The sequence below is a fragment of the Capnocytophaga felis genome (assembly GCF_009684755.1).
Classification (GTDB): Bacteria; Bacteroidota; Bacteroidia; order Flavobacteriales; family Flavobacteriaceae; genus Capnocytophaga; species Capnocytophaga felis.
Genome location: NZ_BLBC01000004.1, coordinates 1 through 57671 on the forward strand (window position 1 = coordinate 1; position 57671 = coordinate 57671).

The 57671-nt window shown below is 35.3% G+C and carries 49 protein-coding genes, 3 tRNA genes and 1 pseudogene (1 of these 53 running past the window's edge); 20 read left to right on the top strand and 33 right to left on the bottom strand.

The features are described from left to right. Nucleotides 1-410: 410 nt before the first annotated feature. The 15 genes from GN105_RS00935 to GN105_RS01000 form a co-directional block, all read right to left on the bottom strand. Complete coding sequence (locus GN105_RS00935; RefSeq protein WP_155283587.1) at nt 411-1133, bottom strand: DUF6261 family protein; 723 nt, start codon at nt 1131-1133, stop codon at nt 411-413. A gap of 1040 nt (nt 1134-2173) precedes the next feature. Next, on the bottom strand, nt 2174-2581 hold the full coding sequence (locus tag GN105_RS00940; RefSeq protein ID WP_155283588.1) for a hypothetical protein: 408 nt from the start codon (nt 2579-2581) through the stop codon (nt 2174-2176). A gap of 388 nt (nt 2582-2969) precedes the next feature. Next, the gene (locus tag GN105_RS00945) at nt 2970-3458 is read right to left on the bottom strand and encodes an SRPBCC family protein (protein WP_227978803.1); all 489 of its coding nucleotides are present in this window, start codon (nt 3456-3458) and stop codon (nt 2970-2972) included. Nucleotides 3459-3485: 27 nt separating this feature from the next. Next, entirely contained in the window at nt 3486-3650 is a 165-nt protein-coding gene (locus GN105_RS12895) for a winged helix-turn-helix domain-containing protein (RefSeq protein WP_262884848.1), read from the bottom strand. Between the two features lie 4 nt (nt 3651-3654). Then, nucleotides 3655-3930 (bottom strand): hypothetical protein, encoded by a 276-nt coding sequence (locus GN105_RS12900; RefSeq protein WP_227977416.1) that lies wholly within the window; start codon nt 3928-3930, stop codon nt 3655-3657. Nucleotides 3931-4027: 97 nt separating this feature from the next. After that, nucleotides 4028-4483 (bottom strand): GNAT family N-acetyltransferase, encoded by a 456-nt coding sequence (locus GN105_RS00955; RefSeq protein WP_155283590.1) that lies wholly within the window; start codon nt 4481-4483, stop codon nt 4028-4030. Nucleotides 4484-4596: 113 nt separating this feature from the next. Continuing rightward, nucleotides 4597-5943, bottom strand: a complete 1347-nt coding sequence (locus GN105_RS00960) for an RNA/DNA-binding domain-containing protein (protein WP_155283591.1) — start codon at nt 5941-5943, stop codon at nt 4597-4599. 26 nt (nt 5944-5969) lie between these two features. Beyond that, nucleotides 5970-9218 (bottom strand): DEAD/DEAH box helicase, encoded by a 3249-nt coding sequence (locus GN105_RS00965; RefSeq protein WP_155283592.1) that lies wholly within the window; start codon nt 9216-9218, stop codon nt 5970-5972. A 21-nt stretch (nt 9219-9239) separates the two neighbouring features. Further along, complete coding sequence (locus GN105_RS00970; RefSeq protein ID WP_197068365.1) at nt 9240-9431, bottom strand: helix-turn-helix domain-containing protein; 192 nt, start codon at nt 9429-9431, stop codon at nt 9240-9242. Between the two features lie 129 nt (nt 9432-9560). Further along, on the bottom strand, nt 9561-10268 hold the full coding sequence (locus GN105_RS00975; protein WP_227977417.1) for a hypothetical protein: 708 nt from the start codon (nt 10266-10268) through the stop codon (nt 9561-9563). 40 nt (nt 10269-10308) lie between these two features. Then, nucleotides 10309-11250: a relaxase/mobilization nuclease domain-containing protein gene (locus GN105_RS00980; RefSeq protein ID WP_155283594.1), complete on the bottom strand. Its 942-nt coding sequence runs from the start codon at nt 11248-11250 to the stop codon at nt 10309-10311. After that, the gene (locus tag GN105_RS00985) at nt 11240-11602 is read right to left on the bottom strand and encodes a MobC family plasmid mobilization relaxosome protein (protein ID WP_155283595.1); all 363 of its coding nucleotides are present in this window, start codon (nt 11600-11602) and stop codon (nt 11240-11242) included. Before GN105_RS00985 ends, GN105_RS00980 begins: the two co-directional genes overlap by 11 nt. Before the next feature lie 132 nt (nt 11603-11734). Continuing rightward, the gene (locus GN105_RS00990; protein WP_227977418.1) at nt 11735-12532 is read right to left on the bottom strand and encodes a DUF8464 domain-containing protein; all 798 of its coding nucleotides are present in this window, start codon (nt 12530-12532) and stop codon (nt 11735-11737) included. 332 nt (nt 12533-12864) lie between these two features. After that, on the bottom strand, nt 12865-14046 hold the full coding sequence (locus GN105_RS00995) for a virulence-associated E family protein (protein ID WP_155283646.1): 1182 nt from the start codon (nt 14044-14046) through the stop codon (nt 12865-12867). 25 nt (nt 14047-14071) lie between these two features. Continuing rightward, nucleotides 14072-14347: a helix-turn-helix domain-containing protein gene (locus GN105_RS01000; protein WP_306452380.1), complete on the bottom strand. Its 276-nt coding sequence runs from the start codon at nt 14345-14347 to the stop codon at nt 14072-14074. Between the two features lie 308 nt (nt 14348-14655). Here GN105_RS01000 and GN105_RS01005 point away from each other — a divergent pair, with 308 nt between their 5' ends. Then, nucleotides 14656-15135, top strand: coding sequence for a hypothetical protein (locus GN105_RS01005; protein ID WP_155283597.1), 480 nt, complete (start codon nt 14656-14658; stop codon nt 15133-15135). On the opposite strand, the gene GN105_RS01010 is transcribed toward GN105_RS01005, so the two are convergent. From GN105_RS01010 to dnaK, 6 genes and pseudogenes are all read right to left on the bottom strand, one after another. Continuing rightward, nucleotides 15128-15850 carry a mobilization protein gene (locus GN105_RS01010; protein ID WP_155283598.1) on the bottom strand — a complete coding sequence of 241 codons (723 nt, stop codon included), beginning with the start codon at nt 15848-15850 and terminating at the stop codon, nt 15128-15130. The two genes, GN105_RS01005 and GN105_RS01010, sit on opposite strands and share 8 nt — an antisense overlap. Nucleotides 15851-15870: 20 nt before the next feature. Beyond that, nucleotides 15871-16398: a site-specific integrase gene (locus GN105_RS01015; RefSeq protein ID WP_262884849.1), complete on the bottom strand. Its 528-nt coding sequence runs from the start codon at nt 16396-16398 to the stop codon at nt 15871-15873. Nucleotides 16399-16464: 66 nt separating this feature from the next. After that, a pseudogene (locus GN105_RS13055) lies at nt 16465-16608 on the bottom strand (phage integrase SAM-like domain-containing protein); the annotation flags it as partial. A gap of 528 nt (nt 16609-17136) precedes the next feature. Further along, nucleotides 17137-17970 carry a hypothetical protein gene (locus GN105_RS01020; protein WP_155283599.1) on the bottom strand — a complete coding sequence of 278 codons (834 nt, stop codon included), beginning with the start codon at nt 17968-17970 and terminating at the stop codon, nt 17137-17139. A 5-nt stretch (nt 17971-17975) separates the two neighbouring features. Beyond that, nucleotides 17976-18533: a KwaA family protein gene (locus GN105_RS13155; RefSeq protein WP_505621980.1), complete on the bottom strand. Its 558-nt coding sequence runs from the start codon at nt 18531-18533 to the stop codon at nt 17976-17978. Between the two features lie 76 nt (nt 18534-18609). After that, entirely contained in the window at nt 18610-20502 is a 1893-nt protein-coding gene (dnaK, locus tag GN105_RS01025) for a molecular chaperone DnaK (RefSeq protein WP_155283600.1), read from the bottom strand. Nucleotides 20503-20751: 249 nt separating this feature from the next. Between dnaK and GN105_RS01030 the strand changes: the two genes are divergently transcribed. From GN105_RS01030 to prmC, 3 genes are read left to right on the top strand one after another with little or no spacing between them, the layout of a single operon-like run. After that, nucleotides 20752-21681 (top strand): 1-aminocyclopropane-1-carboxylate deaminase/D-cysteine desulfhydrase, encoded by a 930-nt coding sequence (locus GN105_RS01030; protein ID WP_155283601.1) that lies wholly within the window; start codon nt 20752-20754, stop codon nt 21679-21681. Continuing rightward, on the top strand, nt 21674-22624 hold the full coding sequence (locus GN105_RS01035) for a glucosaminidase domain-containing protein (protein ID WP_155283602.1): 951 nt from the start codon (nt 21674-21676) through the stop codon (nt 22622-22624). The genes GN105_RS01030 and GN105_RS01035 overlap by 8 nt, the downstream gene beginning before the upstream one ends. A gap of 4 nt (nt 22625-22628) precedes the next feature. After that, nucleotides 22629-23474 (top strand): peptide chain release factor N(5)-glutamine methyltransferase, encoded by an 846-nt coding sequence (gene prmC / locus GN105_RS01040; RefSeq protein ID WP_155283603.1) that lies wholly within the window; start codon nt 22629-22631, stop codon nt 23472-23474. Between the two features lie 3 nt (nt 23475-23477). Here prmC and GN105_RS01045 read toward each other — a convergent pair. Both GN105_RS01045 and GN105_RS01050 read right to left on the bottom strand, forming a co-directional pair. Next, a tRNA-Leu gene (locus GN105_RS01045) sits at nt 23478-23559 on the bottom strand. Between the two features lie 56 nt (nt 23560-23615). Then, nucleotides 23616-23688, bottom strand: a tRNA-Lys gene (locus GN105_RS01050). A gap of 126 nt (nt 23689-23814) precedes the next feature. Between GN105_RS01050 and GN105_RS01055 the strand changes: the two genes are divergently transcribed. Beyond that, a complete protein-coding gene (locus GN105_RS01055) occupies nt 23815-24339 on the top strand; it encodes a shikimate kinase (protein ID WP_155283604.1) in 525 nt (174 codons plus the stop codon). A gap of 75 nt (nt 24340-24414) precedes the next feature. Here the strand turns inward: GN105_RS01055 and GN105_RS01060 are convergent, their stop codons facing one another. Continuing rightward, entirely contained in the window at nt 24415-26109 is a 1695-nt protein-coding gene (locus GN105_RS01060) for a putative transporter (RefSeq protein ID WP_155283605.1), read from the bottom strand. Nucleotides 26110-26344: 235 nt separating this feature from the next. Here GN105_RS01060 and GN105_RS01065 point away from each other — a divergent pair. From GN105_RS01065 to xerD, 5 genes are all read left to right on the top strand, one after another. Further along, nucleotides 26345-26426 (top strand) — tRNA-Tyr (locus GN105_RS01065). 103 nt (nt 26427-26529) lie between these two features. After that, a complete protein-coding gene (locus GN105_RS01070; protein WP_155283606.1) occupies nt 26530-27546 on the top strand; it encodes a quinone-dependent dihydroorotate dehydrogenase in 1017 nt (338 codons plus the stop codon). 110 nt (nt 27547-27656) lie between these two features. Further along, nucleotides 27657-29531, top strand: a complete 1875-nt coding sequence (locus tag GN105_RS01075; RefSeq protein WP_155283607.1) for an ABC-F family ATP-binding cassette domain-containing protein — start codon at nt 27657-27659, stop codon at nt 29529-29531. Further along, nucleotides 29521-30003: a YkgJ family cysteine cluster protein gene (locus GN105_RS01080; protein WP_155283608.1), complete on the top strand. Its 483-nt coding sequence runs from the start codon at nt 29521-29523 to the stop codon at nt 30001-30003. The genes GN105_RS01075 and GN105_RS01080 overlap by 11 nt, the downstream gene beginning before the upstream one ends. Next, complete coding sequence (xerD, locus tag GN105_RS01085) at nt 30000-30911, top strand: site-specific tyrosine recombinase XerD (RefSeq protein WP_155283609.1); 912 nt, start codon at nt 30000-30002, stop codon at nt 30909-30911. The genes GN105_RS01080 and xerD overlap by 4 nt, the downstream gene beginning before the upstream one ends. Nucleotides 30912-30975: 64 nt before the next feature. Here the strand turns inward: xerD and GN105_RS01090 are convergent, their stop codons facing one another. After that, a complete protein-coding gene (locus GN105_RS01090; RefSeq protein WP_155283610.1) occupies nt 30976-31344 on the bottom strand; it encodes a PUR family DNA/RNA-binding protein in 369 nt (122 codons plus the stop codon). A 337-nt stretch (nt 31345-31681) separates the two neighbouring features. Continuing rightward, nucleotides 31682-33871, bottom strand: a complete 2190-nt coding sequence (gene recQ, locus GN105_RS01095; protein WP_155283611.1) for a DNA helicase RecQ — start codon at nt 33869-33871, stop codon at nt 31682-31684. 87 nt (nt 33872-33958) lie between these two features. On the opposite strand from recQ, the gene GN105_RS01100 reads away from it, so the two are divergent. Continuing rightward, nucleotides 33959-34921: a KpsF/GutQ family sugar-phosphate isomerase gene (locus GN105_RS01100; protein WP_155283612.1), complete on the top strand. Its 963-nt coding sequence runs from the start codon at nt 33959-33961 to the stop codon at nt 34919-34921. Between the two features lie 58 nt (nt 34922-34979). On the opposite strand, the gene GN105_RS01105 is transcribed toward GN105_RS01100, so the two are convergent. Further along, entirely contained in the window at nt 34980-35990 is a 1011-nt protein-coding gene (locus GN105_RS01105) for a helix-turn-helix transcriptional regulator (RefSeq protein ID WP_155283613.1), read from the bottom strand. Between the two features lie 263 nt (nt 35991-36253). Here GN105_RS01105 and GN105_RS01110 point away from each other — a divergent pair, with 263 nt between their 5' ends. Both GN105_RS01110 and GN105_RS01115 read left to right on the top strand, forming a co-directional pair. Further along, the gene (locus GN105_RS01110; protein ID WP_155283614.1) at nt 36254-37000 is read left to right on the top strand and encodes an electron transfer flavoprotein subunit beta/FixA family protein; all 747 of its coding nucleotides are present in this window, start codon (nt 36254-36256) and stop codon (nt 36998-37000) included. 59 nt (nt 37001-37059) lie between these two features. Then, the gene (locus GN105_RS01115; RefSeq protein WP_155283615.1) at nt 37060-38019 is read left to right on the top strand and encodes an electron transfer flavoprotein subunit alpha/FixB family protein; all 960 of its coding nucleotides are present in this window, start codon (nt 37060-37062) and stop codon (nt 38017-38019) included. 78 nt (nt 38020-38097) lie between these two features. Here GN105_RS01115 and hemC read toward each other — a convergent pair whose 3' ends face one another. Together hemC and hemA are read right to left on the bottom strand one after the other, a co-directional pair. Next, nucleotides 38098-39018, bottom strand: coding sequence for a hydroxymethylbilane synthase (hemC, locus tag GN105_RS01120; protein WP_155283616.1), 921 nt, complete (start codon nt 39016-39018; stop codon nt 38098-38100). Between the two features lie 11 nt (nt 39019-39029). Beyond that, complete coding sequence (gene hemA, locus GN105_RS01125) at nt 39030-40283, bottom strand: glutamyl-tRNA reductase (protein ID WP_155283617.1); 1254 nt, start codon at nt 40281-40283, stop codon at nt 39030-39032. Nucleotides 40284-40474: 191 nt separating this feature from the next. On the opposite strand from hemA, the gene GN105_RS01130 reads away from it, so the two are divergent. Continuing rightward, nucleotides 40475-41377 (top strand): helix-turn-helix domain-containing protein, encoded by a 903-nt coding sequence (locus tag GN105_RS01130; RefSeq protein WP_155283618.1) that lies wholly within the window; start codon nt 40475-40477, stop codon nt 41375-41377. Between the two features lie 52 nt (nt 41378-41429). Here the strand turns inward: GN105_RS01130 and GN105_RS01135 are convergent, their stop codons facing one another. Both GN105_RS01135 and GN105_RS01140 read right to left on the bottom strand, forming a co-directional pair. Further along, the gene (locus GN105_RS01135) at nt 41430-41621 is read right to left on the bottom strand and encodes a GlsB/YeaQ/YmgE family stress response membrane protein (protein ID WP_444542100.1); all 192 of its coding nucleotides are present in this window, start codon (nt 41619-41621) and stop codon (nt 41430-41432) included. A gap of 264 nt (nt 41622-41885) precedes the next feature. Next, nucleotides 41886-43073 (bottom strand): aspartate aminotransferase family protein, encoded by a 1188-nt coding sequence (locus GN105_RS01140; RefSeq protein ID WP_155283619.1) that lies wholly within the window; start codon nt 43071-43073, stop codon nt 41886-41888. Nucleotides 43074-43721: 648 nt separating this feature from the next. Between GN105_RS01140 and GN105_RS01145 the strand changes: the two genes are divergently transcribed. Together GN105_RS01145 and GN105_RS01150 are read left to right on the top strand one after the other, a co-directional pair. After that, nucleotides 43722-45164: an SWIM zinc finger family protein gene (locus GN105_RS01145; RefSeq protein WP_155283648.1), complete on the top strand. Its 1443-nt coding sequence runs from the start codon at nt 43722-43724 to the stop codon at nt 45162-45164. Between the two features lie 16 nt (nt 45165-45180). Continuing rightward, complete coding sequence (locus GN105_RS01150; RefSeq protein WP_155283620.1) at nt 45181-46983, top strand: HEAT repeat domain-containing protein; 1803 nt, start codon at nt 45181-45183, stop codon at nt 46981-46983. Nucleotides 46984-47041: 58 nt separating this feature from the next. On the opposite strand, the gene GN105_RS01155 is transcribed toward GN105_RS01150, so the two are convergent. Next, complete coding sequence (locus GN105_RS01155) at nt 47042-47626, bottom strand: acyl carrier protein phosphodiesterase (protein WP_155283621.1); 585 nt, start codon at nt 47624-47626, stop codon at nt 47042-47044. A gap of 176 nt (nt 47627-47802) precedes the next feature. Between GN105_RS01155 and GN105_RS01160 the strand changes: the two genes are divergently transcribed. From GN105_RS01160 to GN105_RS01170, 3 genes are all read left to right on the top strand, one after another. After that, nucleotides 47803-48900: an ATP-binding protein gene (locus GN105_RS01160; RefSeq protein WP_155283622.1), complete on the top strand. Its 1098-nt coding sequence runs from the start codon at nt 47803-47805 to the stop codon at nt 48898-48900. Nucleotides 48901-48977: 77 nt separating this feature from the next. Then, a complete protein-coding gene (locus GN105_RS01165) occupies nt 48978-51257 on the top strand; it encodes a DUF5682 family protein (protein ID WP_155283623.1) in 2280 nt (759 codons plus the stop codon). 44 nt (nt 51258-51301) lie between these two features. Further along, complete coding sequence (locus GN105_RS01170) at nt 51302-51910, top strand: superoxide dismutase (protein ID WP_155283624.1); 609 nt, start codon at nt 51302-51304, stop codon at nt 51908-51910. Nucleotides 51911-51972: 62 nt separating this feature from the next. Here the strand turns inward: GN105_RS01170 and GN105_RS01175 are convergent, their stop codons facing one another. Beyond that, entirely contained in the window at nt 51973-56319 is a 4347-nt protein-coding gene (locus GN105_RS01175; RefSeq protein WP_155283649.1) for a translocation/assembly module TamB domain-containing protein, read from the bottom strand. Nucleotides 56320-56985: 666 nt separating this feature from the next. Here GN105_RS01175 and GN105_RS01180 point away from each other — a divergent pair. After that, on the top strand, nt 56986-57671 hold the 5' end (the start) of the coding sequence (locus GN105_RS01180; protein WP_155283625.1) for a SusC/RagA family TonB-linked outer membrane protein. Its footprint extends 2422 nt past the window's final position; the window shows 686 of its 3108 coding nt (coding positions 1-686); it begins with the start codon at nt 56986-56988; its stop codon lies off the right edge, out of view.

Genomic DNA, 57671 nt, shown 5'->3' on the forward strand with positions numbered 1-57671 from the left:
TAAGAAAAACAAAAGAAAAATATAAAAATTTGTTTATCGATGTTAATGCTCGTGCTGTATTCTACGGAATTTTCTCTAAGGCACCTAAAAAGTTGGTTACAATAAAATAAGAATCATTGACAACCCCTCCGTGTTGTGTGTGAAAACAAATAGAAGTGTCTACAACAAACTATAAGCTATAAAAAACACAAATTAAATACCATGTTTTTAGTCTTTTGTACATCTCAATACATAATTCAACCCTCAAAAAACGTATATTTTATTTTAATTTTGATACTTCTCAATATATAGGTTATAAAATCATACAATAATCTTGATGTTCAAAAACAAAAAAAATAAGGAAGAAAAATATTTTCTTCCTTATAAAAAACATACGAACTATAAAATAAAAGTGTTCCTTCTTTTTCCTACTATGCAGAAGCGTTGTTATTATTTGACTTTTTACTTCTCCCGCTGATGTTGCCGTTAATCGTATTGATTATCTGTGTTACCGTGTCAGAAAAGTGCGTAAATGATTCGGGATTGACAAAAGTCGCCGATGTTAAATACGGAATCAATCCCACATTGATTTGCTTTAAGAGTTGCTTTTTAAGGTCGGCAGATTTGGGGCGTTTGCTCTGTGCTGCCATATTCTTCTCATAGGTTAAACGTCGTTGGTCGAAGTCCGCCTGAGCCGTTTTCAGTGATTCGATAGTAGGTGCGATGCCTTCCAATGCCGAAATATCTGCTTGCAGACTTTCTTCGGCAAGGTCTTTCAGAAGTGATTCAATATGAGCCGATTCTACCGAATAGCTTTCGCGGGTAATCTTCACTCCATACTTGGAAAACACAGCATACAGCCGCTCGCCCGATTTACGAAGGCTCTCCACAGGAATGTTAGCGTAACTTTTCAGATATTTATCAAGCTGGCGAACCAAGTCATCACGAACATCATCGGCTTTATCCACTTCCGAAAGGATTTTATCGCTCTTAATAGCTTGCGACAACTCTTCCGCAAGGATTTCTATCTGCCCGAACACAGGTTTTAATATGGGGTCATTAGCAAGACCTACTTCGCTTTTATAAAGCATCACTAATTGCTTGGCGGTATCTGCCATTTCAGTGATGCGAACAGAAGAATTTAAAATTTTCATATCGTACACAATTTTAAGTTTTTATTCAACTGAAACACTGCAATAATAATGCCAATTTTTATGAATATTTTAGAATTGTTTTTAAGCCGCTGTGTCATTTCGAGCAAAGTCGAGAAATAATATGAAAAAAAGGCTTCGACTTCGCTCAGCCTGACAATAACTATATAGCTAACTTTATATAATTTGTCTTTTACTTCTATTCTTTTGTCTTGAAACATAGTAAACGAATACTTGGAGTTTAGTATGTGATACCAAAAATTCAAGACTTTGGATACTCTGCTAAAAATCAATTCTCACATACTCCGCTTTCGCGGACTTTGCTAAAAATCTCCGAACTTGCTCCCTTCGGTTACTTCGAACAGCGGATATTTTTCACGCTTCATTCATTGATTTTCTTAACGCTTCGTCTCCAAGGTCGTAAACTCACTCTCAAAAATAACGACAATTTAAAGTAGATTAGCTAATAACCTTACAAAGATTTAATTGAGTTTTACACAATGTTAAATAAGTCCATAAAAAATCTGCGAAACCTAAAACACTACTGAAATGAGCTTCGCAGAGTCTGCGAAAGGAAAAACATTACTGAAACGAACATCGCAGAGTGTGCGAAGGGTAAAACATTGCTGAAACGAATATCACAGAGTTTGCGAAGGTTAAAACTCCAGTGAGATATGTATCGCAGAATCTGCGATGAGGAAATCAATGCTGTTTTAATAAAAAATGAATTTAGTGAAGCTTAAAACACTGGGGAAATGGGTTGTGTATAATTTTATTTATACTTTTGTCTTGAAACAAAAGTATCAAAAATTCAAGGCTTTGGATACTTCGCTAAAAAATAGCTGTGTTTTCTAAATTTTCCAAACTTGCTCCTTGCAGTCACTTCGAACAGTGGAAAATTCTTAACGAAAACACAACTATTTTTCTTAACGCTTCGTCTCCAATGCCGTTGGCTCACCCTTGAAGTTGGTGGTGCTTGATTTGGTGAAAGACAAAATGCTGGTGAAATGAGCTTAGTTGAATTGATTAATTCTGTTAAGTAGTTATGATGTGCCAGCTAACTTCATTACCGAATTTGCTAATCTTCTTTCTTTTTTAACTCCCGTTGTATAATATCTTTCGTCTATTCCAAAAAGTAAATTTTTCAAATCATCCTCATTACCTATACTAAACTTTTTATTCTCTTCCGAATATTCTAAATTAGGACAATATTCTTTAATATAATTATGTATTTGAAGCACCTCTTCCTGACTTAAAGTAGAAAGTATTTCGGACACTAATGCTATTCTTTGCCTGTTTGATTTATTGACTTTGCTTTTGTTAAAACCATTATGTAGTGATATGAAATCATTGTTTAAAAAAGATTTTGTTTCCTCATCAGTAGCCTCTTTATATAATTTGATAAGATTTGGAAATATATTCTTGGCATCAATTACCTTTCTAAAATACAAAGTATCTGTCGATTTTTTATAGATTGCATCTGGATTTTTTTTAAGATAATTATAGGCTCATCTTTCTTTATCTCAGGTTCTCCATTTAATGAAAACCATCTTTTGTTGATAATATTACTATATGTAAACCTTTGAAAACAAAAATAATCATCATCTTGGTATGCACAAAAATATTTTATTTTATCATATTCATTATTTCTTATTTGATGATGTTCTGCACTATTGAAATCTTGTTTTAAAAATTCGATAGCATATTCAGTTGTATTAAAATGTGTAATACCAAACCATTCTTCTTCAAAACAAATCCATACTGATTTACAGTAGATTGTGATCACATGGCACAAATATGATTTCTGAAATCGATTACAAACAATCGGTTGTATTATCTTTATTGCTCTGCTTTTTCAAGTTCTATTCGAGCTGTGAGCTCTTCTTGGTATGTGGTCATAAACTTGTTTAAGTCCATAAAAACATACCCAACCAAACGATAGAACAGATTCTTGTATTCTATCGTTTCTGTTGCAGTGAATAGAGTTTTACCACCTTCCATCGGTTCGAATGTTGCTTGCCATTCTCCTGTAAACATTTTACTATCCATCTCAAAACTGTAGAAAGAATGCGGTCTCTTCTCAAGTGTCTTAAAACGAATTGTTACACCATGGGTAGTCTCTTCCCATTCTTCAATATCCCCTTGGGTACGGATGATCTCCAAATCATCCAAAGAACTTCTATAATGCCAATCTTGATTGTTGGTCACGATAGCAAAAACGACATCAACAGGGGCATTCAAAATGCACTGTTTTGTCTCCGTTCTGATTCTCGGCAGAAGTGTTTCTATGAGCACGACAACCAATACAAGCAATAAAAGACCGCTCAATATTATGTACAACACATTCTTCACGTTCTATTTGATTATTACCCACTTTCCAGCCTTTGTAGAGCCTTCGTGCTTGATAACTCCTTCTTTAACCATCCTCCTAAGATAATAACGAATACTGTCTTCCGTTCTGTTTAACCTTTTTGCTAAATCCTTCCTTGTAACTTGCGGAAAGTTTTTTATTTCATCCAATATTTCATCCTCTATATTTCTTGGGTCTTTCTTGGGCTTTTCTTGGGTCTTTCCTGTGCTTTTCTTGGGTAGTTTCTCTTCCAAAGCCTTCTTCAAAATACTTTTTAGAAACGTTCTCAACTACTCGAAAAGCTGTAATCAATGAAAAATCAAAAGAGGCTTGCCCGTTACCGTTTTCTTCCAACTCCTTCTGAACTCGGTAGACTCCACGGCTGAATCGGTTTACATAGCCCAAGACTTTCATAGCTTCGGCAATAAAGGGATTCCGATAATCGCTCACATTGGGGAAATTGTCGGTTGCAGAAGTTCCTTTTTCATTATCATAATTTTCCTGTTATCTCCATATGTAATATCAGGTAATCTTTACCCATCTATCTTCATTTCAACTCTTTCCTCAACATAATCATATCTTTTAGTATTATCCCATTTTCGTAAATTGGCTGGGCATAATTCTCTAGAAAAAAGTTTTCTTTTATCGCATACTTCGAATAACCATTCTTCTCGTAAAATTGAATCTGTTTTGTTCCGCAATCAGCTGTGCCGACAATAATGGTTATATAACCACCTTTTCTGGCAATTTCTTCTGCTTTTTTCAGAATCCAGCTACCCAGCCCTTTCCCCTGATATGCAGGAGAGATAGCTATGTTTTTTATTTCAGTCGTTTGTTTATCTACTGGCAACAGACATATCACACCTACTATTTTTCCCTGTTGTTTTGCTATGTAAACATCTGAATAAGGAAGATACTTGTTTATAGCTGCAACTGTTTCGTCTGCTAACAGAAGTAGATTATAGGGGTAACACTTTTCTATTCTACTGAAGATAAAGTCCATTGTATTTCTTATGGTTGAAACTGATCTGCCGATTATTTTTAACTCTTTTCTTATATTGACAATAATTACGAAGATATTATTTCATTGTACTACTGAATCTCTTATAAATGAGGTTAAGGGAACAATTTAACTTTTAACTGCTTGCCCAATACTGTCAGCCGATATTTTTGCAGACTACTATTAGGTTTATTGGGGATAGTCATTTCTATAAATCCTTGTTCTAATGCAGGCTTTAAATAATTTGAACGGAAATTTTCTCTATGAGAAAGACCCAATTTTTCTTGTATCTCTTGCCTATCCATCTCCTTGCTCATTATCCTAACCAGTTCTTTAACTTGCTCGGTTACTTGCTCGGTTACTTGCTCGGTTACTTGCTCGGTTACTTGCTCGGACACTGGAAATATCATTCGTAAAAAGTTCTCTGTAAACTTGAAACATTCTTTTCCGTAACTGTTCAAAATACGTGGGACACCAGACCCTAAGTGTTCTACTAAATCTAAATCTCGAAATACGCGCATTAATTCTTTATTGCGTGGCACCGAATAGCCTTCAAAGAACTCCTTCTCTGTCATGCCTTGTGGCAAACTGCCAAATGATGTAATCTCAATTCTATCATCAAAGAACTCAAATTTAGGTGGCACTTCCGAGGTATAATCGTTATGAACAATGGCATTAATCACAGCTTCACGCAAAGCGACAGGGTTCCATAATTTTGTTTCTTTCCGTTCTTTGGGTGTGATTTTTGCCAGTGTTTTATTTTCGACTTCAATTTTATCCAATACTTGTTTGGTTGCCTTTATTAACGAACAATACCCATACTCGTTGTTTTCTGTCAAGTCAACACGATCAAATCCATTGTATTTTGCCACTTTCACAGATATTCCATTGGCATCAGCCAATAAGTATGCTACATAATTGTATTCGCCTTCTTCTGTAATCAGCTCCAAATTGGACGTAAACTGCTGATTTAGTGTTTTCCCTGATCCCTCGTAGTATATCTTAAGTTGCTCAAAAGTAAGGTTCTGGTTTGGAGACTTGATTTTGCCAATGGAGTTCCGAGTACGTTTGGCAAATAGAGATTCTATCATCTTTACGGACATTGGTTCAGCAGAAGTACCGACACGAATGAATGTGCCTCTTTCCGACATCCCAAGTTTCTTGATATAGTACGGCTTTTCCGTTCCACTTGCCAGAGTAATCTTGATCACGTTCTTTGAATCAACACCTTCTACTGAGACATCAAATAATCCCATACATGATGGCATAATGTTATTCTTCAGTCGATCTTTGATTTTGAGCATATCACCATCAATATCTGAAACGCCAACAGCTTTCCCTGTTTTGTCGATTCCAATATAAATTACGCCTCCTTCGTGATAATTCAGAAAAGCGATTGCCTCTTTTTCCAAATCATCTATAAGTTCTTGTTTGTATTCTATACGGTTGGTTTCAGAATTCATATATAATATTCGTTATTGATACAAAATCAAATATTTGAATAAACAACTAATTCAACATTGCCCAAAGTGTGAAGATAATGATGTGTGTTCCCTAAAAGCTGTAAAATATCCATAGATGCATTCGCCTTACTTAAAGCAGGTTGAACAATGTAAATATGAAATTTTGTTTCTTTTTTCCATTTCGCAGCCATTAAAACGTTCTCTAAATCTTCTTCTGTTCCTTTTATGAATCGGCTACAAATTATTCCATTTAATGATTTTTCTTTGCGTTTGAATAAATGGTCAAAGAAATCCTTTCCCTTTCTGAATTTGTATTTCCAATTCAATGATTTTTGGGCTTGCCCGCAAACATGATAGAAATTATTAATATCATTACTTACTCTCCCTCCTATAGCTCCTTTTAAGTGAAACAAATGGATTTCTATATGTGTTGGCAGGTCTTTTATACCTACAATATCTGCAATTTCTCCTTTTCCATCATCATCGTAAACAATATCAAAGTCATTTCTGATTTTGTTTATAAAGTAATACTGAATGGAATCTTGAACATATGGAGCAATGTCTTGAGATTCACGTCTCAAATTTACTCCTGCCCAATTATCTGTAATGATGTTGTCTAAAGGAATGACATCTGCTTCCATTTTTTCTTTGATATAGTTGTTTTGGAAAAGTTGAGAGCCGTCCGCGAACCAGATAGTAGGAGCAAATTCTTGTAAGAAACTTTCTATTGACTGTTGAGTTCCTCCATGGAAAACAACAGCATCGATATTCGTCCTTTTTATTATTCTGTAATAAGGAATATCTTGATTCGTGGCTCCAAGTTCTATCTCAAAAATAATTCTAACATCAGAAGTATCAAATGAGAATTGTAATGGATTTGCCACATCATCTTCGACAATATTTAATTCAGAATTTGATAAATCATACGAGTTTCCATCAATCCGTATTTCAAATCTTGTTTCTGAAAAATCATACATATCAGGGTGCCAATCAACCATTATAGGAAGAATGTTCGGTCTGGAAACAATTTTCTCTATCTTCAGGGTATTTTGAAGTACAATATTAGGATCTATATTTTCATTAGAGATTGTATCTCCAATGTTTTTACACCAACTGGCTAATTCATTCAGATTTCCCCTTAAATAAGACCATATTTTCCCACTTACAGAGCATCCAAGCGATATTTTTTCGCCTTCTTTATATCCAACTCCAAAAAAGTTGTTTTTTATTATAGTTCCTTGTTCTAAAGACTTAATCCCATCTTGTACTGCTTTTCCTATGAAGTTTTGAAATGTGACATCTTGACCAAAGCCCTTTCGTGCTCCGACATTAAACAATGTGAGCCTTTTTACATCATGAAAGACTCTAAAAACATTCATTCCTGTTATTTTACTTTTGCTGGCTTGAGTATTGAAAACCGCTTCAATTAGTTTGTCTTTAGATAAGCCTTTAATGGAAGTATTCACGAATATACGATTCACATTGGGTCGTAAATCCCAATAAACTATGATAATATCCCATTGCAGATTTTTTACCACTTCAAAATTACCCCAATCCACATTACTTATCTTGCCCAAAATAATAACCAAGGTATTATTACTGTTATCGCTATATTGATGTTCGTAAGTATCCAGATTAGATATTCCTTCTTTCCAATTTAAAGGATTCCATTCGGTACTGTTATTATTATATATTACCGTGCTCAATGCTGGACGAATGCTTTGGAATGGTATTTTTGATTTGTCAAGATGCCCGAATCTATCTAAGAAGTTTCTAAAATCTATTTCTTTTTGAGTTGCATTCTCATTCAATCGGGGTAAAATTAGATTCCAGTCAGCATTTTTGGCGTATAACTCGTCCAGTTCTTCATGAATGGGAGGATATGCAATATTAGTGATAAAACTGGCGTTCCCCAATTCACTATAGGAAGTCCTTGTGAAACGACCAATAAATTGAAGGGTAATAGGTAAACTTTGCCTTTCATCATGTATTGCAGCTATTTTTAAGTTAGGCAAGTCGAATCCTTCACCTAACATGTTTACACAAACAATAATAGAATGCTCTCCTCTTTTGATAGCCTCAATCTTTTTATCCAATCCACCAATATTTGTATAAACCATCACGGGATTGAGGTCTTCATACTGTTTGTAGTGTTCGAAAACCTCTTTTGCTCTGATTTTATCTCTACATCGAGCCATGATTATGTGATTATAACCATTAGCAATATCTTCTCTAAGTTGTTGAACGGCTCTCTCTGCTATTTTCTTATCCGCAAGTTTGCGATTATATTCCCTTATGGGCAAATAGTTTATCTGCTTATAATATCTTTGTTCCTGTGCTTTGCGAAGAGAAAAATTGAAAATTATTTTGCCTTGTAAATTCTTTCCATCATTTCTGTATGGAGTTGCCGTAAATAGAAACACTTTTTCTTTATCAAAACGGTCAATCAACTCTTTCCATGTTTGCGCTTCCGAATGATGAGCTTCGTCAACAAATAAATGAGAAAATTCTTGAGAATATAACGTTTTTGCCTCTGCTGTGCTATCCGTTAAAATATCCATTGTTGTAACTACAACATTTACTCTTGATATGAAATCGCGAAGAATTGCTATATCTGTAATACCGCTATTCATAATCCCGACAATGGGATTATGACAATCTTCATCAACGATTCCATATTCTTTAAGTAATCCGAGAGTAATGAATTTTTCTGAAATTTGTGTTCGCAATGAATCGGAAGGGACAGAAACTAATAGTTTTTTGCATTTGTTTGAAATAAGGGTTGCTAACATTGTTTCTGTTTTACCTGTCCCTGTAGGCATTACTACAATTCCTTTGTCTTCTGGATTTTGCAAATGGCTCAAAATAGAATACAAAGCTCCCATCTGGGGAGGGCGTAAACCTTTTATATTATTTGCCTCATCTTCTTGAATAAATTTGAACTTGTTTCCCCAAGAAGACAGAACTTGGGTAGGAGATAGAGTTTCAAATTTTGGATGCTTCAACCATCTTTTGACTCTTATAGTTCCTGCTTCCAAATCCTTGCTCTTTGGCTGTTTAGTTACTAATAAGATATATTCATATTGATTGAAAATATCTAAATTTTCGTTGCTCGTGAGCAGATAGTTTATACCACTAGAAGTAACCACAAATGGCTCTCTATGTAACAATTGTACATCCTCAAGAACTCCTCCTTGAGAGTAATGCTGCCAAACTTGATTACCATTTTGATTGTAAAGAAGTTTTCTTACCTTCGGTAAACTTAATGTCCCCATATCTCTGATTTTATCCTAGATTTATTTATGTTTAAAGATTAACTCTCCTGCATCCACCCCCAATATCTCCGCAATCTGGAAGAGGGTTTCGAGGCTTGGTTGGCGGCGGTTGCAGACATAGGCATTGACAATGCTGAAGCTCTTGCCAAGTTTTTCGGCAAGCCATGTTTGCTTAATTCCTTTCTCCTCAAGCACTTCTTTGATTCGATTCATGGGTTTATCCATCGCGTTCAATGTTTTTTTGATAGTGCAAAGATATGAAATGAAATAGCATAGAAAAAGGGAATGAGAAAATAAATTCTCATTCCCTTAAATCTCTTCAACTAGTACAAGAAATAAGCTTTATTTCCGTTGTTTTATGGACTCTGTCTGTTTCTGAAGTTCATTTGCTTGCGATGTGTTCAGGCAGGCTCGCTCTGTCTTTTCTGCCTGTTCTTTAACTAATCGTTCGTAAGTTTCCACTTGTTCTCGGATAAGTGCAATTTGCTGCTCGTCTCTCTGATAAGTGAAGAGCGTTTCCAAAACCATTAGCTTTTCCTGATTAGTTTCTCCATACATTTTAATGTGGCGATACATCAAATCATTATCCAATAGTTGACTATTTTGTCGCATTTGCCAGAAGTTTCCAACCAGAGAAAACAAAAGAACAAGCCCCATACTGCAAAGAGTGATAGCCGTTTTACTATTTTTAAAGTCAAGACTAAAAACATGTTCTTTGCGAATGACAGTACGACTCTCTTTGCCTATCTCATCAATTTTCGCCTCGATGGCTTGTAGAGTCTCTCTTTTCTCTGCATCCCATTCATCCCGCTTCTCAAAGGCTGTTCCCAGTCCTGTCACGATGCTCTTGGTAAGTATTTCTTCCAAGACTCTGATTTGTTCGGGAGAAAACACCTCTTGCTTTGAAAGTGTATTCATCTTCCCAAGAAGCTCTTCGATTTTACTCAAGTCGATTGTTTGTTGTTCAGATCTTCCTTCTAAGGAGAAAGCCATTTCCGTAAGACTTTGCTTCAATTCCTCAAATAGACCATATACGGCCGAGGTATCCATTCTATCTGTATTCATATACTTTTTCTTTTGTGATTAAACATTAGTGCAGTACTCTGCGTATTCTGATTTTACTTTTAGCTGCCAACTTTCGGGCTTTCAGAGCCTGAATGTATTCGGCAAGCGTTGCGTCATAATGAGGGCTATCAAAAAGTGAGAAAATGCTGAGTTGCCCAATGAGAGAATCAAGAGCATCCATCACACCTCCTGTTTCTGATGTTTTGAACTCTTGTTTTTCTGCCACTTGCAGTGCTTGATAGGCATTGTCTTTAATCTGCCTGTCAATCTTTGAGAAGCTATATTCTCTATCTACCCGGGAACCCGAAATCCGATTACCATCTTTCTCAAAAATGATGCCTTGAATCTTATCCGTATTGCCATTCATTTTGAATTCCAAGCCTATACCTGATTGCTTCAGGGTTGCTTGCAGCTGGCCCCACGTCAAACTTTGAGGAATAGCTTTTTTGAGAGCGTCGTAAATCTCATATTTGGTTTTGTCGTTCCCTTTCAGCCGTTCACGCTTGACATTCTCTTTTCCAGAAGCAATATATAATCCGTATTTCTTCGTCAGTTCCATGCAGACCTTTGTGCTACGTAGTTTTTCATTTTGATCTGAAATTCTTCGACCATAGTTATTAATACGATTGATTACTATGTGTATGTGTGGATGCTCTGTATCGTGGTGACGAGCAATAAGATACTGCGTGTTGGAGTAGCTCATTTTCTGTAAATATTCCTGTGCCACCTTGACCATAAAAGCATCCGTTAAACGCCCTTTATCTTGAGCTGAGAAATCCAAAGAGATGTGGGCTACAGGTTTCGTAATCTTGGGATTGAGCTTGCTTTGAGTAACAAAGCTTCGGATTATAGCTTCTCTATCTTTCAGACGAATACCTTCTGCCTGCAAGAGCTGGGCACGCTCTTTTTCCAAAACATAGTTTATCACCCCTCGAAATCCTCTTCCCTGAACAATCTTAGCAATCATCTTCGATTCGTTTTATGATGTTGTCCAATCTCTCAGTCATCGCAAGGTTATCTTGATAGACTCGTGCGTACCCCATAGCATTGGCTTTGTGGGCAATCTGATTGACATTATTGGCCATACCACTTAGCTGGCGAAGGTGGCTCATCAATTCGGAAGATAGTCTCTGCCTGACTATACTCGCAGCGATACAACGACAGACGTATTCACTTCGAGTAATCCCTGCAAGCCGCACTTTAGCTTTCAGAGAGTAGAACTCCTCGGTCGCCATTTTCAGTGTAACCTTATATTTCTTCTTTTCTACTGGTCGTTTGGGTGGGCGACCATTCGTATTGCGATTTTCTATTGTTTTCATTGCTGTATTTGTTTTTGATTTATGAATAGACCAACGGGATGAGTCAATCCTCGAAGAGCAAGTTTGTGTTTTGGTCAGACCAAAACACAAACTTGCTCCCCTAATAATCAAAGGGCTTGAATCCATACCCATTCATCGTTTGAGTCCTCGACTTCTCATTCTCGGAGGAGAAATGAGTTCTTGATTTTTTCGACAGAGAAAATCATTCAAGTCCTTATGCCCCTCATAAAGGATGGAGCAATCATTAACGCAAAGATTCATTCTCCGAAGCACTTCAAGCGTTTTTTTCCCTGCTGCATCGTTATCGAGATAAGCGTTAACAATGGCATATTTCGAGAGTAAGGAATGAGCCTTTTGGAGATTGTTTACAGAATTCAGTACAATCGCAGATTCAGTATTTCTGTCAGGATAAAGGGTACAAAAACTCAAGTAATCTATAAATCCTTCAAAGAGATTGACAGTGTCCGTATTTCGATCAAAGGAGGAGACACTGGAAGGAGGAAAACAACCTTTGAAATAGAGATTACGAATAGCATAACCTCCCAAGTCGTTGGGCATTCCGATAGCGTAATAAGTACGCCCTTTTACTTGATAGTGAACCTCACGACAGTACCGTTTCGCCACAGAACAATCAATCTTACGGTCTTGCAGATATCTCAGCAAATTTGGGTGAAGCAAAGAGATGGCTTTGATTATTTTCATTTCTTCTCGACTCTCTGCCTGTCGGTCAAAGTCGTTCTGCGTAAGAGGGCTAATCTCTACACAGTTGTCTAACAGTCCAATTGCTTGAGACAGCGTGCAGCCATGTAGTTTCATTACCAAATCAATTATGCTGCCACCTTCTCCGCTTCCAAAGTCATACCAGAGACTTGCTCTGTAATCAACCTTGAAACTTGGACTACTCTCTTCCCGAAAAGGACTTCTATACATTCCATAAGTCGTATACTCCTTCACTGGGTAATGGCCTTTATTAGCCAAATAATCCTTCAGAGATAAGGATTTTATATGTTCAATATTCATCATGTTTTTCTAAGTTTTAGAGATTTTCCTTACTACATGAATATGGATGGATAACTCCTTTACAGTGAAAAGAAAAAGAGTCGTAACCTGTTTTCTTGTAGTAGCATTATTTAGTGCGAGTAGTAACTCTGTTGTAAGACAGATTATAAAACCATACTACACGCTCAATCTTTTTTCATTCACTGGATTAAATCCTCTTGTAGTAAGTAGTAACTGTAATTTATCAATAGGTCAAAAGGAACTCACGAACGGATTGGAAAGACCTTTCTGATATGATAGACATACATAGGGTTACCTCCTATCCGTCGGGACTTTCGTTCAAATCCTGCTTTGCGCAGAGCTTCTCCCATTCGTTTTTCGGAGAGGTTCAGCGTAGTATATCCACGCAAATAATTCAGAACTTCCGAAGTGGTCATATAAGACTCTTCCGTAGGACTTGGTTTCTCAAAGCCTTTGAGTAACATTTCGTATTCGACTGTCTGCACATGAAAGCCTTCGCTCTCTCGGTGCAACTCTGCAATCTCAGCATCATCAAACCAGTACCGATCCCCACTTTTCCAATACCACCAAGCCTCCGAATAAACCTTATTGATATCAACCTGCTTAGCAGCTTCTATGTCAATAGCTTCTACCTCAAAAGGAAGAAACCTGCGGCTACCCGTCGGATCTGTAAGGAAGTCATTGCCATTTACCGAAGCCATAAAACTGGCTAAGTGAGGATACTCTTCGATGTACGTATCGTATGGTCTGCGATACTTAACCCGTGGAGTAGTAATGAGATTCTTCAACTCATTTTTGTCTCTTTTGTTGAGGGCTTTGAGTTGGTCGTCGATATTGATAAACAGGTATTCGGCTATAAGGGTCTGCGTATCCTTGTTTTGAGGGTCAATGGTACCTGTAAACAAATATGCTTTCAGCTCTACGGGACAAAGCAAGTCTAAGAAAGTGGTCTTGAACTTACCCTGCTCTCCAGTCAAAACCAGACAGGTGTGATTGCGACAGAACAAATCATCCATCGCATTCGCCACCACTGCAATAAGCCATTTGGTCAGATAAGTTTGCCACTTATCAGGATTCCGAACCGTTACGCACGAAGCCAAGTGAATAATCTCCGAGTCCTCTCCATCGTTCCAATTCGATAGTTTTTGGAAATACTCTTGTACAGGATTGATACGCGGGCAGAAATCACTTTCCAATATCGCTCGTATATTCTCTGCCGAGGTACTGATACCTTCTGAAGAATCCAATAGCCGTCGCATGGAGTTGATGTCGAATTTACCGAGTGGGAAGAAAGGTTCTTCTTTATTCGAGTATCGAAACTCCGTGCGACTTTTTACGGTATTGAATCGAAAGTCATAGTGCTCTCTTAGAAAGGACTCTATCCGTTCATTCTTGGATTGCTTCCCTTCTGGTCGTTCATCCATTTCTTCTTTCATCGTTGAATAGATATTAGAAATGAGAGAGCTTAGCCTTCTTTTCAGAGATAAAGAGCTTCGAGTCTTCGGCAAGTTCTCGCACCGTTTTTCTACGACCATTGGCTATCCATTCGAGCAATTCGTCCTCGAAGAAGTAGAGTTGCTTTCCATCCTTGTAGCATGGGAGTAAACGCTTACGCACAAGCGTATAAATTGTAGGCTTGGCCTTCCCGATGATTTTACACGCTTCATCTATCCCGATAGGAATACGTTTTGGAGAAATAACTGCATCTTGCCCTTTCTCGACCAATGCTTTGATCTCAGCTACTTCGTTCACTAAGTGAGCTACCGCCTTCGGTAGATTCTCAAAAGAAATTTCGTTGTTGTCCATGTCTATACTATTTTGAGTTTAACATGGCACAAATGAATAAAGTGTTTTCCCTGTGATTCAAAACACGGAGAAAACACTACAAAAACACTATGATTGGTGCGTTTTTTCTATCTCTTATAACTAAAAGATAGGATATTTGGGGAATAACGAGAGAATACCTTCCCTTCAAAAAGAAATTCAGGGAACAATCTACACTGATAAGGAGAAAATGAATATTTATCTCAACGATGTACAGAGAAGAGCTACGAACCCATCATTTTGGTACCTTTACAGTAAAAGGTATAGATATTATAACTATGGTAAAAGAAAATGCTAGAGAAAAGTTGTTGTTGCAAATTCAAGACGAAGTTTTAAAAGGGGGAATTTGTTTTGATGGTTATACTTCATTTCAATTGGAAAATGCCGACATTTCATTCTGTGCTGGCGCAGATTTAGCATGTGTAATAATGTGCCAAGCAGCAATAGAATCGTATATTAAAGAAGATGAAGCATTAGATTGTAAAAGCTTTTATGATATTATTGAGAATTGTTCGTGTTCTTCTGATTTAAAAAATAGGTTACATCACCTAAGAAAGTATCGAAACAAATGGATGCATAGGAAGGAGATTGACAGGGAAATTTCAATGGATTATGCAGAATTAGAGAGAGAAGCAATTAGTGCCTATCGTCTAACACTGGAGGTTTTCCACTATTATCCGTTCATCTAAATAAACATTTAATATCACCCAGCCCTTTCTGAATCTTGATTAGCCCTTTTTGTTCATCGTCTTTGAGGTGGCTTTTGATGGTCTCTGGTTCAACGTCTTTTAGTGCTTCGACAAAAACAAGTTTGAGGAAAAGAGCAACCTCGTCTTGTTTGCCAATACTGAAATGCTTCCAAATATTCCAGCCGAAATGATACAGATCTAAAGAAGTAAGCTTTGTGACTCTGACAGGTTGAGGGTTTTGCAAGACGTTTCCTTCTGAATAAGCTGTAATGTGTTGACATAGTTGTATCAAATCGTCATCAGAGACATAGGGGGCAAATTCATGTTGTGTATAGGAGATGGCTATCTCTAATTTCTCTTTTGATCTATCGCTTTGTTTCCGATGTTGGTTAACTCCTATCTCCTGAATGAGTTCGGGTTCTATATTCTTTTGACCCCAATCCTGCTCAACTTCTTTCTTTTTTCGAAGTGATGATGGTGAATACTTGTGAGGGAAAAACTTCTTCACAATAGCTGTGAACAAACCGTCAATCAGAAGCATTAGGGCTGAATAGAGAATGATGCCTACCCCTGTAACAATCCAGAAAATTACAGTTGCAGTAAATTCATCAACTCCAGCTGAGACAAAAACAAATCTCACAATTATACCAATTAAGGCACACGCCAGCAAGACGGATAAATAAACAATTATATATTCAAAGTACTTAGACTGCATTTTTATTCATTTTTGTGAGGTTATTCCTGACTCTTTGTCTCTATCGTATCCAATTTTATGGCTTGTGCCGCTTTGTTTTTCTTTTCATCGACCACCTTTGCATATATTTGCGTTGTCTTCACATTCGTATGTCCCAGCATCTTGCTTACGGTATAAATGTCTGTACCGCTGGCAAGTTGTAGAGTAGCGTAGGAGTGGCGGAAGCAATGAAAGCTTATGGACTTTTTGATGCCTGCAGCCTCTATCCAACGCTTTAGAGGTTTAGAAATCCATGACGGATTAGGTAAGTCTTCAAAAACCAGTTGTTCTGGCAATCTTCGTTCTCCACATAGTTGTAAGGCTTGTTCCGAAATAGGCATATACTCTACTCCTTTGGTTTTCTTCTGCGTGAAATTTAACTTGGCTTGACCATTTTCTATACTAATCTCCTTCCATCTTAATTTCTGAATATCAGAGAGACGTAATCCTGTAAGTGCAGAAAAAAGAGAAGCTCTACGTAAAATTTCATTTTCACAAGGTGTTGAGGCTAACTTGTTTAGCTCTACCATAGTCAAATATTCTCTTCGAACTTCCTTACTGGGAATTCCTTTTATTTTCGCAGATAGGCCTGTAGTGATAATACCTTCAGTAAAGGCTTGTTTTAGTGCTGCTTTGAAAATAGAAAAGTATGTAGATGCTGTATTGTGAGATAACGTTCCTTTCTTTCCTTTGATATATGGAGCAGATAGAAGAAAGTGTTTAAAGTCTTCCGAGAATATTTTTTGCCATAATTGATAAAACTTTACCTAAAACATTGCTAAAATAAGCTTCGCAGAGTCTGCGATGAGTAAATCAACGCTGTTTTAATAAAAAATGAATTTAGTGAAGCTTAAAACACTGGGGAGATGGGTTGTGTATAATTTTATTTATACTTTTGTCTTGAAACAAAAGTATCAAACATTCAAGACTTTGGATACTTCACTAAAAAATAGCTGTGTTTTCTAAATTTTCCAAACTTGCTCCTTACAGTCGCTTCGAACAGTGGAAAATTCTTAACGAAAACACAACTATTTTTATTAACACTTCGTTTCCAATGCCGTTGACTCACTCTTGAAATTAACAGTGTTTGATTTAGTGAAATACAAAATGCTGGTGAAATGAGCTTCGCAGAGTCTGTGATAAGTGCTTCTATAATGTTTTAGTAAAAATAAAATTAGACCGAGGTTACACAGGTAAAGTAATCATCAATGAATAATATTAAAGGCTTTAAGAGTATCATAATTTATAAGTGAAAAATCTTTCTATCTTTAGATTTCTCTTTTAGAATTAGTTCTAAATTTTTTACCTGTTATAAGTCCAATATAATATTGTTCATTCAAGAAACATAGTATATCTTTACACTTCTTTTTATCGTTAGGCAACTTAATTTTATCATTTTCTATTTCAATACCTTCAAAATTGAATTTTTTTGCAGAAGAAGTTATTTTTTTTATTGTTACAGTCTGTAATAAACCACTTTTTTGAATTAATGTAATTTGTTTTTTTATAGGAGATGTACTTTGTTTTAACCAATCTTTATCTACGCTCAATAAAGAGTTGTTTGCAAATTCTTCAATCATTACTTCAGAAGCCTCTTGGAAAAAATCCATCAATGATATAATCTTATTAGCATTAGCATATGATTTAAAATAGAATTTACCATTTTCATAAATAGCATTTACCATATTTTCAACAATCAGTGCGTTTTCAGAAAATTTATTATAAGTATTGCCATCAAAAAATAATAAGTGTTTATTGGTTAGCAACTTCCTTTTATCAAAATTTTGAAAGTAATACACATCATTTTCTATCCAAAATAAAGATTTGATTTTATCATTAGATAAATCTAAATCATCTAAGCCAATACTATTAGTATTAGCTTCTCCTAGTTCATCCGAAAGTTGAAGTTCAACATAGAGAACCTCATCCTCATCTATTCTATAATTTCCGTCAAATAAAATCTCTTCTGTTTCTTGAGTTTTTATTTTTGTTGAATTACCGATAAAAACATCCCTAATATCTCCCGTAATGTCTTGTGTTAAATCTATTTTTTTGACAGCTCCATTATCTAGCAATGCAAAAAAGTTACAAATGTTACTCATAGTATTTATGATTGGTTTAAAATTACATAATCCGTTAACTGGGAATATTTAGTTATATTCTTTGTATTTTTAAGTTTCTCCTTAGAAATAATCGTATATGATACTTTTGCTTTTGTATTTATTTTATAGTAACGATATCCAAAAAAATTCAATAAAGGATTATAAAAATGTGTTTGTTTATTAATGAATATGATGATTATTATTAAAATAGAAAACCAAAAGATAGTGAATATCAAACCTTTCTTATATAACTCTACACAAGGTAAAAAATAGCTTATAAAAAAAGGTATTAAGTTTACATCCACGCTGTCTATTGAATCCACTTCTATTTTTCGAACAGTAAGCTTTTTAAAAGCTACTTTTATTATCACATAACACAATAGCAAGAATATAGGAAATAAAAATATAAGATTTATTCTATTAAACAAATCTTTCCAACTACTTATGAAAGTAATAGAGTCTCCTTGATTTATGCAATTATACATATCAACAATTCCAATTATTAACATAATTGGTGAATACGCTGTTAGTATAAATAAAATTTTTATAAAGTTTGAAAACATATTTTTTCTAAATCCTTAAAACCCCACCCAATTAGTATCAGGTGGGGCTGTATTTATTGCCCGTCCGTGCTACGGACTATTTCACTTCTTCAAAATCTACATCTTGCACGTTGTCGCCGTTTTGTTGTTGCTGACCTCCTGTGTTAGGTTGCGGTTCGCTTTGGGCCTGTTGTGCTTTGTAAAGGTCTTCGGAGGCTTGCGTCCACGCTTGGTTGATTTTGTCCAAAGCAGGCTGAATTTGTGCTACATCTTGGCTTTGGTGTGCTTTTTTAAGTTCTTCCAAAGCGGATTCAATGCCTGATTTCTTATCTGCCGGAATTTTATCCCCGAACTCTTTCAGTTGTTTTTCTGTTTGGAAAATCATACTGTCCGCCTCGTTGATTTTGTCGGCTTTTTCTTTGGCTTTTTTGTCGGCTTCGGCGTTGGCTTCGGCTTCGCGTTTCATTTTCTCGATTTCTTCCTGAGAAAGTCCTGATGATGCCTCAATACGAATGTTTTGCTCTTTGTTTGTTCCTTTGTCTTTGGCTGTTACGTTGATAATTCCGTTAGCGTCAATGTCAAAAGTTACTTCAATTTGAGGTACGCCTCGTGGTGCTGGCGGAATACCGTCCAAGTGGAAACGTCCGATGGTTTTGTTATCGTTTGCCATTGGTCTTTCACCTTGCAACACGTGGATTTCTACACTCGGCTGATTGTCGGCAGCGGTTGAAAACACTTGTGATTTCTTGGTAGGAATGGTTGTGTTGGCATCGATAAGTTTGGTCATCACACCACCCATTGTTTCAATTCCGAGTGAAAGTGGCGTTACGTCCAAAAGTAGTACGTCCTTCACATCTCCCGTTAAAACTCCTCCTTGAATAGCTGCACCGATAGCAACCACCTCATCAGGATTTACGCTCTTATTTGGTTTCTTTCCGAAGAATTTCTCAACGGCTTCCTGAACGGCAGGAATACGAGTTGAACCTCCCACCAAGATGATTTCATCAATGTCGCTTGGTTTTAATCCCGCGTTTTCAAGGGCTTTTTTACACGGTTCGATGGTTCTTCTTACCAAATCATCAATCAATTGCTCGAATTTCGCACGAGTAAGGGTACGCACCAAGTGTTTTGGTCCGGTTGCCGTAGCCGTGATGTATGGTAAGTTGATTTCGGTTTGCGTAGAAGACGAAAGCTCGATTTTAGCTTTTTCGGCAGCTTCTTTAAGTCGTTGCAACGCCATTGGGTCTTTACGCAAATCCATTTGTTCTTCTGCCTGAAACTCTTCTGCCAACCAATTGATGATTTTTTCATCTACGTCATCACCTCCAAGGTGTGTATCTCCGTCGGTTGAAAGTACCTCAAATACACCGTCACCCAATTCCAAAACGGACACGTCGTGCGTACCTCCACCGAAGTCAAACACTACGATTTTATGGTCGTTGTGGTCTTTGTCCAAACCATACGCCAAAGCTGCGGCAGTTGGTTCGTTGATGATACGGCGAACTTTAAGTCCGGCGATTTCTCCTGCTTCTTTGGTTGCCTGACGTTGTGCATCATTAAAGTATGCAGGCACGGTAATTACGGCTTCGCTTACGGTTTGTCCTAAGAAATCTTCGGCAGTTTTTTTCATTTTTTGAAGAATCATTGCTGAAATTTCCTGCGGAGTGTACAATCTTCCGTCGATATCAACACGTGGCGTATCGTTGTCGCCTTTCACCACTTTGTAAGGCACACGAGCTATTTCTTTTGATGATTCGGAGAACTTATTCCCCATAAAACGCTTAATTGAATAAACGGTTTTGTTAGGATTGGTTACAGCTTGACGTTTTGCCGTATCACCGACTTTAATCTCTCCGCCTTCCACAAATCCGATAACCGATGGCGTTGTTCTTTTTCCTTCAGCATTGGTAATTACCACAGGGTCATTACCTTCCATTACAGAAACACACGAGTTGGTGGTTCCTAAATCTATTCCAATAATCTTGCTCATATTCTTTTTTATTTTTAATTCAACATTTTTTACTTTTCGTGTTCGCTTAGCAGCCTTTCCCACCAAGCGTTTACGGCTACCTAATAGTCAATGATTATGCCAAAGGAAGAAATATGACAAAATGACAGAACCAAGAAGATTTAAACCTGTATAAAATAAAATTCAACCGACAAAATATCGTTATTAAGCTCAAAAATCTGCTATTATTTCTTATTTTTGTGCATTTAATAAATCCTTGATATTATTGTAATGGAATCTCTTAATTTTGATAAGTTACAGATTGAAAATCAGTTTGTAAATCTTCCTTTACCTAACGGAATTTCGCTTCATATCAAACGTGAGGATAAAAATCATCATTTCGTTTCGGGAAACAAACTCAGAAAATTAAAATACAACATTTTACAAGCCCAAAAAGAAGGAAAAACTCGTTTATTAACCTTCGGAGGGGCTTATTCAAATCACATTGCTGCCACTGCTGCTGCGGGCAAACTCACAGGAATGAAAACAATCGGTGTTATTCGAGGAGACGAATTGCATTCAAAAATAGAAGAAAATCCTACGTTAAGTTTTGCCCAAAATTGTGGAATGGATTTTTTGTTCGTTTCTCGTGAAAAATATCGTCTGAAACACACTAACGAATTCTTAACCGAATTAAAAAAGAATTATGATTCAAACACTTACATAGTTCCAGAAGGCGGAACGAATGAATTTGCAGTAAAAGGTTGCGAGGAAATTTTGACTCCGGAAGATGAAAATTTTGATGTAATTTGCTCGGCAGTTGGCACAGGAGGAACTATTTCAGGTTTGATAAATGCGAGTTTTTCACACCAAACCGTTTTGGGTTTTCCTGCTTTAAAGGGCGAATTTCTATCCGATGTCATAAAACGCTACACCCAAAAAACAAACTGGCAACTCATTCACGACTACAATTTTGGCGGATATGCTAAAGTATCCGATGAATTAATATCTTTTTTAAACAACTTTAACAAAAAAACAGGAATTTCCTTAGATCCCATATATACTGGTAAGATGATTTTTGCTATTTTTGCCCTCTCAAATAAAAACTTTTTTAAGCCTAATACAAAAATATTAGCCATTCATACCGGTGGCTTGCAAGGAATTCAGGGCATAAATCAAAAAAGAGCTAAAAAGCATCAACAGATTTTGAATTATGATTAAAAAATTTAGTATATTTTTACTTTCTTTGTTTATATTATCTTCCTGTTCGTCAAGATATTACAAAAACAAGAAAAATCCAAAACGGGTTACTTATCGTGGGCAAAGACCTCCAACAAACGTAATTCCGAAAAAAACAACAACTATTGCCACAAAAAAATATGACAGCTCAGAAGATGATTATCACGAAATTCCTCCTGCAATTCAGGTAACTCCTTCTGTAACACAAAAGTATATTGACGATTATAAAGAAATTGCTATGGTGGAAATGCAACGCTACAAAATTCCGGCAAGTATCACACTGGCTCAAGCAATTTTGGAAAGCGGCTCAGGACAAGGAAAATTGGCACGACACGGAAATAACCACTTCGGAATCAAATGTCATTCATCTTGGCAAGGAAAAACAATGACACACGATGATGATGAAAAAGGAGAATGTTTCCGTCGTTATAAATATGCTTTTGAATCATTTGAAGACCATTCTACTTTTTTGGTAAACCGCAACCGATATGCATTTTTGTTTGAATTAGACCCCGACGATTACGTAGGGTGGGCTCACGGTTTGAAAAAAGCTGGATACGCCACAGACCCAGGATATGCAAAAAAACTAATTCAACTCATTAAAAAACATAAATTATATGAGTACGACCAACAGGTATTAAATCCTGACAGCAAGCTTGTTAGCACACCTAAAACAAATACACCTGTGGAAACTTCAAAAGCTGAAGTTCGGGTTGTAAGTACTCCCAAACCTAAAGCAACAGAAGCCCCTAAAACTATTGAAAATCAATCTAAAACAAAATATTATATAGTAAAGGCAGGTGATACACTTTATAAAATTGCACGAGAACAACAAGTTTCCGTTCAGCAAATTATGAAACTTAATAATTTGAATGAAAAGACAAGTAACGAAATAAAAGTAGGTCAAAAATTACAATTAAACTAATATTTTGAAAATAAAAGACTTAAAAGATTACTTATTTCAAAATCTGGATTTTCTTTACTTAAAGGAGGAAATTCAGGTTTTTTATTTTATGCTGTTGGATTTTTACGGAGGATTTTCCAAAACGGACATTCTTCTCAATCCCGAAACGGAATTAGAAAAATCGTTGGAAATAAGCATTTTGAACGCTATCAGCGAGCTTAAATCTGAAAAACCTATACAATACATATTGGGTGAAACAGAGTTTTTCTCAAATCGTTTTTTTGTTGATGAAAACGTTTTGATTCCCAGACAAGAAACGGAAGAATTAGTTGATTGGATTCTTTCCGAAGTTCCTCATAATGAAGCAATAAACATTTTAGACATCGGGTGCGGAAGTGGTTGTATTTCTGTTTCTCTTGCCAAAGCCTTACCTAATGCAAATGTTACAGCTTTAGATATTTCGGAAAAAGCCATTTCAATTGCTCAAAAAAATGCAATTGAAAACAATACAAAAATTCATTTCATTCAACAAAATATTTTAGCAACGGTTTTTCTTACGGAAAAGTATGATATTATTGTTTCAAACCCTCCTTATGTGCGAGAGCTTGAGAAAAAAGAAATTCAAAATAACGTGCTAAATTATGAACCTCATTTAGCTTTATTTGTACCAGATGATAATGCGTTGATTTTTTACGAAAAAATTGCAGAATTAGCAAAAAATTCACTAACTGAAAAAGGGAAACTTTTCTTTGAAATAAATCAATATTTGGGAAATGAAATGATTGAAATGTTAAAGAAGAAAGGGTTTTCAGAAATAGAATTGCGAAATGATTTGTTACAAAACCCAAGAATGATTAAAGCTATAGTTTAAAAGTGCCTACGACTGGATTCGAACCAGCACGCCCTAAAGCACCACCCCCTCAAGATGGCGAGTCTACCAATTTCTCCACGTAGGCATCAGTAAAACTATGCTAATACAAAAAAAGTTAAGTTCTTCACTTAACCTTTTCTGTGACCTGGCTGGGGCTCGAACCCAGGACCCCAACATTAAAAGTGTTGTGCTCTACCAACTGAGCTACCAAGTCATCATTCATTTCTTGAATGCGGGTGCAAATGTATAGCTTTTTTTTTTATTTAGCAACAAAAAATTAATTATTTTTGCCTCATATTTTTATTTTTTTTTCAAACAACTAAAAAACAAAAAGTTACAAATGAAAATAATTTTATTAGGTTATATGGGAAGTGGTAAAACCACACTCGGGAAAGCCCTTGCCAAGAAAAAAAACTTCCCTTTTATTGACTTAGACAACTATATTGAAGAGAAAGAAGATGCTTCTGTAAAAGAAATTTTTGCAACAAAAGGAGAAATTTATTTCCGCAAGAAAGAAACTTTCTACTTAAATGAATTACTTCTTTCTGAAAAGGATTTTGTATTGGCTTTAGGAGGCGGAACTCCTTGTTTTGGAAATAATATGGATTTAATATCCAAAACCACGAAAAACACTTTCTATTTGAAGTATAATCCTAAATCATTAACCGAACGACTTTCTGTTGAGAAGAATGCTCGTCCGCTGATTTCTCACCTTAAAAACGAAGACTTGGAAGAGTTTATCCAAAAACATTTATTCGAGCGAAATCCGTACTATTTGCGAGCAAATCACACTATTTCTATGGATAACTTATCTGTAGAAGAAAGTTTAAAAAAAATAGACAATTTATTAAACTCCGATGAGTAATTTTCACAAAAAAAACTCAAGATATTAATACAATATCTTGAGTTTTTGCTATGAAGTTTTATTCCTGATAAATTTCTACATAAAGAAAACAATCAACAGCTGGGCTATCATAATCCGCATAAAGGTTGTTAACGGATAAACTGCTGCGTAGGTAACCGCCGGAGCGTCAGAGCCTGTAACATCGTGTGCAAAAGCCAATGCAGGAGGGTCAGTTTGTGAACCCGATAGCAAACCACAAATTTCAAGGAAATTCAGCTTAAAATAAAAACGAGCCAATAACGACACTACTATCAAAGGAATAAGCGTAATCATAACTCCCATCAGCATCCAGAAAAGTCCATCACCTTCCGATAGTGTTTTAATGAAATTCTGTCCTGCTCCCAAACCAACACTTGCAAGGAAAAGTACAATCCCTATTTCACGCACCATTAAGTTAGCACTATGCGATACGTAATGCGTTACTGAAAAACGACCTCCGTAACGGCTAATCAAAATCGCTACAATAAGCGGACCACCAGCCAAACCGAGTTTCACAGGCGATGACATTCCAGGTATATATAGCGGAATAGACCCCAAAATAACCCCAAGAACGATTCCGAAGAAAAGTTCTGCAATATGAGGATGTTGCAAACGTTTTTTAGAATTTCCAAAAACTTTTTCAATCAGCTTGATGTGTTCTTCATCTCCCACTACAGTAATGGTATCTCCAAACTGCAATTTTGTGTCTTTTGTAGGAACAAACTCAATACCGGCACGATACACACGACTTATGGTAACGCCATATTTCTCCCGAACGTTGATTTCTCCCAATTTTTTGCTGTATGCCTGTTTGTTGGTAACGTTCATTCGGCGTGAAACGATATTGGCTGCCTCTTGATCAAAGAGAGATAAACTTGCTTTCTTCCCTATTAATGTAGAGAGTCTTTCAAAATCTTTCGGGCTAGCAACCAACAACAAAATATCTTTTTCACGAAGAAAAGTATCCTTATCCACCAGCAAAACATTTCCATCTCGATACAATCGGGAAATCACAAAGTCCATTCCCAGTGTTTTTTTGATAATTGCGATATGTTTGTCGAACAAAATAGGATTCTCAACACTAACTGCTACCTTATCAACACTTGAATTGTTTTTATTAATTTTCCACTGATTAAGACGTTTTTCGGCATCCAAATTCACTTTAAAAATTGATTTTAAAATCATCATAATTAAAATGATACCCAACACCCCAAAAGGATAAGCCACTGCATACCCGTTAGATACATTTGAAAGTATGCCATCTATGGCTTCCTGTGAAACTCCTCTTGCTATTGAGATATCATCTATTGCTTGCTGAGCCGCACCCAGCCCCGGCGTGTTAGTTACTGCCCCCGACATAATTCCCACAAGTTCTGCCATACCGGTTCCTGTCAGGTAATGCAATCCCACAACAGTCAGCATACAAGTAAGCACTGATATTACGGCAAGGCTATTGAGCTTTACCCCTCCTTGTTGGAAAGAAGCAAAAAAACCGGGACCTACTTGCAACCCTATTGTATAAACAAACAAAATTAATCCGAATTCTTTTATAAAATGCTGAATGTGCCCATCAACTGTGAAACCAAAATGTGCTGCCGCAATTCCTGCAAAAAGCACACAAGCAATTCCAAATGAAATTCCCCACACCCTCACTTTACCCAAAGCTACTCCCAGAGCGATTACTATACTGTAAACAATAACGGTGTAAGCCACATTCTCGTGGTTTGAAAACAGATTTACTATCCAATCCATAATGTTAAAATTTTTAAAATTCTTCGAAACGCAAAGATAATATTTTTATTTGATTTTAAACAATGAAAATTCCTTTTTTTCAATTTCTATTAAACAAAATTACCATATTAATAATTATTCTTATTAGAATTATCATTTTGACAATTTTTAATTCATTCACTTTCAAGCGATAATTATTTTTTTTCAAGAAAAGTTTTTATTTTAAAAAAATATATGTATATTTGCACCCGCATTTGGGAAGATACTCAAGTGGCCAACGAGGGCAGACTGTAAATCTGCTGACTATGTCTTCGCAGGTTCGAATCCTGCTCTTCCCACAAAAAAAGAGATTTTCAATAATTGAAAATCTCTTTTTTTATATAGCATTTTTTATAAAAAGTGATTACTTTTGCAATACATTTAAAAATATGTTATAAAGCTATGTACAAACAACTTATCCAGCCCATTCTTTTTTCATTAGATCCCGAAAAAGCACATCACTTGACTTTCTCTTGGCTGAAATTCATTCATAAAATACCTGGAATTCCTGCAATTATTCGCTCCATATACCAAGTTGAACATCCTTCACTGGAACGAGAAGTTTTCGGGATTAAGTTTAAAAATCCTGTGGGATTGGCAGCAGGCTTGGACAAAGAAGCCAAATTATACGAAGAATTGTCAAATTTAGGATTTGGTTTCATTGAAATCGGGACAATAACTCCCAAAGGACAACCAGGAAACCCTAAAAAAAGATTATTCCGACTTAAAGCTGATAAAGCTATTATCAATCGTATGGGCTTTAATAATCAAGGAGTTGAGGAAGCCATCAAGCGATTGAAAAAAAACAAAAATGTAATTATTGGCGGAAATATCGGAAAAAATAAAATCACTCCCAACGAAGAGGCTGTGAACGATTACAGCATTTGCTTTGAAAAGCTATTCCCGTATGTAAACTATTTCGTGGTTAATGTTAGCTCGCCTAACACTCCTAATTTGAGAACTTTACAAGAAAAAGAACCTCTCACGCTTTTGCTCAACACTTTACAAAAATTAAATTCTCAGAAAGAAAAACCAAAACCTATTTTGTTAAAAATAGCTCCCGATTTGACTGACGAGCAACTTCTTGATATTATTGATATTGTAAAAGAAACCAAAATAGCAGGTGTAATTGCCACAAACACAACAATTTCACGTGAATGCTTGCAATCACCTGATAGAAACGAAAACGGAGGACTAAGCGGAAAACCCTTAACCAAACGTTCTACCGAAGTTATTCGTTTTCTGAGTAAAAAAAGCGGAAAAGCTTTCCCCATCATTGGAGTTGGAGGTATCCATTCAGTAGAAGATGCTCTTGAAAAATTGGAAGCAGGTGCATCGCTCATTCAGCTCTACACCGGATTTATTTATGAAGGTCCAAAACTTATCAAGGATATCAATAAAAAACTCATAAAAATTTAAAATAATCTCGCTTAAAAAAAATTCAAAAACTTTGGTAAGACTACAAAACTTGCCAAAGTATTTTTATTTCTTAGCTTTGCAACACTTTTTTCAATCTTTCAGTTACAAAAATGAATTTATTATCCGTAGAAAATATATCGAAATCATTTGGGGAACGTGTTTTGTTCCAAAATATTTCTTTTGGCATTAATAAAGACCAAAAAATTGCATTTGTTGCCAAAAATGGAACAGGGAAAACCACTCTTTTGAACATTATTGCAGGCAAAGACCAGCCTGACAGCGGAAAAGTAGTGTCCAGAAATGGTATTCATATTGCTTTTTTATCTCAAAATCCCGAATTTAACGAAGATTTAACCATCGAACAGACCATTTTTTCAGTTGAAAATCCTATTCTGAAAGTCATTCAAGAATATGAACACGCTTTACAAAACCCTGAAAACGAAACTGCTTACCAAAAAGCTTTTGAGAAAATGGAGTTGCACAATGCGTGGGATTTTGAAACACAGTACAAACAAATTCTTTCCCGATTAAAACTTGACAATCTGCAATTAAAAATAAAAAATCTTTCGGGAGGACAAAAAAAACGATTGGCTCTGGCAAACGTTCTCATAAGTAAACCTGATTTATTGATTTTAGACGAGCCTACTAACCATCTTGATTTAGAGATGATTGAATGGTTAGAACAATTCTTTGCCAAAGAAAACATTACCTTATTTTTAGTTACACACGACCGTTACTTTTTAGAGAGAGTTTGTAATGAAATCATAGAGTTAGACAACGGTGAACTATTCTCTTATAAAGGAAATTATTCGTATTTTTTGGAAAAGAAAGAACAACGATTAGCACAAGAACAAGCAAGCGTAGAAAAAGCCAAAAACTTATATGTTAAGGAATTAGACTGGATGAGACGCCAACCCAAAGCCCGAACTACCAAATCAAAATCTCGCATTGATGATTTCTATATAATTAAAGAACAGGCTCATAAACGCAGAAAGGAACACACAGTTCAGTTGGAAATTAATATGGAGCGTTTGGGAAGCAAAATTGTGGAATTTCATAATGTGAGTAAAAAGTTTGATGAACTTTTGATTCTCAACAAGTTTGATTACAATTTTATCCGTGGTGAACGGATTGGCATTATTGGCAAAAATGGCACAGGAAAGTCCACTTTTTTGAATCTTTTAACCCAAAAAGTACAGCCTGATAGCGGAAAAATCATTATTGGCGATACAATAAAGTTCGGATATTACACACAAGCCGGCATAGAAGTCAAAGAAGGACAGAAAGTTATCGAAGTAATTCAAAAATATGGTGAATATATTCCTTTACTTAAAGGAAGAACGCTTTCTGCAGCTCAATTATTGGAACGTTTTTTATTCGACCGCAAAAAACAATATGATTATGTTGAAAAACTCAGCGGAGGCGAGCTAAAAAGGTTGTATTTGTGTACAATTTTGATTCAGAATCCGAATTTTTTGATTTTGGACGAGCCTACTAATGATTTGGACATCGTAACGCTGAATGTTTTAGAAAATTTCTTGTTGGATTACCCGGGTTGCCTTGTGGTAGTTTCCCACGACCGTTATTTTATGGATAAAATCGTTGACCATTTGTTCGTTTTTCGAGGAAATGCCGTAATTGAAGATTTTCCCGGAAATTATACGGATTTCCGTGTGTATGAGGAAAGTACACCGCCTGCGGAAGAAACCACAGAAAAAAAAGAAACCGTTAAAAATACGTGGCGAAAAGATGGTTTGAAAGGACTTTCTTTCAACGAACAGAAAGAATTTAATCGTTTAGAAAAGGAAATTCCTTCTTTGGAAGAGAAAAAATCGAAGATTGAGGAATTATTTTCAAATGAAAACCTTTCAAATGATGAAATTCATCAAAAATCAGCTGAATTAGAACAAATAATCAACGAATTAAATCAAAAAACGGAACGTTGGTTTGAACTTTCGATAAAAATGGAGGAAAATGGAGATTAATACAATACAAAAACTTGCAAAAGAGAAGAAAGATGAAAATCAACGCTTCTTTACCAAACTAAAAAAGAAACCTCCGAAAAATCTTGATTATACGGTACAGGAAATTCACAATGAAATTACGGAAGAAACTAATTGTTTAAGCTGTGCAAATTGTTGTAAAACTACCGGACCTCTACTTACAAACATTGATATTGAACGTATTTCCAAACACTTACGGATAAAGCCCTCGGATTTTATCACCAAATATTTAAAAATTGACGAGGAAAATGATTATATTTTTCAGTTGATGCCCTGCCCTTTTTTGGCTTCGGATAATTATTGTTTAATCTACGACGTTCGCCCAAAAGCTTGTCGCGAATATCCGCATACTGACCGAAAAAAAATCTATCAAATTGCAAATTTAACTATAAAAAATACCGAAATTTGCCCTATAGCCTACAAAGTTGTAGAAAAAATGAAAGAAAAACTATGAATTGGCACACTATTTTAGTTGAATATAAGCACTTTTTGCGTCTTCAACGAGGAATGTCAAAGAATTCCGTTGTTTCTTATGGTTTGGATATTGAAAAACTCATATCTTATCTCGAAAAATATGAAATCAACGAAAATCCAAGTACTATTTCTACGGATACGTTACGTCAGTTTATCTACGATGCATCAAAAGAACTAAACACACGTTCGCAAGCACGTCTTATTTCAGCTTTGAAAAGTTTTTTCAAATTTATGACTTCAGAAAAAGGCAGAGAAGACTTCCCGATGAACCTAATTGAAAGTCCAAAAATCGGGTTAAAACTTCCCGATACACTTTCTTTAGAAGAAATTGATAAATTATTGATTTCAATAGACTTAAGCACAGAGGAAGGACACAGAAACAGAGCAATTATTGAAACTCTTTACGGTTGTGGATTACGTGTATCGGAACTCATATCGCTGCGATTATCAGATTTATTTTTTGAGGAAGATTTTATTCGAGTAATTGGAAAAGGTAACAAACAACGCCTTATTCCTATAGGAAATTTCACACAAAGACAAATTGAAAATTACATTAATCATCAACGAAAAAAACTGAAATTAGCTAAAGGACACGAAGATTTTGTTTTCCTAAATAGAAGAGGCAAGCAATTAACAAGGGCAATGATTTTCACTATTGTCAGGCAAGTTGCCGAAAACATAGGATTGAAGAAAAAGATAAGTCCGCATACATTTCGCCACTCATTTGCAACACATTTGCTTGAAAACGGAGCGAATTTGAGAGCTATTCAAACAATGTTAGGACACGAAAGTATCACAACAACAGAGATTTATGTTCACGTAGAAAATTCACACTTAAGAGAGATACTAACAAGCTTTCACCCTCGTCAAAATATGAAAAGCCCATAAGAGAGAAATTTTTTGAAAAAATTCTCTCTTATGGTAATTTTTTAAAAACGAGTGTAAAGAATTTCTACTTTATATCTTCAAAATCAAAATTTGTAAAGGAGCCACCAACTCCCACTTGTTCTTGATAAAAGGTTTTCTTAAAATCTTTCTGGTGACGTTCTGAGATAACCTCTTCTCCCTTCTCTTCAAAAACGTAGTTAGTCATTTCATTCAAAATTTCCTTAAACAACTCAAAATCTTCTTTATACAAATAAATTTTGTGCTTCTTGTAGTGGAATGACCCATCCTCGTGAGTGAATTTCTTACTTTCTGTTATTGTGAGATAGTAATCCCTTGCACGTGTGGCTCTTACATCGAAAAAATAAGTCCTTCTACCGGCTCTCAAAACTTTTGAGAAAATTTCTTCATTGTCCAAAAATTCTTTCTCTTCCATAAACCTTAGTTTTTATTAGTCTTTATATGTTAACATTGTTGGGACAAAAGTCTAAAAAAAATATCGTTCATACAACTCTTTAAAAACTTTTTTGTATTTTTTAAGAATCTTTATATCATCCCACACATAAACATCTCCCCCTTTTTGACCAAGATATTTCTGTTAAAACGACTAATATTCCCCAACTTTTCTGGATTAATTCTTAAAAATGATCTTTTTCTAACCAATCATTTCTTTTCTTAAAATTTAACTTTTTTACAATCTAATTTTTTTATTAATTTTCTTTTTTATCAGGAGGATAACAAATAATCAAAAAAAACAATCAACCTAAAATCAATTAGTTAGCCACTTCACTAATGAATTTAATACGATACATACGAAGCTCATCATCTTCATAATCTCCATCAAATTCCTTGGAAGCTACTGAAATTTTATCTGTTTCGGCTTCCATAAAATAGTCGTGAAGCTCTTCTTGCTGTTCCTCATCAAAAATTTCGTCAATATAGTAACTGATATCCAGCCTTGTACCGCTGTAAACAATCTGTTCCAATTCCTTCAAAAACTCATCCATTTCCAGACCTTTTGCTTTAGCAATATCCGGTAAAGGTAACTTTCTGTCTATGTTCTGAATGATATACAATTTCAAAGAGGAATTAGAACCTGTGGTTTTTACTATCAAATCTTCGGCACGGAGAATATCATTTTCTTCTACATATTTGCCAATTAATTCAATAAATTCACTTCCATATTTTTTAGCTTTTCCTTCTCCAACTCCGTGAACATTAGTAAGTTCGGATATTGTAATTGGATATTTCAGAGCCATATCTTCCAACGAAGGGTCTTGAAAAACAACAAACGGCGGAACTCCTTTTTTCTTTGCAACCTTTTTGCGTAAATCTTTCAACATTCCTAAAAGGACTTCATCGGCAACACCACCTCCCGAAGTATTTACATCTTCGGCATCTTCTTCATAAACGTGGTCTTCAGTCATCATAAAAGATGTAGCATTTTCGAGAAAATTTCGTCCTTTATCTGTTATAAACATCACTCCATAAGTTTCTATATCCTTACGAATCAACCCACTAACCATAACTTGACGAAGTAATGCCATCCAATATAAGTCATCTTTATCTTTACCAATACCAAAAAAAGGCTGCTCATCAATTTTATGTGATTTTATCAATGCTGTTACCTTTCCTACCAGCGTATTTACGATTTCCTTGGCTTTGAATTTCTGTTTGGTTGATAGTATGACATTCAATAACTTAACTACATCATCCTTAGCTTCTTTCTTAACCTTTGGATGCCGTACATTGTCATCCATATCAGCTCCTTCTCCATTTACTTCATCAAACTCTTCTCCAAAATAATGCAGAATAAACTTACGGCGAGAACTTGAAGTTTCGGCATAGGCAACGATATCTTGCAACAAAGCCTGACCAATTTCTTGTTCGGCAATGGGTTTACCTACCATAAACTTTTCCAATTTTTCGACGTCTTTATAGGAATAGAATGCCAGACAGTGTCCTTCACCTCCATCACGCCCTGCACGTCCGGTTTCTTGATAATAACTTTCAATACTTTTCGGAATGTCGTGGTGAATTACAAAACGCACATCGGGCTTGTCAATTCCCATACCAAAGGCAATGGTAGCAACAACCACATCAACTTCTTCCATTAGGAACATATCCTGATGCTTAGCCCGAGTTTTAGCGTCCAATCCTGCGTGATACGGAACTGCCGTTATTCCATTAACTTGCAATGTTTGAGCAAGTTCTTCTACCTTTTTTCGACTTAAACAATAAATAATCCCTGATTTCTTGCTATTTTGTTTTACAAAGCGGATAATATCTGCATCTACATTTTTTGTTTTCGGACGTACCTCATAATATAAATTAGGACGGTTAAATGAAGATTTAAAAACATTAGCATCGGACATACCCAAGTTTTTCAGAATATCTTCCTGAACTTTTGGCGTAGCTGTAGCAGTCAATGCCACTATGGGAATATCCTCTCCCAATCGGTCTATAATAGTTCGTATATTGCGGTATTCCGGACGGAAATCGTGCCCCCATTCCGAGATGCAATGTGCCTCATCTACAGCCACAAATGATATAGGAATTGTTTTCAAAAAATTAGCGTACTCATCTTTTATTAAAGATTCGGGTGCTACATATAATAGTTTTGTTTTTTTATTACTGATATCATCCATCACCTCACGAATCTCGCTTTTGGTAAGTGATGAATTTAAAACATGTGCAACGCTATCTGTTGATGAAATCCCACGCATTGCATCTACTTGATTTTTCATCAGTGCAATTAACGGAGATATTACAATAGCCGTACCTTCCAACACCAACGCAGGAAGTTGATAACATAACGATTTTCCTCCTCCTGTTGGCATAATAACAAACGTATCCTTTCCGTCAATAACGCTTTGTATAATTTCCTGCTGATGCCCCTTAAAGCTGTCAAAACCGAAGTAATGCTTCAAAGCACTTTGTAAATCATTTTTAGCCGTTTCCATCTAAATTATATCTATATTTTATCTAACTTTGCGAACATAAAAGTACAACATTTTTTTTAATTGACAATAAAAAAAGTAAAAAAATTAATGAAAACTAAAAAAATCATAGAAATCGCAAGAAAAACAATTGAAGAAGAAGCTAAAGCAATATCAAATTTAGCTGATTTTATAGATGATAATTTTATAAAATCTGTTAATTGCATACTAAATTCAAAAGGAAGAGTAGTTATTACCGGAATTGGGAAAAGTGCCATTATTGCCAGTAAAATTGTAGCGACAATGAACTCAACAGGCACTCCCGCCATTTTTATGCACGCTGCTGATGCCATTCACGGAGACTTGGGTATCATTCAAGAGGACGATATCGTAATCTGTATTTCAAAAAGCGGAAACACTCCTGAAATAAAAGTACTCGTTCCTTTATTAAAAAGAGGCAATAATAAGCTGATTGCCATTACATCAAACAAAAATTCAGTGTTAGGACAACAAGCGGATTGCGTACTGTATGCTCACGTTGAAAAAGAAGCCTGCCCGAATAATTTAGCACCGACCACAAGCACCACCGCTCAGTTAGTTTTAGGAGATGCTTTGGCGATATGCCTACTGGAAATGAAGCAATTTGGCAGTAGTGATTTTGCAAAATATCACCCCGGAGGAGCTTTGGGCAAGCGTTTATATTTAAAAGTATCGGATATTGTGGCAAATAACCAAAAACCACAAGTTTCGCCTGAAACAGACATCAAAAAAGTAATTGTGGAAATTTCGGAAAAAATGCTTGGAGCTACCGCCGTAATTGACGGACAAAATATTATTGGCGTTGTAACGGACGGAGATATCCGAAGAATGTTGAGCAAAACCGATACAATAACAGGACTCACAGCAAAAGACGTTATGACTGCAAATCCCAAAACCATTGATTCAAACACCTTTGCCATTGACGCTCTTGACGTTATGGAAACAAACAAAATCACTCAATTATTGGTAACCGAAAATAACACATATATAGGTGTGGTTCATCTACATAATTTGGTACAAGAAGGTTTGATTTAATTTCCCCAGAAAATCCCATATAATTCATCAATTTATTGTATGGGATTTTTTTACAAAATTATTGATTTTGAGAAGAATAATTTTCAACTGCTTTTTTCAAAATAGAAAGTATTTTTCGGCGAAATCTACGAGGACTAATTACTTCTATTGAATTTCCAAATCCTAAAAACAAACGTTCTAATTCAAAATTATGACGGACGTTAATTTTAAAAATCGTTCCGTTCTCCTTTTCCTCTACAATAACTTGTGAATGATGAAAAGGTTTGGTTTTCACGTAATTTGCATTAATTCTATCTACAAAAAATATAATTTCCTCTATAGGATTTCCTTCCGAAACGGTTACTCCCACAACATCTTTGAAATATTCATCAGCATTTATATTTCTGTTAATATATGGAATATCAATCACTTTCAAATCTTCTATTCGGTCTAAAGCCAATGTAAGCAACGTTGTTTTATGATAGCACACTACAAACCAACGATTGTTAAATTCTTTCAGAAATTGTGGATGTACCTCTAAAACATTAACTTCCCGAGCTTTAAAAGACTTATAATGAATTTCTAACGCTTTTTTCTGTTGTATGGCTTTATAAATAGGGTCGATATATTCCAATCCTCGTAAAAATTCGTTTTTATCCAAATGAATTATTGTGGAATTTTGGCTATCTTTCCCAAAAACAGAATCTTCCAAACGATGAATAATTCCGTTCATATCTTTGAAAAAAGAAAAATCTTTGAATTCTTTTAACAATTGTATGGCATCTCCCATCAATTTTACATCATTCTGTGATATTGGTGTATTTTTAATACTATAATTCGGGTCAGAATATCTATAATATTTATTTTCAAACACTTCAATCGGGGCGTTATATCCCATTTTATCGCTTCTCATATTTTGAATATCCAACTGAACGGTGCGTTTGCTCACCATATCATCTTTGCCTTCATACTCGTAAAGAGCCTCTGAACAAGCATCAATCAAATCCTCCAAAGTCCAGCGTCTTCCGGTATTTCGCAAACACTCATCAATGGTTTTGTATCGGATAAGTGCATTTTTATTGGTAGCCATAATTCATTGATTTTAAGATACAAAAAATATTTTTCATCATTTCTGAAACTTAAAAAAATTTATAAAAATATTTTGACCGATTCAGAAAAATCACTTTACTTCTCTTTCACAAAGAACGTAAAAAGCATATAAATACACAAATTGATTCCAAAAATTTTTCAGTGATAAATACAATCTAAAAACCTTTTATTACCAAAAATATTTGTATAATATCTATTTTTTTTTGACCTTTGTCGTATTTCAATTTAATTTACTTAGGTATTATGAAGATATTAGTATGCATAAGTAGTGTTCCTGATACTACCTCAAAAATAAATTTCACAGATGAAAATCGTAAATTCGATTCTAATGGCGTTCAATTCATTATCAACCCTAACGACGAATACGGACTTACCAAAGCAATTATTCTGAAAGAAAAACTTAAAGCTTCCATCACGCTGGTTAATGTGGGAACTGCCGAAACGGAACCCACCTTGCGAAAGGCTTTTGCCCTTGGTGCTGATGATATTATACGCGTCAATGCTGTTGCTTCTGACGGATTTTTTGTGGCTTCACAAATTGCTAAAATTGCCAAAGAAGGTAATTACAACCTGATTATCACCGGAAAAGAATCCATCGACTACAACGGAGGAATGGTAGGCGGAATGATTGCAGCCCTTTTAGATTATCCTTTTGTAAACAAATGTACGGATTTGGAAATTGATGGAAATTCCGTATCTGCCGAACGTGAAATTGATGGTGGAAAAGAAAAAATTGCTGTAAAACTTCCTGTTGTTATCGCCGGGCAAAAAGGTTTAGTACACGACAAAGATTTACGCATTCCAAATATGAGAAATCTTATGGCTGCCCGAACTAAACAAATTACTGTTGTAGAAGCTGAAAATTCAGAAAACAAAACAAAAACCATTGGTTTTGAAAAACTTCCGGCCAAGCAACCCGTAAAAATGATTTCTCCTGATAACTTAGATGAGTTAATCAACCTCCTGCATAATGAAGCAAAGGTAATATAACAATCAAAAAATTGATTTACTGAACATTAAAATCAAAAATCTCTCAAAAAAATAAGAAAATGTCAATATTAATATATGTCGATTCCGAAAATGGAAAATTGAAAAAATCTGCTTTTGAGGTGGCTTCTTACGCGAAAGCCATTGCAGACAAGCAGAGTACATCCGTCACAGCTGTTGCAATAAATGTTGATGATGTCGAAACTTTAGGAAATTATGGAGTTAATAAAGTGATACGCATCAAAGATGAAAAGTTAAATCACTTCTCCCCGAAAGCATATTCTTCTGTTTTAAAGCAAGTTGCAGAAAAAGAAAATAGCCAAACTATTATACTTAGTTCTTCCTCCAACTCAAAATCAATAGCTCCGTTTTTGGCTATTGCACTAAAAGCTGGTTATATTTCAAATGTAATCTCACTTCCTGAAAATAACGACAATTTTGCCGTAAAAAGTAATGTTTTCTCAAACAAAGCCATCAGTATAACAAAAATCACTACAACTAAAAAAGTGATTAGCTTGACCGGAAATGCTTATGGATTAAAAGAGAACCCTGTGAACACTTCCGTAGAAGATTTTTCTCCTTCGTTGGCTGAAAATGACTTCAATATTACGGTAAACAGCACCGAAAAAAATAGTGGGAAAGTTTCTTTAGATGATGCTTCTATTGTTGTTTCAGGCGGAAGAGGATTGAAAGGACCTGAAAATTGGGGAATGATTGAGGAACTGGCTGAAGTTCTGGGAGCTGCAACTGCTTGCTCAAAACCTGTTGCCGATATGGATTGGCGTCCTCACGAAGAACACGTAGGACAAACAGGAAAACCAATTGCCACCAATTTATATATCGCTATCGGAATTTCAGGAGCCATACAACACTTAGCCGGCGTGAATGCTTCAAAAGTGAAAGTTGTCATCAACACTGATGAGAACGCTCCTTTTTTCAAAGCTGCCGATTACGGTGTTGTTGGTGATGCTTTTGAAGTAGTTCCAAAGTTGATTGAAAAATTAAAAGCTTTTAAAGAATAATTAAAAACATATCAGAAACAAAAAAACTCGCAAAAAATTGCGAGTTTTTTTATTAAGTTTTTCATTTCAAACTATATTTTATAACTGTGAGCCTTTATTAAAAAGCTGTTGCATTATTTCTTTTCCTCCTGAATTAAGAACTTTTTCAGCACATTTTTTCCCGAAATTTTCAAATTCCTTCTCACTTATTCTTTCACAAATATAGACCTTTTTTCGTCCATCTAAAGAAAATAACGCTCCTTCAAAAAGAATTTCCCCTTCCTCGATTTGAGCAAATGCACCAATTGGGGCGGTACATCCTCCTTCAAGTGTTCTTAAAAATTCACGTTCTATATGTGTACAAATATCTGTATGTAAGTCATTTAATCTTGAAACTGCTTCACAAGAAAATGCATCTTCCTCATTTACAACCACAACCATTGCCCCTTGTGCCGGTGCCGGAATCATCCAATCCAAAGCAATGTGATTTTCAGGTTTTTTGTTAATTCTTTCCAAACCCGCAGCAGCAAAAATGGCTCCATTCCAATTATTTTCTTGCAATTTCTGTAATCGTGTATTTACATTTCCCCTCAAATTTTCCACCTTATGATTTGGATATTTATGCAACCATTGTGCTTTTCTTCGCAAACTTCCGGTGGCAATCGTAGCTTCTGTTTGCAGAAAATCCAAACTATTTTTATACACCAAAATATCACGTACATTAGCTCGTTTCAAAACGGCTTTTTGCACAATTCCCTTTGGTAATGAAGTTGGTACATCTTTCATACTGTGTACTGCAATATCCACTTTTCCTGTTATCATAGCCACGTCCAGAGTTTTGGTAAAAATCCCAGTAATTCCCATTTCGTACAAGGGTTTATCCAATACCAAATCACCATCGGATTTTACCGAAATTATTTCTGTTTGGTAGCCTAATTCTTCCAATTTACTTTTAACAGTATGAGCCTGCCAAAGGGCAAGCTCACTATCACGAGTTCCAATACGGATTATTTTTGTCATCTTATTGTTTTTTATCCTTCAACTACTTCTAATTGAAATACTTGTTGCATCCAATTAATACTTTCTTCTGATGCTTGCGAATCTTTTAAATGATTCACAAAGTGTGTAGTTATTTTTTGAATAATACGACTGCTAATTATTTCAGCTTGTTGTTCATTAAAATCTTGAATCTTTTTGCGTTGGAAATCCAATTCTGCTAATTTCAAACTTTCCAACTTTGATTTCAGGGCTTGAATCGTTGGTGCAAACTTCCTGTTATCAAGCCATTGGAAAAACTCAGCCTTTACTTCCTCAATAATATTCAAAGCATCAGGTACGGCTTCTTTCCTACGTTCAAGAGCTTCGTCGGTAAGTTTGGAAAGAGCGTCCATATGAATCAGAGTTACTCCTGAAACTTTCTGAACATCTTCATCTACATTTTTCGGAATAGATAAATCTAAAATAAGAATCTCTTTGTTTTCAGGAATAAGTTCCTTATATACAGTAGGTTGAGAAGCTCCGGTTGCCACTACAAGTACATCTACCTTTGCAATCTCAGGTTTCAGGTCGTCATAATTTTTTACCACCAAATCAAATTTTCCTGCCACCTGTTCGGCTTTTTCCCTTGTGCGATTAATCAGCGTAATATGCTTATTTTGAGTATGTTTAATTAAATTTTCACACGTATTTCTACCTATTTTACCCAACCCAAAAAGCAATATATTTTTGTTTGAAACATCAGGAACATTCTTCAAGATGTATTGTACCGCAGCAAAAGAAACTGAAGCAGCACCGGAAGAAAGCATCGTTTCATTCTTAATTCGCTTGCTGGCATTAATTACGCTGTTAAGAAGACGCTCCAAGAAAGAATCAGTCAGTCCTTTTTCTCTTGAAAGTGAGAAACTTTGCTTTATCTGACCTATGATTTCAAAATCACCTAATATTTGGCTATCCAATCCTGTCCCAACCAAAAATAAATGTTGCACTGCATCACGGTTTTTGAATACAAAACCTACATTTTGAAAATCATCAACCGAACCATTTGAAAATTCACAAAGTAACTGAATCAATTGAAAAGGATGCTCGGCATATCCATATAACTCAGTGCGATTGCACGTTGAGATCACTAACAGTTCTTCAATGTTTTCGCTTTTCGCCTTATCCAACAAAAGTCCCTTATTTTCAGCAGACAAACTAAATAAGCCTCGCATTGAAGCATCAGCCTTTTTGTAGCTTAACCCAATGCAATAGAAACTCTTATTCTTAGAAACATTGTATTGATTCATAAATTATTCTCCGTTTTCAAGGGCAAAAATAACAACATACAGAAAATAAAAATAACGCTAGAGGAACTTTTTTTGTCGTCTTGTGTATGTGTTTCATTTTTTTGTTTTATATTTGCATGTATCTTAATAATTATCAGAATAATATATAAAATAAACACAACAAAATATAGAATAAATCTAAATAAATTTATATGGAAAATTTGGAACTTTTATTTTCAAAAAATACCGCAGAAAGTACCCAAAGTGTGCTTATCATTGATAAAGATATTATCTTCATCAAAACGGAGAATGACACTGGCAAAAATATTGAATTCAAAAAAGATATTAATCAGAATTTTATTCAAATTCACTTCAATATCAATGGATTATCAGAATTTTTATTCAATGAAGGACATTACAAAATTCCGCTGAATAATGAACGGATGTTATTGCTTTACAACCCTCAAAAAGCACTTCCGTTACATCAAGTTACGGCTCCGAAGTCACAAATTATCTCGCTTTTAATTTCAATTCATAAATTTCATTCTTTATTTTCGAGTGAAGCCGGACATATTGACTTTTTAAGTTTGGAAAACAAAGATAAAAAATATTACAACGAGGACAAGATTTCACCTGCGATGATGGTGGTTTTGCACCAAATGTTACACGCCAATTTTCAGAAAAACCTACAGCCACTCTATATGAAAGCCAAAGTGTACGAATTGTTGGCTTTATATTTCAATCGTTCCAATGAAGCTGATATTGAGCAATGTCCGTTTCTGGCAGATGAAGAAAGTATTTCAAAGATACATAAAGCCAAGGAGATAGTTATCAGCCGCATTGCCGAGCCTCCGAGCTTGCAAGAGCTTGCCAATGAAATAGGCTTGAATATCAAAAAATTAAAAGAAGGATTCAAACAAATTTACGGCGACTCCGTTTATGCATTTTTATTTGACTACAAAATGGAAGTTGCCCGAAAAATGCTGGAAAGCAAAGATATGAATATCAACGAAGTAAGTATCAAAGTAGGATACAGCACTCCCAGTCATTTCATTGCTGCCTTCAAAAAAAAATACGGCATCACTCCGAAAAAATATATCCGAAATATCAATTAACAAAAAAGAGCCTTTAATAATAAAGGCTCTTTACTATTTTCAGATAATGATATTACTTACCTTTCAACTTACCATAAATAAGAAGAACAATAAGTGCCCCTACTACGGCAAGTACCATACTACCTAAATCAAAGCTATCTACTTTACCCCAACCTAACGCAGTACCAATAAATCCTCCTACAAAGGCTCCTACTACACCAAGTATGATGGTAATAATTATGCCTCCTCCTTGCTTACCAGGCATAATAAACTTAGCTAAAGCCCCTGCGATGAGACCAAAAATAATCCAACTAAAAATTCCCATAATGATATATTTTAAAAAATTAGACAATATCCTTACATCAAAAATCATACCAGAAATTCAATCAAATAATTATCTGCAAAAATAATTATTCATAACAAAGGTATTCTACTATATTATAAATCCGTTGAACATTTACAATAAACCACTGATTTACAATATATTCAATTAATATTAAAGATAATTTGCTATTTTTAACCGCTTTTGCTAACCACTATAATTATTTAAAGCTTCAATAATAATATCGCAACCTTCTCTGATTTCTTCCTCACTCAAAGTTAATGGCGGAGAGAGACGCACAGCACGCATTTCAAAGAGTAACCAATACACAATCAACCCTTTATCTTGACAGTAAAGTACCACGTGATTGGCAATTTCAGCTGATTTTACAATAATTGCCAACATCAATCCCTTTCCGTTAATACTCTCAATAAGTGGATGTTGCAAATATCTTCGAAATAATTTTTCTTTCTCTAATGTTTGTTCCATCAAATTAGTGGATAAAAGTTCCTGCAAAGTTGCCAATGATGCTGCCGCAATCACAGGATTTCCGCCAAAAGTGGTAATGTGTCCCAACTTCGGAGAATGAGACAGTAATTTCATCAGTTTGTGTGAAGAAACAAAAGCCCCCACCGGCATTCCGCTTGCCATTCCCTTTCCGATGGCTATAATATCCGGCACAAATCCATAATTCTGAAAACCAAATAGTTTCCCCGTCCTTCCGAATCCGGGCTGAATTTCGTCAATGATAAGCAATGCTCCCACTTCCTCACAACGTTTTTTAACTTTCAGAAGATAATCATTTTGTGGCTCAATAAATCCTGCCCCACCTTGAATACTTTCTAAAACTACACCAGCTGTACGATGCGTAATTTTCTGTATATCAACTTCATTATTAAATTCGATAAAATCTACATCAGGAATAAGTGGACGGAAAGGTTGCTTGCGTTCTTCATATCCCATCAAACTCATTGAACCTTGTGTATTTCCGTGATAAGCGTTTTTCGCCGCTATCATTTGCGTGCGTCCGGTGGCTCGTTTTGCCAATTTTACCGAACCTTCAATAGCTTCCGTTCCGGAATTTACCAAATAGGTAGTATCCAGATTTTCAGGGAGATGCTCTGCTAATAATTTGCAGAAATCCACTGCGGGTTTTTGAACATATTCTCCATAAACCATCACGTGCATATAGGTTTCTGCCTGATTTTGAATGGCTTTCACTACCTTCGGATGGCAATGCCCGAGCGTACAGGCAGAAACTCCCGCTACGAAATCAAGATATTTTTTGCCGTCGGTGGTGTAAATATAACTGCCTTTTGCGTGAGAAACTTCCAACAACATCGGCGAAGGCGACGTTTGAGCCTGATATTTTAAAAAATCGCTTTTTTGTGTCATAGATGTCTGTATTTCAAAGAGCAAAATTAGCTTTTTAATACATAATGTACAAATGAGAAAAAGATTTTTATCTATTGGAATATTTCAAATATTGAAACAAAACAAAAACAGTATTTCTTTATTAATAATTAGGTAAAATACTATATTTGTGCGTGAATAAATATCTAATATATAGTTCTATTATGAGAAATTATTCTTTATTATTTAATTCTTCTTTCTTAAAAAAGTCATAAAAACCTTCCATAAATAAATAATTGCAGTTCGGAAGCCTTATAAATAGATTTCCAAACTTCTTTTTTGTAGTTCCGAACCCACTATAATAGGGTTCAGAAGTGTATTTAACCACTTCTAAACTATATTTTATACCCTTCAGAAACCTATTTTATACCCTTCAGAAACCTATTTCATACCTCTCTGAACTGTATTTAATATCCTTTTGAACCATATTTATACCTCTCAAAAAACTATTTTATACTTTCCGAAACTCTATTTTTGTTTCCTTTATGCCCTTACAACTCGTTTTCTAATTCTAAAAATATACTTGCAATGGTAAAATTTGTTGCAGGTTGCAATTTCTTTTTTCATTTATTTTTCTACCTTTGGCGTGATAAAAAACAACTTCAATATTTATTCGATAATACCCATTCTATGGAAATTACACAGAAAAAAATAGAAGAACTCGCTCCTAATGCGGAAGCAGCTAAAAAAGGACGCGATTTAGCAAAAAAGAACAAATTTGCCAATTTGAAAATTTCGGCAGAAAAAAACTTAATTTGGGGAGAATGTGCCGGAAGCGGAAAAAATCCGTACTATTGTTCGGCAGACTATGTTGATGCCAACAACCCCGTATTTCGTTGCAATTGCCCCAGCAGGCAATTTCCCTGCAAACACGCCATCGGGTTGCTTTATTGTTATGAATCAGACGATAAAGCTTTCATCACAGCCGATATTCCTGAAGATATTCTTTCAAAACGAGAAAAAATAGAAAAAAAACAGGAAAAGAAAGCTCAAGAAAAAGAATCCATCAAGGAAAAAGCTGAAAAACCAAAAAAAATTAATAAAAATTCTTTCATTAAAAAAACAGATACGCAACTTGCAGGAATTCAGTTGGGTCAAAAAATACTGAAAGACATCGTTCAAACGGGGCTTTCTTCAGTTGATGCAAAATTCCGACGCACCTTACAATCTCAAATAAAGGAACTTGGAAACTACTACATTGGCGGAATTCAATCGGCTTTCAATAATCTTCTTTTGGAATTGGAAGAGGTTGCTAATGAAGAATATACATCTGTAGTAAATCAAATTAATTATTTATCTGCTTTATTGAAAAAATCCACGGATTACCTTAGTAAACGAAAAGAAAATCCTGACGAAAACCCTGAATTGGATTCTGCCATAGAAGAGCAAATTGGCTATGTTTGGAAACTCGTAGAATTAATGCAATATGGGCTATATGAGGAAAATGCAGAATTAGTGCAACTTTCATTCAACAGTTATGACAACGAAGCAAGGCGAGAATACGTTGATGAAGGCATCTGGCTGAACCTAAAAACAGGAAAAATATACAAAACAAAAAATTATCGTCCGTACAGAGCTGCAAAATATATCAAAGAAGATAATAGCCAGTTTGATGTGTTGCAAATCAAAGATTTATACATCTATCCCGGCGACCAAAATCCGCGTATTCGTTGGGAAAATGAAGGAGTTACGGAAAGAAAAATCACAGAAGCAGACCTTAAAACTATCATATCACTATCCGCTGAAAACTACGTTGATATGATTAAATCGGTAAAAAACACAATAAAAAATCCGCTAATGGATAAACATCCTGTGATGCTAATTTCCATAAAGAAATGTTATTTGAATGGAGAAAATTTAGTCGTTGAGGATAAAAATGGTAATAAACTAACTCTCAAGGACATTGATGACCAAAAAATATCTTCGGCAACCAATCTGAAAGCCATTTTGCCTTCAAATACGGAAGGCTTTGCCTTAACGGTTATGATGAATAATGATGTGCAAAATGGGCTACTTTCAGCACAACCAATGTCACTGATAACAAATGATAAAATCATCCGATTGCTATACTAAATCTAAAAACGAAATAATGGAAATATTATATAATTTACAACAGGAAATCAATCGATTATTCATCGCAGGAAGCAAATTCGCCAAAGGAGACCCTCGTTTACAAAAACATATCCCGACACTCAACAAGTTAGGCGAAAAAGCTCCTGTTTTTGCCAAATTAGCGAAAGATATTGAAGAACTAATTCAAGCAGACAGCCAAGAGTCGGCAGAAAAACTAATGGGAATTTCAACCCTTTTATATTCAGTGTTATACACTCAAGGACAGACCGTTGAAGCTGAGGTTACACAAAAAGAACAAGTGCCGAACGTTCCGCTTTCGCAAGTCAATACCGAATTTTCTTACTTACAACTGAAACCTGTAATTCAGGCTTTAACCACAAGTAATTCAGGTCGTTTAGAGATTCTGACAGATGCTTTTGAACGCAAAATCTTCAAAGATTCACGCACCTTTCCTTATTTGGATATTGCCTTGTCGGACAAGTATTCCGATTTATGTGATTTCATCGAGAAGGTAATTATTCCGTTTGCAGGCAAGGCAATTGTACCTTTTTTGGCGGAAGGATTCAAATATGAAGACAAAACCGAAAACGTGCGTCGTTTGCGATTGTTAAGCCGTTTTGAATACAGTGAACTTCCAACAATAATCGAGAAGATTTTTCAGGAAACGTTACCAAATCTGCAAGCCGAAGCCATTAATATCTTAAGTAATGATGTTAAAAATGAGGAATTTATAATAAATCTGACCAGTGATAAAAATAAAATTGTCAGAGGTGCGGCTTATCGTGCATTGGTAAAAATTGGTACGCATTCAAGTTTAGAGAAATTATACAATTTATACGCCAATAATAAAAACAAAACCAATCAAGCTCTTCTGGCGGAAGCTCTTTCTATCGGAAAAATTCCGTTTTTCTTCAAACAAACTTACAATTTGGTGCTAATTCACTTTGAAGAATTACTAAATATGGACAAATCCGACCAAAAAGCACTTAATAATGCTATGGATAGGTTCTGTACCGATATGGAACTATTCAAAAATAAGGATTATCCTGAGGTTTATGACTTTTTTGAGCGAATTTTTACCGATAAAACCTATGCGGAATTCATCAAAAAAGCAAAACTCCATCATTATGACGATACAATACACTCAAAAATCACTGAAGCCCTTAACACATTTGACAAACATCGTGTAGTTAATTTCTATGAACGAAATGTTGATAATCTTCCGTCAAAAAATTGGTATTATTCGGCGTGGTATAATTACTTTAGCAAAGCTGTGAATTTCTATCCGAAAGAAAAGATTTTTGATATTTTCAGTCCGCAATTTGAAAAGAGTATTTCAATGAGTAACCTCTACGGGCTTTTAACAAATAATAAAAATTTCAGTTACAACGAGTTGGAAATTTATACCGACAAAATAGACCCGAGATGGATAGAAATTTTTTCAAATCATATTAAAAATAGCAAAAAATGGGATTATTCATATCTCCAAGCTCTTTTTATTGTTAATAAAATGGAGTCTGATAAAGAGAAAGTGCGTGATTTGATTGAAATTATACTCCCAAAAGTGCCCCACGATGTGCGAATCCCATTGTATGAAGTCATAATGGAACAAAATTTCAAAGATAAATTCAAAATGATTTATGATTCCATTGAAAAAGCACCAAAAAATACTTACGTTTACGCATTTTCCAGAATAAAAGACATTGGTTTCTGGACGCAATTCCCGAGAGAATACGCTGAGAAATTCAGGAATTTGTACGAGAAAACAAAAATGGAAGTGTATAACGAAATTGCAGAAGAAATTGAAAGTCAAAAATAAATAATAAAAAAGCCAAATTAGAATTTCAAAATTTTAGTTTGGCTTTTTTCAAGATTCTTTACTTATCTATTAATAAAACATTGATTTCCTTAGAAATATCTGAAAAGAATTGAAAGAAATCCTGTTCAAAATCGGTTTCATTGTTTTGTAAGAATTGCGGAGCAAACTGCATTTTAGAGCGGAAATCAGTGCGTCTGTCCATTTGATAAAATATTTTTTCGATTCCTTGCACAGTTTGATAACTCTCCAACCAATTTTCCTTTATCATATAATAAATCAAATAATTAGCACGTTCATTAAGCAAATGTTTGTGTTCTTGTAACAACGCATAAAATTTCTCAACATACTCATTTAAAGGCATTTTTGAATATGTTTGCCAATTCTTAGCCAAAAAATAATCGTAAAAAATATCAACAATCACTCCTGAATAATGCCCAAACTCGGTAATTAATCGTTTTTTACTTCGTCTAAAAATGGGATGTTCATCTGTGAAAGTGTCTATTTTCCGATGGAGCAAAATTCCCTTTTGCATCATTTCCGGATAATGCAAATATTGCTTTCCACGAACAGTATCGGCAATAAAATTTCCTATCTTTAATAGGTCGTTATTTCCTGATAAATAAATGTGTGCTAAAAAGTTCAATTTCTCGAAGTTTATACGGGCAAAATTAAATAAAAATGTATTTTTGCAAAACGAACACACGATTTTCATAATTTTTTCATTATGCTTCGGTTTTTCCTCCTATGTATTATATTTGCAGGAAAACAAGTTCCTCTTCCTGATGAAATTGATTCAACAAACTAAAAAATAATATTTATATGTCAGATAAAAAACAAAATACATTACGACTTCCTGCCGAATTGCTATACGCTCACGAATTAGAAGCACTCAAAGCAGAAGATAAAAACGAAGAAAAACCTTTCGGGTGGCAACTTTCGCCCAAAGCGGTATTGAAATTTGTAATTGGCGGAAAAGCAAATGGCGTTGATATAACTCCCAAGTACATAGGACACAATCGCTTAGTCGAAATTGCTATCGCTACTTTGCTTACAGACCGCTCTCTTTTGCTTATCGGTGAGCCCGGAACTGCCAAATCTTGGCTTTCTGAGAACCTTACTGCTGCTATTTGTGGCGACTCCAACAAGGTAATTCAAGGAACAGCAGGAACCAGTGAAGAACACATCCGTTATTCGTGGAATTACGCGATGTTATTGGCAAACGGTCCTTCCAATGAAGCACTTATCAAAAGTCCTATTTACAGAGCGATGGAAACAGGTTCCGTAGCCCGCTTTGAAGAAATTTCACGATGTGCTTCAGAAGTTCAAGATGCTCTGATTTCAATTATGTCCGAAAAAACAATCGCAATTCCTGAACTTAGCAAAGAACTTCCTGCCCAACGCGGATTTTCTATCATTGCAACGGCAAATACACGCGACAGAGGTGTAAACGAAATGTCTTCTGCTTTAAAAAGACGTTTCAATATCATTGTGTTACCTTCTCCGGCTACGCTCGAAACCGAAGTTTCTATCGTAACCAAACGTGTTGCGGAAATCTCCAACAACTATCAACTAAAAGCCAGTTTGCCAACCAACGAAGCTATTGAAAAAATCGTTACTATCTTCCGCGAATTGAGAAAAGGGATGACTTTGGACGAAAAACAAAAATTAAAATCTCCGAGCGGTGTTATTTCCACAGCAGAAGCCATATCACTCATTACCAACAGTATGGCTTTAGCAGGAAGTTTTGGAAGTGGCTCAGTAACAGATGAAGATTTAGCATCAGGTTTGCAAGGGGCTATCGTAAAAGATGAAGACAAGGACAAACTCGTATGGAAAGAATATCTTGAAAACGTAATGAAAAAACGCGGTGCATCGTGGCGAGAACTTTATAACCAATGCTCAGAAATGAATGGGTAAAACTGCTCTCTTTTCAGAATTTTATTTTTTTTCAAAGATAATTATTTTCAATTGTAAATCATAATAAGTAATTCAATATGAATACTTTTGGAGTTCGCCATTTATCGCCCGGAGCTTCGTTTCATCTTCTGAAGTTTTTGGAAAAACACAAGCCAAAATGCATTTTGATTGAAGGTCCGTCCGATGCTACAAACCTTATCACATATATTGCCGAAAAAGGTGTAAAACCGCCCATTGCAATGCTTGGGTACACCACTGAACTGCCCATTGAAACTGTTTTGTATCCTTTTGCGAGTTATTCTCCGGAATATCAAGCCATTTGCTGGGGTACAAAAAGAAAACTTGATGTGCGTTTTATTGACTTGCCTTCGGAAATTATGCTAAAACTCCGACAGGAACGCAATCAGGAAGAGAATGATGAAAAAATCACTAATTATTATTCTTTTCACAATGGATTGTATGACCAACTCGCCAAACAATATGAAGAAACAGACTATGAAAGCTACTGGGAACGAAATTTTGAACATAATTTAAATGAAGATATTTTTCATCAGGGGTTAGGTTATCAATCTGAACAAATTCGGGAACTTGTCATAGAAAAAGAGTACGAATCCGTTCCTTATGATTTCTCCTACAATTTGATTCGGGAGTCTTATATGAAACGAGAAATTCAAAAAGCACTAACTTCATATAAACCTGAAGAAATTGTGATAATTGTTGGGGCGTACCATTTGGCAGGTATCCATAGTGATTTGCCTGCTATGACTGATGATGAGCTTAAAAAACTACCCCGAGCCACTTCCCAACTTACTCTTATGCCCTACTCCTATTTGCGTTTGAGCAGCAGAACAGGGTACGGAGCAGGCAATAAAGCTCCGTACTACTTTGAGTTGATGTGGCAAACAATGCAAAGTAATAATTTGCAGAATTTATCGGCTGTATATCTTTCAAAAGTAGCAAAAGAACTCCGAGAGAAAGGCGACAATGCTTCATCGGCGAGTGTTATTGAAGCCATCCGCTTGGCAAATGCTTTAACTGCAATGCGTGGAGGTACAATGCCTGTTCTGAAAGATTTACACGATGCTGTAATCACGTGTTTTGGTGGCGGAGAATTATCTCCTGTTGCAGAAGCTATCAACAGAGTTGATGTAGGAACAGCCATCGGAAGTCTGCCGGAGGGCATCAGTCAAACACCTGTACAAGAGAATATGAATCAGGAATTAAAACGCCTGAAACTTACTCAGTACAAATCGGCGGTAGCTCAGGAATTAACTCTTGACCTTCGTGAAAATCTGAAGGTAAAAACCAAAGAGGCTGCCTTTATCGACCTGAATCGTTCCATTTTCTTGCATCGTTTAAGAGTTTTAGGAATTCTTTTTGCACAAGAACAAAGAACATCACAAGATAGTGCTACTTGGGCTGAAAAATGGATATTACAATGGTCTCCCGAAGTAGAAATCCAAATCGTGGAAGCCAACTTAAAAGGAGAAACCATTGAAATTGCAGCAGCTTTCCACTTGAAAGAATTATTGAACGAATCTGATGATATTTCAGTTGTAGCTACCATTGTCCGACAAGCGTGTGAATGCCACCTAACAAGCTTATTTGAAAATGCTCTTAGTACGCTTCAGCGTTTACTTATTGATTCAAATAGCTTTACGGAAATTGCCAATGCCGCACACGAATTGGCTGTATTAGTGCAATATGGCAACCTTCGGCAATTTGATTTGGAACCTCTGAAACCCATCCTCCAACAATTGTTTTTAAGAGCTTCTCTTTTATTGGTAGATGCTTCATCTTGTGATGATAAAGCCTCAACAAATGTATTGCAAGCAATCAACACAATGGAATTCATTTCACAACAACAGTATGATTTAGTAGATGTTGAAACTTGGCAAAAAGAACTTTCACATCTTGCTTGGCGTGATGATTTGAATGCTCGGCTTTCAGGAGTTGCTTTCTCCATTTTGTTGGAACATAACTTAGCTTCAGAAGAAGATTGTGCTAAAGAAGTTTCTCGAAGGCTTTCCCCAGGAATTCCTGCCGATTTGGGGGCAAGTTGGTTCGAAGGGCTTTCGGGGAGAAATCGTTACGCTTTGCTCTCAAGAGTTTCGCTCTGGAAAGAACTTGACCTTTATGTTCAGCAATTAGATGATGACGAGTTTCTCCGCTCAGTAGTATTTTTACGCAGAGCTTTTGCTGACTTTGAACCTAATCAGAAAAACAGCATTGCAGAACTTCTGGGCGACCTATGGGGAACTGGTTCTGAAGCTACTGCTGAGGCTCTGCAAACTGAATTAACAGAAGACGAAACCTCAAAATTAGATGAGTTAAACGACTTCGACTTTGATTTTTAATTTTTTTGTCCTATTTTTGTACTCTAACTTTAAAAATTAAGACTATGTCATTTACATTACCTAAATTACCTTATGCTTATGATGCTTTAGAGCCTCACGTTGATGCTCGCACAATGGAAATTCATCACACCAAACATCATAATGCTTACACAACTAACTTAAATACAGCCATTGCCGGAACAAATTTGGAAGGAAAAACCATTGAGGAAATTCTTGAAAATTTGGATATGAACAATGGTGCAGTACGTAATAACGGAGGTGGTTTTTATAACCATAATTTGTTTTGGGAAGTGATGTCTCCTAATGGAGGAGGAAAGCCCTCAGGCGAATTAGCTAAAGCCATTGACAAAAAATTTGGAAGTTTTGATACCTTCAAGGAAGAGTTTACTAAAGCAGCGGCTACTCGTTTTGGTTCCGGATGGGCTTGGCTTTGTGTTCATAAAGGCGGAAAGTTAGAAATTTGTTCTACTGCAAACCAAGATAATCCGTTAATGCCTAACACAGGATGCGAAGGAAAACCAATTCTCGGATTAGACGTTTGGGAACACGCTTACTATCTAAATTATCAAAATCGTCGTCCTGATTATATTCAAGCATTTTTTAATGTAATTAATTGGGAAAAAGTAGCTGAATTATTCGCTAAATACAAATAATCAGAATAATTCATCATCAAAAAAAGCTCAAAAATCCGTAGATTTTTGAGCTTTTTGCTTTTCTATTCTTTTCTGTAAGGTTTTTCTATAATTTTACCACCTTTCCCAAAAACTTTGTGAATCAACTCTTTGAAAGTACTAAAATCAACCGAATAGGTAATCCCCGCCCCTTGCGTGTAACCAATCCTATCTAATAAATATTGTTGCCATTCATTCTCTCTGAAGAAGAATTTCGCCGTTAGATTTCCTGTTTCCGTCAAACGGAGCACAACTTCCGCATTTCCTGCCACAGCCGTCCTTGTTACACCACCGACAGGAATTCCCACTTTAGCATTTACCGAAGCCCACTCTGTAATCTGTGTAGAAAAAGTGAATCCCAACCGGTCACTATTGTTTATTTCCGAGGCACTATCTATCGTTCCTGCTTCGTATGAAACACCTAAATTTAATTTATTATCTTCATCTGAAAGCAGTTGATTGAAAAGCCCCGCAGCAGTTTCAAACAAATTGTGTGCAACCAAACGATTATCCGTATTTCGCTCACTCATAAATGAACCTTGTGCCAATAAAGAGAAGGCTTGTAATCGTTTGCGGTCTTCATCTGCCATTCTGTAATTCAATTCGGAAACCAAACTTGGGTTGCTATCCGGAAATGTGATATCAAATAGTGTTTCGGGTTGCATCAATTCTCCTTCAAGCTTGATTATCACTTGTGTAGGAATTTTTCTGTTATACTGAGACGATTCCAACAATACTGACGGATTGGCATTCAAAGTATAGGCTGCTTTCAAATCACGCAAAGTTGCCTTCAGCGGGTCACCACTCCAAGAAATAGAACCTCCGGGAAGAACCGTAAACCTTTTATCTATAATATTTTCAAATTTAAAATTGTAATAGCCTGAATATGTGATAAAGTCACCCCACATATTAAATTTTCCATTGGTATTGATTTCAATAAGAAGCGTTCCTTCCCCACGACCAACGAGATTACTACCTGTTTTCTTGTCCATAATGATTTCAACCTCAGCGTTGGGCATTACGTCCATATTAAACTTGAGTTCCAATCCCTTCACAGATTCCAAAGTGCGTTCTACCTTGATGTTTTTATTTCCCTTTTCAATAAAAGTTATGAAAGAATCATCACCAACTCCTTCTGAATCAGGAAGCGGAATTTTAAACTGAGTGCCTTCCTCTGTTTTAGCATTTACCGCTATAACAAGCTCATCTATAGCTCCTTTGATAGTTGCTTCTCCTTGTATGAATCCTGTTCCGTAGAAAAGTGCATCATCCGTATATTTTGTGTTTAAAACCAAAAATCGCTTTCCTTGAGACTTTAACGTTAAATCAAAAAACCAATCGGATAATTTACTGTGGCGTATGGAACCATCAAACAAAGCTTGAGTTTTGAAAGCTGTATCGGTAAGTGTCCAATTTTCGAGCTCAAAAGTTTGATTATTGATTTTTATCTTCGCATTATCCTGAAAATCAGCATTCAAATTCAAATACGTGATTCCCATTCCTCCTTTACGGATTGAAAGTTCTCCGTCCATCTTCGGATTTTCAATTTTTCCTTTTATATCAATCCCTCCTGAAAGCCAACCTCTTAAGTCGAATAAAATTCCTTCTGCAAACGGATTAAAAGGTGCTAAGTTAAAATCGTGAAATTTGGCTTTCAAATCCAATAAAGTTCCTTCTTTCCCGTCCAAATTTATTTTTCCTCCCATTTGGAAACCTCGCGTTTTTCCATTGACAAAATGAGCTGAAACATCGAAAGACGATAAATCATCATTCCCAAAAATGCTTGCTTCCAAATCACCATAATCGTATCCGTTCAAGCGAAAATACCGAATGAATAAATCAGATGACGGATAAAACAATTTACCTTTTTGAATCAGAGATAAATGTCCGTTCATTATTCCTCTCAAATCCAACCCTTTCATTTCGGGAGTAATTTTTTCCAAAGAAACATTGTTGGCTACAATATGAATATTTTTGTAATTGTTTTTGGTTACTATCCCACTCAGATTGATATGTTGATTACGGTGAGCCATTCTGAAATTATCAATCTTAATACTATCGGCAGTACGATTGATAATAATTTTATTTTGCTTATCGGAGTTATCTCGATTGATAAACCAAGCGTTTTCTTTAAAATTAAATAAGGATTTTTTCAACCCAATTATGGATTCCTGCTTCTCATTAAGTGTATGATAGAAATTCAATTCATAAACATCTTTTCCTGTTTCTCCTCCTTTGAATTCCGTTCGGAAAAACAGCGTATCCTTAATTGTTGCATTAATTAAGTTAAAATCATTTATGGTGTACATTCCCAAATCCACCTTTCCTACCTCAAAGAAAGCATTATAAAGCGGATTTTTATTATCAATTCGCAAATCAACATTATCTATTTGATAATCATACGCATTAATGTCAGGAGATTTTAATTGCATTTTAAAACTTCCTTCGTCGGCAACTATTTTTCCTTTTAAAATTGTGTTCTTACCAATTTTAACTTTAGGCACAAAAACCTCAACAATTTTATTGTATATATTAAAATTAAATTCAATATATTGATTGTCAGTTATTTTATAAGGTTTATAATGCGTATAAATACTTCCAAAGGCATTCTGCAGAATTTTTTTAGCTTCTGCCATTTTGAATTTTCCTTCTACTTTTCCGCTAATAATATCAGGTGAATTAATCGTGATTTTCTTTACCCCTTCCTTTGAAATTGTGGAAGTTACCTCAAAATCATTAAAAGAAAATACGTCGGCAGAATTGGTATATTGTGCATTTTTAAAGCTTATTGTACCAACAATATCATCCAGATTATTTCCCTGAATATCAAATACAATGCTTCCCTTCAGCTTTGAAATTGAATCCGATTCCATAAACTTGAGAGCGTGCAAATCTGCTACATCTATATTGGCTTGAAAATCAAATTTTGAATTATTTTTTGAAAAGTCCGCCAGACCACTAAAATTCATCTTCAGATTTATGTCATTGGCAGAAATTCTTCCGTTAAAAACCTTGTTTTTGAACTCTCCATCAACTGAAATATTTTTGTAATCATACCCATTGTAATGAAATGATTCTGCTTTTCCGTATGCTTGCATTTTTAAAGAAGCCAAGTCGAATCCGCTTCCTTTTACAGTCATATGTGCGGTTAATTTACCAAAAGAACGATCAGCAAGTAAAGCTCCAAAATCAAGCCCTTGCGTTGCTACCGTTCCCTTGTATATCATATCGTTAATATTTTCCAAATTGTCGAGCATTCCGTCAAGAGATGCATTTCCTTTGTTGGAACGTAACTCCAAATTTGCCTCCAAAGCCGAAGTTGTGTATAAAAGGTCACCGTGAACCGAAAACATTTCCAGACGTTGCACTTCAGAAGGAATATTTTGCCCTAATAATGTAGGCATTAACGTGGCCAAATCATTGTAAATAGATTCCAAATAAACGTCTTTTCCTTTCACAATAATTTTTTTCTTATCATCAAGTAAATTTTTGAAATTAAAATTCCCTTCAACAACCGTATTCTGATATGTAATTTCGCCTTCAGATACTTTCAAGTCGTTTAAAACCCCTTGTATTGATAAGTTTTTGATATTCAAAGATTTTCCTACTCCAAATCCGTTGTAAAAAGTGTTCAAATCTGTGGTTTCCAAACTTGCTTTTGAAATCTTGGCATCAAAAAGAACCTTATTTTCAAAATCATCAAAACCATCTTCAGTAGGAAACAATTTTACATATCCCTCAAGTGATGACTTATCTGTTTCAAAAAGTAAATTATCAACACTTATAAGCGAATCTGTGAAGGCAAAGTTTGTTTCTATGTTTTTAACATACAGATTTTTATCATATACAAAATTGGCTTTTTGGACATCAAAAAACACCTGTGAATCAAGAACCTTAAAATCCTTCAAATTGATATTCAGATTTTCCAGTTTAATAATGGAAGGGTCTTTTTTATTTTCGTCGGAAATGTAACAATTACTATTGGTTAGGTTAACAGATTTAGCTTCCATTATGAAACCTCCCGTACTTGGCTTGCCCGAATCAAATTTGGAAATAAACACATCCAAGTTAGAAATCGTATCTCCTTTATGGGTTTTCATATTGAAAATCAACCCATCAGCTTCAAGTTTTCCAAAATACAAATTCCCTTCAGTGAGTTGCCTGAAATTTAAAATGGAAGTCTCTAATTCTTTTGCAGCAATCAAAGTATCTTTTCTGAAATCATTGATTAACAATTGCTTGATAGCTACATTTCCGTTGATTTTTAAATGTACTTTCTCTATTTGTATATCTACGTCATAGTCATTATTAAGCCAATTTACTACCTTTTTAGCTATAAACGTCTGAGTTACAGGCAAAGCCAAAAGCAGAGCAATTACCCCCAAAATCAGGAGAGTAATCCATATAAATCGAAATACTATTTTACCAAATCTTTTGATTCTGAGCATCAAAATTTCCTTTATCAATTATGTGTTAGAGACCGCAAATTTAGATTTATTCTTCAACAGGTACAAGTTTTTTTTTAAGTATTTGCAAATCTATTGATTAAGCTATGAAATAATTCTTAATTGCAACTAAAGTGATACAACATCAAAAAACGGATGCTTCTATAGATGTAGAATTACAATTACAATCTGATCTTTAAACAATCATAAAACTTTTAACTTTATTAACATATTTCTGGGAAAACGATAAAAGTTTCTTCAATGACAAGGTTTTACCTTTTTAATAGATTTTACAAATTGCAAACCAGATATTTAGAATAATTCTAAAGAACATAATCCACTAAAAAAGCCAGATAAATAATTATTATTGACGTTAGAATTTCTTTAACTTATTGAAAAAGAAACAGACATAAATATATCTAAAAAATATTTTAAAAAATAATTGTTTTTTATTTCCATATGTCATACATTTGTAGTCCTCATTTTTTGAAGATTTGACAAAAAAGACAAGAAAAATACTTCTAAAGCAAGAAATAAATCTTTTAAAAGTCATTTCTTTTGAGAAAAGCTCAATGTATTAGAGAATAAAATTATTAATTTAAAGATGTAGATATGGTAAATTTGTTAAGAAAATCTGGACGTACAGGTACGAGATGGATTTTGCTTGCGTTGCTTACACAAGGATTTTGGACAGTCTCTGCCTCTGAAAAAATTGAGGCTCCGGCCACAGACATTCTTGTTCAACAGCAAACAAAAAAAGTTAGTGGTACTGTAACCGATGCATCCGGAGTTCCCCTACCCGGGGTTAGTGTTTTGGTAAAAGGCACAAGTGTTGGGGTGGCTACCGACTTTGACGGTAATTTTGAGATTAATGTTCCTGGGGACAAAACCGATTTGGTGTTCTCATACATCGGATTCAAAGAACAAACAATCAAAGTAAGTAAATCACAATCAGGTTTAAAAGTTGTTCTTCAAGAAGACGTTATGGAGTTAGAAGGTACTGTGGTTACAGCCTTGGGTATCAAACGTCAGGAAAAAGCCTTGAGTTACAATGTACAACAGGTAAAATCGGAAGAGCTTACCAAAGTAAAGGAGACCAACTTTGTAAACAGCCTTAATGGTAAAGTTGCCGGAGTTAACATCCAAAGAAGTGCTTCAGGGGTTGGTGGTGCTACCAAAGTTGTTATGAGGGGTTCTAAATCTCTTGATGGTAACAATGGAGTACTTTATGTAATTGATGGTGTTCCGATGTTCAACTTTCAGTCAAGAAAGGGAGGAGAAGGTAAGTTTTCTAAGCC

Bases quoted from the DNA above. Each gene is read 5' to 3' on its own strand.
- GN105_RS00935 (WP_155283587.1), bottom strand. From the start codon at position 1,133: ATGAAAATTTTAAATTCTTCTGTTCGCATCACTGAAATGGCAGATACC.
- GN105_RS00955 (WP_155283590.1), bottom strand. From the start codon at position 4,483: ATGGACTTTATCTTCAGTAGAATAGAAAAGTGTTACCCCTATAATCTA.
- GN105_RS00960 (WP_155283591.1), bottom strand. From the start codon at position 5,943: ATGAATTCTGAAACCAACCGTATAGAATACAAACAAGAACTTATAGAT.
- GN105_RS00965 (WP_155283592.1), bottom strand. From the start codon at position 9,218: ATGGGGACATTAAGTTTACCGAAGGTAAGAAAACTTCTTTACAATCAA.
- GN105_RS00970 (WP_197068365.1), bottom strand. From the start codon at position 9,431: ATGAATCGAATCAAAGAAGTGCTTGAGGAGAAAGGAATTAAGCAAACA.
- GN105_RS00975 (WP_227977417.1), bottom strand. From the start codon at position 10,268: ATGGATACCTCGGCCGTATATGGTCTATTTGAGGAATTGAAGCAAAGT.
- GN105_RS00980 (WP_155283594.1), bottom strand. From the start codon at position 11,250: ATGATTGCTAAGATTGTTCAGGGAAGAGGATTTCGAGGGGTGATAAAC.
- GN105_RS00985 (WP_155283595.1), bottom strand. From the start codon at position 11,602: ATGAAAACAATAGAAAATCGCAATACGAATGGTCGCCCACCCAAACGA.
- GN105_RS00990 (WP_227977418.1), bottom strand. From the start codon at position 12,532: ATGTATAGAAGTCCTTTTCGGGAAGAGAGTAGTCCAAGTTTCAAGGTT.
- GN105_RS00995 (WP_155283646.1), bottom strand. From the start codon at position 14,046: ATGGATGAACGACCAGAAGGGAAGCAATCCAAGAATGAACGGATAGAG.
- GN105_RS01005 (WP_155283597.1), top strand. From the start codon at position 14,656: ATGTACAGAGAAGAGCTACGAACCCATCATTTTGGTACCTTTACAGTA.
- GN105_RS01010 (WP_155283598.1), bottom strand. From the start codon at position 15,850: ATGCAGTCTAAGTACTTTGAATATATAATTGTTTATTTATCCGTCTTG.
- GN105_RS01015 (WP_262884849.1), bottom strand. From the start codon at position 16,398: ATGGTAGAGCTAAACAAGTTAGCCTCAACACCTTGTGAAAATGAAATT.
- GN105_RS01020 (WP_155283599.1), bottom strand. From the start codon at position 17,970: ATGAGTAACATTTGTAACTTTTTTGCATTGCTAGATAATGGAGCTGTC.
- GN105_RS13155 (WP_505621980.1), bottom strand. From the start codon at position 18,533: ATGTTTTCAAACTTTATAAAAATTTTATTTATACTAACAGCGTATTCA.
- dnaK (WP_155283600.1), bottom strand. From the start codon at position 20,502: ATGAGCAAGATTATTGGAATAGATTTAGGAACCACCAACTCGTGTGTT.
- GN105_RS01030 (WP_155283601.1), top strand. From the start codon at position 20,752: ATGGAATCTCTTAATTTTGATAAGTTACAGATTGAAAATCAGTTTGTA.
- GN105_RS01035 (WP_155283602.1), top strand. From the start codon at position 21,674: ATGATTAAAAAATTTAGTATATTTTTACTTTCTTTGTTTATATTATCT.
- GN105_RS01055 (WP_155283604.1), top strand. From the start codon at position 23,815: ATGAAAATAATTTTATTAGGTTATATGGGAAGTGGTAAAACCACACTC.
- GN105_RS01060 (WP_155283605.1), bottom strand. From the start codon at position 26,109: ATGGATTGGATAGTAAATCTGTTTTCAAACCACGAGAATGTGGCTTAC.
- GN105_RS01070 (WP_155283606.1), top strand. From the start codon at position 26,530: ATGTACAAACAACTTATCCAGCCCATTCTTTTTTCATTAGATCCCGAA.
- GN105_RS01075 (WP_155283607.1), top strand. From the start codon at position 27,657: ATGAATTTATTATCCGTAGAAAATATATCGAAATCATTTGGGGAACGT.
- GN105_RS01080 (WP_155283608.1), top strand. From the start codon at position 29,521: ATGGAGATTAATACAATACAAAAACTTGCAAAAGAGAAGAAAGATGAA.
- xerD (WP_155283609.1), top strand. From the start codon at position 30,000: ATGAATTGGCACACTATTTTAGTTGAATATAAGCACTTTTTGCGTCTT.
- GN105_RS01090 (WP_155283610.1), bottom strand. From the start codon at position 31,344: ATGGAAGAGAAAGAATTTTTGGACAATGAAGAAATTTTCTCAAAAGTT.
- recQ (WP_155283611.1), bottom strand. From the start codon at position 33,871: ATGGAAACGGCTAAAAATGATTTACAAAGTGCTTTGAAGCATTACTTC.
- GN105_RS01100 (WP_155283612.1), top strand. From the start codon at position 33,959: ATGAAAACTAAAAAAATCATAGAAATCGCAAGAAAAACAATTGAAGAA.
- GN105_RS01105 (WP_155283613.1), bottom strand. From the start codon at position 35,990: ATGGCTACCAATAAAAATGCACTTATCCGATACAAAACCATTGATGAG.
- GN105_RS01110 (WP_155283614.1), top strand. From the start codon at position 36,254: ATGAAGATATTAGTATGCATAAGTAGTGTTCCTGATACTACCTCAAAA.
- GN105_RS01115 (WP_155283615.1), top strand. From the start codon at position 37,060: ATGTCAATATTAATATATGTCGATTCCGAAAATGGAAAATTGAAAAAA.
- hemC (WP_155283616.1), bottom strand. From the start codon at position 39,018: ATGACAAAAATAATCCGTATTGGAACTCGTGATAGTGAGCTTGCCCTT.
- hemA (WP_155283617.1), bottom strand. From the start codon at position 40,283: ATGAATCAATACAATGTTTCTAAGAATAAGAGTTTCTATTGCATTGGG.
- GN105_RS01130 (WP_155283618.1), top strand. From the start codon at position 40,475: ATGGAAAATTTGGAACTTTTATTTTCAAAAAATACCGCAGAAAGTACC.
- GN105_RS01135 (WP_444542100.1), bottom strand. From the start codon at position 41,621: ATGCCTGGTAAGCAAGGAGGAGGCATAATTATTACCATCATACTTGGT.
- GN105_RS01140 (WP_155283619.1), bottom strand. From the start codon at position 43,073: ATGACACAAAAAAGCGATTTTTTAAAATATCAGGCTCAAACGTCGCCT.
- GN105_RS01145 (WP_155283648.1), top strand. From the start codon at position 43,722: ATGGAAATTACACAGAAAAAAATAGAAGAACTCGCTCCTAATGCGGAA.
- GN105_RS01150 (WP_155283620.1), top strand. From the start codon at position 45,181: ATGGAAATATTATATAATTTACAACAGGAAATCAATCGATTATTCATC.
- GN105_RS01160 (WP_155283622.1), top strand. From the start codon at position 47,803: ATGTCAGATAAAAAACAAAATACATTACGACTTCCTGCCGAATTGCTA.
- GN105_RS01165 (WP_155283623.1), top strand. From the start codon at position 48,978: ATGAATACTTTTGGAGTTCGCCATTTATCGCCCGGAGCTTCGTTTCAT.
- GN105_RS01170 (WP_155283624.1), top strand. From the start codon at position 51,302: ATGTCATTTACATTACCTAAATTACCTTATGCTTATGATGCTTTAGAG.